General features: G+C 71.7%; 51 protein-coding genes (2 of these 51 running past the window's edge). 43 read left to right on the top strand and 8 right to left on the bottom strand.

The annotated features are described in order from the left end of the window. From secD to NMK44_RS13230, 4 genes are all read left to right on the top strand, one after another. Window positions 1–748, top strand: partial view of a protein translocase subunit SecD gene (gene secD, locus NMK44_RS13245; protein ID WP_254742121.1) — the 3' end only. 1,019 nt of this gene lie to the left of the window's left edge; the window shows 748 of its 1,767 coding nt (coding positions 1,020–1,767); its start codon lies beyond the left edge, outside the window; its stop codon occupies window positions 746–748. Between the two features lies 1 nt (window position 749). Continuing rightward, complete coding sequence (gene secF / locus NMK44_RS13240; protein ID WP_254742118.1) at window positions 750–1,883, top strand: protein translocase subunit SecF; 1,134 nt, start codon at window positions 750–752, stop codon at window positions 1,881–1,883. Beyond that, window positions 1,880–2,488: an adenine phosphoribosyltransferase gene (locus NMK44_RS13235; protein ID WP_254742116.1), complete on the top strand. Its 609-nt coding sequence runs from the start codon at window positions 1,880–1,882 to the stop codon at window positions 2,486–2,488. Before secF ends, NMK44_RS13235 begins: the two co-directional genes overlap by 4 nt. 175 nt (window positions 2,489–2,663) lie before the next feature. Further along, window positions 2,664–5,192: a RelA/SpoT family protein gene (locus NMK44_RS13230; RefSeq protein WP_254742114.1), complete on the top strand. Its 2,529-nt coding sequence runs from the start codon at window positions 2,664–2,666 to the stop codon at window positions 5,190–5,192. A 116-nt stretch (window positions 5,193–5,308) separates the two neighbouring features. On the opposite strand, the gene NMK44_RS13225 is transcribed toward NMK44_RS13230, so the two are convergent. Further along, window positions 5,309–6,538, bottom strand: a complete 1,230-nt coding sequence (locus NMK44_RS13225) for a DUF349 domain-containing protein (protein WP_254742112.1) — start codon at window positions 6,536–6,538, stop codon at window positions 5,309–5,311. Between the two features lie 207 nt (window positions 6,539–6,745). Then, window positions 6,746–7,609: a peptidylprolyl isomerase gene (locus NMK44_RS13220; RefSeq protein ID WP_254742110.1), complete on the bottom strand. Its 864-nt coding sequence runs from the start codon at window positions 7,607–7,609 to the stop codon at window positions 6,746–6,748. A 144-nt stretch (window positions 7,610–7,753) separates the two neighbouring features. Between NMK44_RS13220 and NMK44_RS13215 the strand changes: the two genes are divergently transcribed. From NMK44_RS13215 to NMK44_RS13200, 4 genes are all read left to right on the top strand, one after another. Continuing rightward, the gene (locus NMK44_RS13215) at window positions 7,754–8,470 is read left to right on the top strand and encodes an MBL fold metallo-hydrolase (protein ID WP_254742107.1); all 717 of its coding nucleotides are present in this window, start codon (window positions 7,754–7,756) and stop codon (window positions 8,468–8,470) included. A gap of 13 nt (window positions 8,471–8,483) precedes the next feature. Continuing rightward, entirely contained in the window at window positions 8,484–9,746 is a 1,263-nt protein-coding gene (hisS, locus tag NMK44_RS13210) for a histidine--tRNA ligase (protein ID WP_254742104.1), read from the top strand. A 331-nt stretch (window positions 9,747–10,077) separates the two neighbouring features. Next, entirely contained in the window at window positions 10,078–10,734 is a 657-nt protein-coding gene (locus NMK44_RS13205) for a vitamin K epoxide reductase family protein (RefSeq protein ID WP_254742101.1), read from the top strand. A 41-nt stretch (window positions 10,735–10,775) separates the two neighbouring features. Then, a complete protein-coding gene (locus NMK44_RS13200; RefSeq protein WP_254742098.1) occupies window positions 10,776–12,149 on the top strand; it encodes a replication-associated recombination protein A in 1,374 nt (457 codons plus the stop codon). A gap of 55 nt (window positions 12,150–12,204) precedes the next feature. On the opposite strand, the gene NMK44_RS13195 is transcribed toward NMK44_RS13200, so the two are convergent. After that, window positions 12,205–12,945: a DUF2470 domain-containing protein gene (locus NMK44_RS13195; protein WP_254742095.1), complete on the bottom strand. Its 741-nt coding sequence runs from the start codon at window positions 12,943–12,945 to the stop codon at window positions 12,205–12,207. Window positions 12,946–13,138: 193 nt separating this feature from the next. On the opposite strand from NMK44_RS13195, the gene rpsD reads away from it, so the two are divergent. The 14 genes from rpsD to nusB all read left to right on the top strand — a co-directional run bounded on the left by rpsD (window position 13,139) and on the right by nusB (window position 27,219). Then, a complete protein-coding gene (rpsD, locus tag NMK44_RS13190; protein WP_176179690.1) occupies window positions 13,139–13,750 on the top strand; it encodes a 30S ribosomal protein S4 in 612 nt (203 codons plus the stop codon). Between the two features lie 262 nt (window positions 13,751–14,012). Further along, window positions 14,013–14,453 (top strand): DUF948 domain-containing protein, encoded by a 441-nt coding sequence (locus NMK44_RS13185; RefSeq protein WP_254742092.1) that lies wholly within the window; start codon window positions 14,013–14,015, stop codon window positions 14,451–14,453. 8 nt (window positions 14,454–14,461) lie between these two features. Then, entirely contained in the window at window positions 14,462–14,788 is a 327-nt protein-coding gene (locus NMK44_RS13180; protein WP_254742089.1) for a DUF6167 family protein, read from the top strand. After that, window positions 14,788–17,457, top strand: a complete 2,670-nt coding sequence (gene alaS, locus NMK44_RS13175; protein WP_254742086.1) for an alanine--tRNA ligase — start codon at window positions 14,788–14,790, stop codon at window positions 17,455–17,457. Before NMK44_RS13180 ends, alaS begins: the two co-directional genes overlap by 1 nt. 5 nt (window positions 17,458–17,462) lie before the next feature. After that, window positions 17,463–17,927 (top strand): Holliday junction resolvase RuvX, encoded by a 465-nt coding sequence (ruvX, locus tag NMK44_RS13170; RefSeq protein WP_254742083.1) that lies wholly within the window; start codon window positions 17,463–17,465, stop codon window positions 17,925–17,927. A gap of 85 nt (window positions 17,928–18,012) precedes the next feature. Next, window positions 18,013–19,872: an endolytic transglycosylase MltG gene (gene mltG, locus NMK44_RS13165; protein ID WP_254742080.1), complete on the top strand. Its 1,860-nt coding sequence runs from the start codon at window positions 18,013–18,015 to the stop codon at window positions 19,870–19,872. 6 nt (window positions 19,873–19,878) lie between these two features. Continuing rightward, window positions 19,879–20,724, top strand: coding sequence for a shikimate dehydrogenase (locus NMK44_RS13160; protein ID WP_254742077.1), 846 nt, complete (start codon window positions 19,879–19,881; stop codon window positions 20,722–20,724). A 184-nt stretch (window positions 20,725–20,908) separates the two neighbouring features. Next, window positions 20,909–22,093, top strand: a complete 1,185-nt coding sequence (aroC, locus tag NMK44_RS13155) for a chorismate synthase (protein WP_254742075.1) — start codon at window positions 20,909–20,911, stop codon at window positions 22,091–22,093. A 47-nt stretch (window positions 22,094–22,140) separates the two neighbouring features. Next, window positions 22,141–22,623 (top strand): shikimate kinase, encoded by a 483-nt coding sequence (locus NMK44_RS13150; RefSeq protein ID WP_302888170.1) that lies wholly within the window; start codon window positions 22,141–22,143, stop codon window positions 22,621–22,623. After that, entirely contained in the window at window positions 22,620–23,714 is a 1,095-nt protein-coding gene (aroB, locus tag NMK44_RS13145) for a 3-dehydroquinate synthase (RefSeq protein WP_254742069.1), read from the top strand. The genes NMK44_RS13150 and aroB overlap by 4 nt, the downstream gene beginning before the upstream one ends. A 291-nt stretch (window positions 23,715–24,005) precedes the next feature. Next, a complete protein-coding gene (locus NMK44_RS13140; protein WP_254742067.1) occupies window positions 24,006–24,932 on the top strand; it encodes a Pro-rich N-terminal domain-containing protein in 927 nt (308 codons plus the stop codon). Window positions 24,933–25,014: 82 nt separating this feature from the next. Next, window positions 25,015–26,130, top strand: a complete 1,116-nt coding sequence (locus tag NMK44_RS13135) for an aminopeptidase P family protein (protein ID WP_254742065.1) — start codon at window positions 25,015–25,017, stop codon at window positions 26,128–26,130. A 76-nt stretch (window positions 26,131–26,206) separates the two neighbouring features. Next, window positions 26,207–26,773 (top strand): elongation factor P, encoded by a 567-nt coding sequence (efp, locus tag NMK44_RS13130; RefSeq protein WP_254742063.1) that lies wholly within the window; start codon window positions 26,207–26,209, stop codon window positions 26,771–26,773. Between the two features lie 2 nt (window positions 26,774–26,775). After that, window positions 26,776–27,219: a transcription antitermination factor NusB gene (gene nusB, locus NMK44_RS13125; protein ID WP_254742060.1), complete on the top strand. Its 444-nt coding sequence runs from the start codon at window positions 26,776–26,778 to the stop codon at window positions 27,217–27,219. A gap of 232 nt (window positions 27,220–27,451) precedes the next feature. Here the strand turns inward: nusB and bldD are convergent, their stop codons facing one another. Then, on the bottom strand, window positions 27,452–27,952 hold the full coding sequence (gene bldD / locus NMK44_RS13120) for a transcriptional regulator BldD (RefSeq protein ID WP_014056259.1): 501 nt from the start codon (window positions 27,950–27,952) through the stop codon (window positions 27,452–27,454). A 196-nt stretch (window positions 27,953–28,148) separates the two neighbouring features. Between bldD and pyrR the strand changes: the two genes are divergently transcribed. From pyrR to NMK44_RS13050, 14 genes are all read left to right on the top strand, one after another. After that, window positions 28,149–28,733, top strand: a complete 585-nt coding sequence (pyrR, locus tag NMK44_RS13115; protein ID WP_254742057.1) for a bifunctional pyr operon transcriptional regulator/uracil phosphoribosyltransferase PyrR — start codon at window positions 28,149–28,151, stop codon at window positions 28,731–28,733. Between the two features lie 139 nt (window positions 28,734–28,872). Next, window positions 28,873–29,844, top strand: coding sequence for an aspartate carbamoyltransferase catalytic subunit (locus NMK44_RS13110; protein WP_254742054.1), 972 nt, complete (start codon window positions 28,873–28,875; stop codon window positions 29,842–29,844). A gap of 2 nt (window positions 29,845–29,846) precedes the next feature. Continuing rightward, window positions 29,847–31,145, top strand: a complete 1,299-nt coding sequence (locus NMK44_RS13105; protein ID WP_254742051.1) for a dihydroorotase — start codon at window positions 29,847–29,849, stop codon at window positions 31,143–31,145. Then, the gene (locus tag NMK44_RS13100) at window positions 31,142–31,729 is read left to right on the top strand and encodes a PH-like domain-containing protein (protein ID WP_254742048.1); all 588 of its coding nucleotides are present in this window, start codon (window positions 31,142–31,144) and stop codon (window positions 31,727–31,729) included. Before NMK44_RS13105 ends, NMK44_RS13100 begins: the two co-directional genes overlap by 4 nt. Further along, window positions 31,726–32,865, top strand: a complete 1,140-nt coding sequence (gene carA, locus NMK44_RS13095) for a glutamine-hydrolyzing carbamoyl-phosphate synthase small subunit (RefSeq protein ID WP_254742045.1) — start codon at window positions 31,726–31,728, stop codon at window positions 32,863–32,865. The genes NMK44_RS13100 and carA overlap by 4 nt, the downstream gene beginning before the upstream one ends. Further along, on the top strand, window positions 32,858–36,169 hold the full coding sequence (gene carB, locus NMK44_RS13090; RefSeq protein WP_254742042.1) for a carbamoyl-phosphate synthase large subunit: 3,312 nt from the start codon (window positions 32,858–32,860) through the stop codon (window positions 36,167–36,169). Before carA ends, carB begins: the two co-directional genes overlap by 8 nt. Before the next feature lie 89 nt (window positions 36,170–36,258). Continuing rightward, the gene (locus NMK44_RS13085; RefSeq protein WP_254742603.1) at window positions 36,259–37,368 is read left to right on the top strand and encodes a quinone-dependent dihydroorotate dehydrogenase; all 1,110 of its coding nucleotides are present in this window, start codon (window positions 36,259–36,261) and stop codon (window positions 37,366–37,368) included. Then, the gene (gene pyrF, locus NMK44_RS13080; protein WP_254742039.1) at window positions 37,365–38,219 is read left to right on the top strand and encodes an orotidine-5'-phosphate decarboxylase; all 855 of its coding nucleotides are present in this window, start codon (window positions 37,365–37,367) and stop codon (window positions 38,217–38,219) included. Before NMK44_RS13085 ends, pyrF begins: the two co-directional genes overlap by 4 nt. Window positions 38,220–38,423: 204 nt before the next feature. After that, complete coding sequence (locus NMK44_RS13075) at window positions 38,424–38,747, top strand: integration host factor (RefSeq protein ID WP_009713618.1); 324 nt, start codon at window positions 38,424–38,426, stop codon at window positions 38,745–38,747. A gap of 39 nt (window positions 38,748–38,786) precedes the next feature. Beyond that, the gene (gmk, locus tag NMK44_RS13070) at window positions 38,787–39,353 is read left to right on the top strand and encodes a guanylate kinase (RefSeq protein ID WP_254742036.1); all 567 of its coding nucleotides are present in this window, start codon (window positions 38,787–38,789) and stop codon (window positions 39,351–39,353) included. Between the two features lie 29 nt (window positions 39,354–39,382). Continuing rightward, window positions 39,383–39,655 carry a DNA-directed RNA polymerase subunit omega gene (rpoZ, locus tag NMK44_RS13065; protein WP_005319902.1) on the top strand — a complete coding sequence of 91 codons (273 nt, stop codon included), beginning with the start codon at window positions 39,383–39,385 and terminating at the stop codon, window positions 39,653–39,655. Between the two features lie 125 nt (window positions 39,656–39,780). Further along, window positions 39,781–40,998 (top strand): bifunctional phosphopantothenoylcysteine decarboxylase/phosphopantothenate--cysteine ligase CoaBC, encoded by a 1,218-nt coding sequence (gene coaBC, locus NMK44_RS13060; protein ID WP_254742033.1) that lies wholly within the window; start codon window positions 39,781–39,783, stop codon window positions 40,996–40,998. A gap of 241 nt (window positions 40,999–41,239) precedes the next feature. Continuing rightward, window positions 41,240–42,448 carry a methionine adenosyltransferase gene (metK, locus tag NMK44_RS13055; RefSeq protein WP_254742030.1) on the top strand — a complete coding sequence of 403 codons (1,209 nt, stop codon included), beginning with the start codon at window positions 41,240–41,242 and terminating at the stop codon, window positions 42,446–42,448. 133 nt (window positions 42,449–42,581) lie between these two features. Continuing rightward, on the top strand, window positions 42,582–44,753 hold the full coding sequence (locus tag NMK44_RS13050; RefSeq protein ID WP_254742028.1) for a primosomal protein N': 2,172 nt from the start codon (window positions 42,582–42,584) through the stop codon (window positions 44,751–44,753). A gap of 90 nt (window positions 44,754–44,843) precedes the next feature. Here NMK44_RS13050 and NMK44_RS13045 read toward each other — a convergent pair whose 3' ends face one another. Beyond that, the gene (locus tag NMK44_RS13045) at window positions 44,844–45,389 is read right to left on the bottom strand and encodes a hypothetical protein (RefSeq protein WP_254742025.1); all 546 of its coding nucleotides are present in this window, start codon (window positions 45,387–45,389) and stop codon (window positions 44,844–44,846) included. Between the two features lie 259 nt (window positions 45,390–45,648). Between NMK44_RS13045 and fmt the strand changes: the two genes are divergently transcribed. The 3 genes from fmt (at window position 45,649) to NMK44_RS13030 (ending at window position 50,238) form a co-directional block, all read left to right on the top strand. Beyond that, window positions 45,649–46,584, top strand: coding sequence for a methionyl-tRNA formyltransferase (gene fmt / locus NMK44_RS13040; protein WP_254742022.1), 936 nt, complete (start codon window positions 45,649–45,651; stop codon window positions 46,582–46,584). Between the two features lie 202 nt (window positions 46,585–46,786). Continuing rightward, window positions 46,787–48,706 (top strand): ABC transporter ATP-binding protein, encoded by a 1,920-nt coding sequence (locus tag NMK44_RS13035; RefSeq protein WP_254742019.1) that lies wholly within the window; start codon window positions 46,787–46,789, stop codon window positions 48,704–48,706. A 41-nt stretch (window positions 48,707–48,747) separates the two neighbouring features. Continuing rightward, entirely contained in the window at window positions 48,748–50,238 is a 1,491-nt protein-coding gene (locus NMK44_RS13030) for an RsmB/NOP family class I SAM-dependent RNA methyltransferase (protein ID WP_374215264.1), read from the top strand. Window positions 50,239–50,240: 2 nt separating this feature from the next. Here the strand turns inward: NMK44_RS13030 and NMK44_RS13025 are convergent, their stop codons facing one another. Continuing rightward, window positions 50,241–51,167 (bottom strand): serine hydrolase, encoded by a 927-nt coding sequence (locus tag NMK44_RS13025; protein WP_254742016.1) that lies wholly within the window; start codon window positions 51,165–51,167, stop codon window positions 50,241–50,243. A 259-nt stretch (window positions 51,168–51,426) separates the two neighbouring features. On the opposite strand from NMK44_RS13025, the gene rpe reads away from it, so the two are divergent. From rpe to NMK44_RS13010, 3 genes are all read left to right on the top strand, one after another. Next, window positions 51,427–52,125, top strand: coding sequence for a ribulose-phosphate 3-epimerase (gene rpe / locus NMK44_RS13020; RefSeq protein ID WP_254742013.1), 699 nt, complete (start codon window positions 51,427–51,429; stop codon window positions 52,123–52,125). A 112-nt stretch (window positions 52,126–52,237) separates the two neighbouring features. Continuing rightward, the gene (locus NMK44_RS13015; protein WP_254742598.1) at window positions 52,238–53,227 is read left to right on the top strand and encodes a sugar-binding transcriptional regulator; all 990 of its coding nucleotides are present in this window, start codon (window positions 52,238–52,240) and stop codon (window positions 53,225–53,227) included. A gap of 154 nt (window positions 53,228–53,381) precedes the next feature. After that, window positions 53,382–54,821, top strand: a complete 1,440-nt coding sequence (locus NMK44_RS13010; protein ID WP_254742010.1) for a GuaB1 family IMP dehydrogenase-related protein — start codon at window positions 53,382–53,384, stop codon at window positions 54,819–54,821. A gap of 241 nt (window positions 54,822–55,062) precedes the next feature. On the opposite strand, the gene NMK44_RS13005 is transcribed toward NMK44_RS13010, so the two are convergent. Next, window positions 55,063–55,902: a DUF2637 domain-containing protein gene (locus NMK44_RS13005; protein WP_254742007.1), complete on the bottom strand. Its 840-nt coding sequence runs from the start codon at window positions 55,900–55,902 to the stop codon at window positions 55,063–55,065. After that, the gene (locus tag NMK44_RS13000; protein WP_254742004.1) at window positions 55,899–56,105 is read right to left on the bottom strand and encodes a hypothetical protein; all 207 of its coding nucleotides are present in this window, start codon (window positions 56,103–56,105) and stop codon (window positions 55,899–55,901) included. Before NMK44_RS13000 ends, NMK44_RS13005 begins: the two co-directional genes overlap by 4 nt. Before the next feature lie 301 nt (window positions 56,106–56,406). On the opposite strand from NMK44_RS13000, the gene NMK44_RS12995 reads away from it, so the two are divergent. Next, a protein-coding gene (locus NMK44_RS12995; protein ID WP_254742001.1) for an amino acid permease crosses the window boundary here: on the top strand, window positions 56,407–57,671 show its 5' portion. Its footprint extends 208 nt past the window's final position; 1,265 of the gene's 1,473 nt are visible here — the first part of the coding sequence; its start codon is at window positions 56,407–56,409; its stop codon lies off the right edge, out of view.

The raw sequence follows: 57,671 nt of genomic DNA, 5'->3' as shown, positions 1-57,671 counted from the left end.
GGCGATCGCCGGCGGCAGCGCCACCATCTCCGGCGGCTTCACCCAGCAGAGCGCCGAGGACCTGGCCAACGTCCTGTCCTTCGGTGCCCTCCCGCTGACCTTCGACATCGCGGACGAGACCACGGTCTCCGCCGCCCTCGGCGGTGAGCAGCTCCACGCGGGTCTGATCGCCGGTGCCATCGGTATGGCCCTGGTCGTGCTCTACCTGGTCATCTACTACCGCGGCCTGGCCCTGGTGGCCATGGCGAGCCTCGGGGTCTCCGCGGCGCTCACCTACACGATCATGGTGCTGCTCGGCCCCGGTATCGGCTTCGCGCTGAACCTCCCGGCCGTCTGCGGCGCGATCGTGGCCATCGGTATCACCGCCGACTCGTTCATCGTCTACTTCGAACGGATCCGGGACGAGATCCGGGAGGGCCGCTCGCTGCGCCCCGCCGTCGAGCGCGGCTGGCCGCGGGCCCGGCGCACCATCCTGGTCTCCGACTTCGTGTCGTTCCTGGCCGCCGCGGTGCTCTACGTCGTCACCGTCGGCAAGGTGCAGGGCTTCGCCTTCACCCTGGGCCTGACCACGCTGCTCGACGTCGCGGTGGTGTTCCTCTTCACCAAGCCGCTGATGACGATCCTCGCCCGCCGCCCGTTCTTCGGTAACGGTCACCCGTGGTCCGGTCTGGACCCCCAGCGCCTGGGGGCCACGCCGCCCCTGCGCCGGCGCCGTTCCGCCGCCCCCGCCGACACGAAGGAGGCGTGAGATGTCGCGACTCGGCACTCTCGGCGCCAGGCTCTACCGAGGCGAGGTCGGCTACGACTTCGTCGGCAAGCGCAAGATCTGGTACGGCGTCTCGATACTGATCACCATCATCGCCATCGCCGGGGTGGTGGTGCGCGGTCTCAACATGGGCATCGAGTTCTCCGGCGGCGCCGTCTTCACCACGCCCAAGGCCGGCGTCTCGACCACCGACATCCGCCAGACCGCCGAGAAGGCGGCCGACGGCCACACCGTGGTCGTCCAGGAGCTCGGCCGCGGCGGTCTGCGGATCCAGATCAGCGAGCTGGGCACCAAGGAGGCGCTGCCGGTCCAGGAGGCCCTGTCCAAGAAGCTGGACGTCTCGACCAACAAGATCGACACCCAGTTGGTCGGCCCGAGCTGGGGCGAGCAGATCGCCAGCAAGGCGTGGCAGGGCCTGGCGATCTTCATGGTGCTGGTGGTGGTCTATCTGGCCATCGCCTTCGAATGGCGGATGGCACTGGCCGCCCTGATCGCGCTGATCCACGACATCACCATCACCGTCGGGATCTACGCGCTGGTCGGCTTCGAAGTCACCCCAGGTACCGTGATCGGTCTGCTCACGATCCTCGGTTATTCGCTCTACGACACCGTCGTGGTCTTCGACGGCCTCAAGGAAGCGACGAAGGACCTCACCAAACAGAACCGCTTCACCTACAGCGAGGTCGCCAACCGCAGCCTCAACTCGACCCTGGTGCGGTCCATCAACACCACGGTCGTGGCGCTGCTGCCGGTCGGCGCGCTGCTGTTCATCGGCGGCGGTCTGCTGGGCGCCGGCATGCTCAACGACATCTCGCTGTCGCTGTTCGTCGGTCTGGCCGCCGGTGCCTACTCCTCGATCTTCATCGCCACTCCGCTCGTCGCCGATCTGAAGGAGCGCGACCCGCGGATGAAGGCGCTGGCCAAGCGGGTGCGCGCCAAGCGCGCCGCCTCCGCCAAGGCGGAGGCCGGCGGCGACCGGTCGGCAGAGGAGGGCGACAGCGGCCCGGACACGGACCTCGAGGACGCCGGAGCGGCCCCCGCCGGGGTCGTCGGCCAGCGCCGCCAGCCCGCCTCGCGCGGCCGGGGCCGCGGCCGCCCGTCGGGCAAGCGCCGATGAGCGCGGGGACGACGGGCACCGCGACCGGTGCGCCGGGCGGTGCGGACGGCTTCGGCGGGCTCCCCGCCGAGGAGCTGCGCGGACTGCTGCTCAGCCGGATCCAGGACGTACCGGACTATCCGAAGCCGGGCGTGATGTTCAAGGACATCACCCCGCTGCTGGCCGATGCCGCCGCGTTCGGCGCGCTGACCGAGGCGCTGGCGGAGCTGGCCCTGCGGCACCGGGCCGACAAGATCGTGGGCCTGGAGGCGCGCGGCTTCATCCTCGCCGCCCCGGCCGCGGTCCGCGCCGGAATCGGCTTCGTCCCCGTCCGCAAGGCCGGGAAGCTCCCCGGGGCGACCCTGGGCCAGGCGTACGAGCTGGAGTACGGCACCGCCGAGATCGAGATACACGCCGACGCCCTGGCTCCGGGTGACCGGGTCCTGGTCATCGACGACGTCCTGGCCACCGGCGGCACCGCGGAGGCGTCCCTGGAGCTGATCCGGCGGGCCGGAGCCCAGGTGGCCGGGGTCGCCGTCCTGCTGGAGCTCGGCTTCCTCGAAGGCCGCGGCCGACTGCTGGGCCCGCTGGACAGCGCCCCGCTGGAGGCGCTGATCACCATCTGAGCGGTGTCCCACCGACACCGCGGCCGGAGGGCGGGGACCTGCGATCATGCCGGGTCCCCGCCCTCCGGCATGCCCGGCCCCGCCCCGGTCCGCCTGACCGACAGGCAAGCGGAGTGGCGGGATCGATACCATGGCACCCCGACCTCTTGAGGTCCGGACCGCTTGAGGAGTGCTCTTGCCAGACGAGGCCCAGCCGCTCTCGCCCCACGTCCGTCCGGGAGGGACCCCCTCCGCGAACCAGGACGCGCCGACCGCCGCCGAGTCGACGGCGGCCTCCGGCACGCCCCGGACCAGCGGCGACAGCCCGGCCGGCAGCGGCCCCGAGCAGAAGGGCCCCCGGCCCGCCCCGACCCGCGGCAGCGGCCTGCCGTCCACCGCCGCCCGCCCGGCGCCCGGCCCCGCGCCCCGCTCGGGTTCGTCCAACCGTGTCCGGGCCCGGCTGGCCCGCCTCGGCGTCCAGCGCTCCAGCCCGTACAACCCGGTGCTGGAGCCCCTGCTGCGCATCGTCCGCGGCAACGACCCGAAGGCCGACGCCGGGACGCTGCGCCAGCTCGAGCGCGCCTACCAGGTGGCCGAGCGCTGGCACCGCGGCCAGAAGCGCAAGAGCGGCGATCCGTACATCACCCACCCGCTCGCGGTGACCACGATCCTCGCCGAGCTGGGTATGGATCCGGCCACTTTGATGGCCGGGCTGCTGCACGACACCGTCGAGGACACCGAGTACGGCCTGGACACCCTGCGCCGTGACTTCGGCGACCAGGTCGCCCTGCTCGTCGACGGCGTCACCAAGCTGGACAAGGTCAAGTTCGGCGAGGCCGCCCAGGCCGAGACCGTGCGCAAGATGGTCGTCGCCATGGCCAAGGACCCCCGGGTCCTGGTGATCAAGCTGGCCGACCGGCTGCACAACATGCGCACCATGCGCTACCTCAAGCGGGAGAAGCAGGAGAAGAAGGCCCGCGAGACCCTCGAGATCTATGCCCCGCTCGCCCACCGGCTGGGCATGAACACCATCAAGTGGGAGCTGGAGGACCTCGCCTTCGCGATCCTCTACCCCAAGATGTACGACGAGATCGTGCGGCTGGTCGCCGAGCGGGCCCCCAAGCGCGACGAGTACCTGGCCGTCGTCACCGACCAGGTCCAGGGCGATCTGCGGGCCGCGCGCATCAAGGCCACCGTCACCGGGCGGCCCAAGCACTACTACTCCGTCTACCAGAAGATGATCGTGCGGGGCCGGGACTTCGCCGAGATCTACGACCTGGTGGGCATCCGTGTCCTCGTCGACACCGTCCGCGACTGCTACGCGGCGCTCGGGACCATCCACGCGCGGTGGAACCCGGTGCCGGGGCGGTTCAAGGACTACATCGCGATGCCCAAGTTCAACATGTACCAGTCGCTGCACACGACGGTCATCGGGCCCAGCGGCAAGCCGGTCGAGCTCCAGATCCGCACCTTCGACATGCACCGCCGCGCCGAGTACGGCATCGCCGCGCACTGGAAGTACAAGCAGGAGGCCGTCGCGGGCGCCTCCAAGGTGCGCACCGACGTGCCCCGCAAGCCCGGCAAGGACGACGCCATCAACGACATGGCGTGGCTGCGGCAGCTCCTGGACTGGCAGAAGGAGACCGAGGACCCCGGCGAGTTCCTGGAGTCCCTGCGCTTCGACCTCTCCCGCAACGAGGTCTTCGTCTTCACGCCCAAGGGCGATGTCATAGCGCTGCCCGCCGGGGCCACCCCGGTGGACTTCGCCTACGCCGTGCACACCGAGGTCGGCCACCGCACCATCGGGGCCCGGGTCAACGGCCGGCTGGTGCCGCTGGAGTCCACCCTCGACAACGGCGACCTCGTCGAGGTCTTCACCTCCAAGGCGCCGGGCGCCGGGCCCTCCCGCGACTGGCTGGGCTTCGTGAAGTCCCCGCGAGCCCGCAACAAGATCCGCGCCTGGTTCTCCAAGGAGCGCCGCGACGAGGCGATCGAGCAGGGCAAGGACGCCATCGTCCGGGCGATGCGCAAGCAGAACCTGCCGATCCAGCGCATCCTCACCGGTGACTCACTGGTCACCCTGGCGCATGAGATGCGCTACCCCGACATCTCCTCGCTCTACGCGGCCATCGGCGAGGGCCATGTCTCCGCGCAGAACGTGGTCAACAAGCTGGTCCAGGCCCTCGGCGGCGAGGAGGCCGCCAACGAGGACATCGCCGAGACCGCCCCGCCCATCCGCGGCCGCTCCAAGCGCCGCTCCAACGCCGACCCCGGTGTGGTGGTCAAGGGCGTCGAGGACGTCTGGGTCAAGCTGGCCCGCTGCTGTACGCCGGTGCCGGGCGACCCCATCATCGGCTTCGTCACCCGCGGCAGCGGCGTCTCGGTGCACCGCGCCGACTGCGTCAACGTGGACTCGCTGTCCCAGCAGCCCGAGCGCATCCTCGACGTCGAATGGGCGCCCACCCAGTCCTCGGTCTTCCTGGTCGCCATCCAGGTCGAGGCGCTGGACCGGTCCCGGCTGCTCTCGGACGTCACCCGCGTCCTGTCCGACCAGCACGTCAACATCCTCTCGGCGGCCGTGCAGACCTCCCGCGACCGGGTGGCCGTCTCGCGCTTCACCTTCGAGATGGGCGACCCCAAGCACCTGGGACACGTCCTCAAGGCCGTACGCGGCGTCGAGGGCGTCTACGACGTCTACCGGGTCACCTCGGCCCGGCAGCGCTGAGCGCGGCCTCACAGCGGGCGTACAGCGGCTACGGCAACGGCCGACGCCCATCCATAACGCCGAAGGCGGCCCCGGATCACCGGGGCCGCCTTCGTCACCGCGTCAACGGGTGCCGCTCAGCCGCCGAACTCCTCCAGGCCCTTCAGCGCCTGGTCCAGCAGCGCCTGCCGACCCTCCAGCTCCTTGGCCAGCTTGTCGGCCTTGGCGTTGTTCCCCGACGCGCGGGCGGCGTCGCTCTGCCGGCGCAGCGTGGCCACCGCGTCCTGGAGCTGACCGGTCAGCCCCGCGGCGCGGGCCCGCGCCTCGGGGTTGGTCCGCCGCCACTCGACCTCCTCGGCGTCCTGGAGGGCGCGCTCGACCGCGTGCAGCCGGCCCTCGATCCGCGACCGGGAGTCCCGCGGGACGTGGCCGATGGCCTCCCACCGCTCGTTCACCGACCGGAAGGCCGCGCGGGCCGCCTTCAGATCCGAGACCGGCAGCAGCTTCTCGGCCTCGACGACCAGCTCCTCCTTGCGGGTCAGGTTCTCCTGCTGCTCGGCGTCGCGCTCGGCGAAGACCTCACCGCGCGCCTGGAAGAAGATGTCCTGCGCCCCGCGGAAGCGGTTCCACAGGTCGTCCTCGGACTCGCGCTGCGCACGGCCCGCGGCCTTCCAGTCCGACATCAGCTCCCGGTACCGGGCGGCCGTCGGCCCCCAGTCGGTGGAGCCGGACAGCGCCTCGGCCTCGGCGACCAGCTTCTCCTTGGTCTGCCGGGCGTCCTCGCGCTGGGCGTCCAGCGCCGCGAAGTGCGCCTTGCGGCGCTTGGAGAAGGCCGACCGGGCGTGCGAGAAGCGGTGCCACAGCTCGTCGTCGGTCTTGCGGTCCAGACGCGGCAGGCCCTTCCAGGTGTCGACCAGGGCGCGCAGCCGCTCCCCGGCCGCCCGCCACTGCTCGCTGGCGGCCAGCTCCTCGGCCTCGGCGACCAGCGCCTCCTTGGACCTGCGGGCCTCCTCGGTCTGGTGGGCCTTGGCCGCCTTGCGCTGCTCACGGCGCTTCTCGACATCCTCGGCGAGCTTGTCGAGCCGCTTCCTGAGCGCGTCCAGATCACCGACCACATGGTGCTCGTCGACCTGCTGCCGGATGTGGTCCAGAGCGGTCGTCGCGTCCTTGGCGGACAGGTCGGTGGTCCTCACCCGGCGCTCGAGGAGGCCGATCTCGACGACCAGGCCCTCGTACTTGCGCTCGAAGTAGGCGAGGGCCTCTTCCGGAGAACCCGCCTGCCACGATCCGACGACCTGCTCACCGTCGGCCGTGCGCACGTACACGGTCCCCGCCTCGTCGACGCGGCCCCAAGGCTCGCTGCTCACAGCGCCTCCTCCACATGATGCCGGGGCGGGCGCGCGGCCCGCCGGCATCGTCCACAGTTTCTTCCGGCCGGGAAACGCCCTGGCCGGTCTCTCAGCGGGATGGCAGCCATCGGGACGGCACCCCACACAACGCCAACATAGGCGAACCGTGCCCCGGCTGTCCGTATCCTGCGCGACCGAAATTTCGCAGTACGCACGTCAGGGGTGTCAGGACGAGCCGACCGTCGCCTTGTTGATCTTCACGGTCGCGTTCGGGGCGGTGTTGCCGGTCTGGTCCGGGGGAGCGGCGCCCGCGTTGCCGATCTTCTTCAGGACCTTCATACCGTCCTTGCCGATGGTCCCGAAGGGGGTGTAGTCCGGGGGCAGCTGGCTGTCCTGGTAGACGAGGAAGAACTGGCTTCCGCCGCTGTTCCGGCCCTCCTTGGTCTGGGCGTTGTACTGGTTGGCCATCGCCACCGTGCCGGCCGGGTAGACGTTCCCCTTGAGCGAGGGGTCCTTCAGGTTCTCGTCCGGGATCGTGTAGCCCGGACCGCCCCGGCCGGTGCCCTGCGGATCGCCGCACTGGAGCACGAAGATGCCCTGGTTGGTCAGCCGGTGGCAGGAGGTGTGGTCCAGGTAGCCCTTCTTCGCCAGGAAGTCGAAGGAGTTGACCGTGTGCGGCGCCTTGTCCGCCTTCAGGTCGATGGAGATGTCCCCGCAGGTCGTCTCCAGCTTCATGGAGTACTTGGCCGCCTTGTCGATGGTGACCTCGGGCTCCTTCTTCCAGGTCATCTTCTCGGGCTTCTCGCCCTTGACCTTCTTCGCCCCCGCGGCACAGGGGTCCTCGGCCTTCTTCGTCGGCGGCGCGGTGGGGGGCGTCGCGGCGGAGTCGTCCTTCTTCTTGTCGTCGCCGCCCCCGGACAGCGCGCCCACGGTCGCCACCGCGCCGCCCGCCGCCAGCACCACGGCCAGCGTCGAGGCGATCACCGTGTTGCGGCGGCGCGCCTTGTCCCGGGCCTGCTGGCGCCGGTTCTGCTGCCGAAGGTACTTCTCCCGGGCGAGTTGCCGCCGCCGCTGCTCGTTACTGACCACCGGGTCGTCTCCTCATGGCGTGTGCCGTCGGTCTGGTCACTGATCGCTCGGCCGTACCGTATACGGGTTCGCTGTGGCGGGGCCGCCGCCGGTAGGCTCTGGAGCTGCCGACATTCTTCTGCCGGACGACTTCTAAGGACGATCGTGCTCATTGCCGGGTTCCCCGCCGGGGCCTGGGGGACCAACTGCTACCTGGTCGCCCCCGCCCCCGGCGAGGAGTGCGTGATCATCGACCCGGGCCATCAGGCGGCCCCCGGAGTCGAGGAGGCGATCGCCAAGCATCGGCTCAAGCCCGTCGCCGTCGTCCTCACCCACGGCCACCTCGACCACGTCGCCTCGGTGGTCCCGGTGTGCGGCGCCCATGACGTACCGGCCTGGATCCACCCGGCGGACCGCTTCATGATGAGCGACCCCGAGAAGGCCCTCGGCCGTTCCATCGGACTGCCGCTGCTGGGCGAGCTGACCGTGGGCGAACCGGACGACGTCAGGGAGCTGGCCGACGGCGCCGAGCTGAACCTGGCCGGGCTGGAGCTGACGGTCGCGCACGCGCCGGGGCATACCAAGGGGTCGGTGACCTTCCGGATGCCCGAACAGGCGGACATCCCGTCCGTCTTCTTCTCGGGCGACCTGCTGTTCGCCGGCTCCATCGGACGCACCGACCTACCCGGCGGTGACCACGCCGAGATTCTCGAGTCGCTGGCCCGTGTGGTCCTGCCGCTCGACGACTCGACCGTGGTGCTGTCCGGCCACGGCCCCCAGACCAGCATCGGCCGCGAGCGCGCCACCAACCCCTATCTGCGGGAGGTGGCCGCCGGCCTCGGAGGCGGCACCCAGGAGCCGGCTCCGCGACGAGGAATGTGACGAGAGAACTGCCGTGAGCACCTTCAAGGCCCCCCGGGGCACGTATGACCTGATCCCGCCGGTCTCCGCGACCTATCTCGCGGTGCGCGAAGCCATCTCCGCGCCGCTGCGGCGGTCCGGGTACGGCTACGTCGAGACCCCCGGTTTCGAGAACGTGGAGCTCTTCGCGCGCGGCGTCGGGGAGTCCACCGACATCGTGACCAAGGAGATGTACACCCTCACCACCAAGGGCGGCGACCAGCTCGCGCTGCGCCCCGAAGGCACCGCCTCGGTGCTGCGCGCCGCCCTGGAGGCCAATCTGCACAAGGCCGGATCGCTGCCGGTCAAGCTCTGGTACTCGGGCTCGTACTACCGCTACGAGCGCCCGCAGAAGGGCCGTTACCGCCACTTCTCCCAGGTGGGCGCCGAGGCGATCGGCGCCGAGGACCCGGCCCTGGACGCCGAGTTGATCCTGCTGGCCCACGACGCCTACCGCTCGCTGGGGCTGCGCGACTTCCGGATCCTGCTGAACTCCCTGGGCGACGCCGAGTGCCGCCCCGTCTACCGGGCCGCCCTCCAGGAGTTCCTGCGCGGCCTGGACCTCGACGAGGACACCCGCCGCCGGATCGAGATCAACCCGCTGCGGGTGCTGGACGACAAGCGTGACGCCGTCCAGAAGCAGCTGACCGGCGCACCGCTGCTGCGCGACTACCTGTGCGACGGCTGCCGCGCCTACCACGCCGAGGTGCGCGAGCTGATCAGCGCACAGGGCGTGACCTTCGAGGACGACCCCAAGCTGGTCCGCGGGCTGGACTACTACACCCGCACCACCTTCGAGTTCGTCCACGACGGCCTCGGCTCCCAGTCCGCGGTCGGCGGCGGCGGCCGCTACGACGGCCTCTCCGAGATGATCGGCGGCCCCGCGCTGCCCTCCGTCGGCTGGGCCCTCGGCGTGGACCGCACGGTGCTGGCCCTGGAAGCCGAGGGCGTCACCCTGGACCTGCCCGACGCCACCAGCGTGTTCGTGGTGCCGCTGGGCGAGGAGGCCCGGAAGGTCCTCTTCGGTGTGGTGGCCGAGCTCCGCACGGCGGGCATCGCCACGGACTTCGCCTACGGCGGCAAGGGCCTCAAGGCCGCCATGAAGGCTGCCAACCGCAGCGGCGCCCGCTACGCGATCGTCGCCGGCGAACGGGACTTCGCCGAGGGCGTGGTCCAGCTCAAGGACATGGAGTCCGGCGAGCAGACCCCGGTCCCCCTCGACAAGGTCGTCCCCACCCTCCGCACCAAGCTGAACTGACCGCGGCCCCACCGCGGATCGTGCCCCGTCACCCGGGTCGTGGTGACGGGGCACGCGTTCGTTGTGGCCCCAAAGGCCACGGCCATGTGCGAATTGACGTGACGTCAACCGCGCCATGGCCGCTTCATCCTGCCAATGGCGCCGATGTGCGAGCGCGGGCCGCCCCTCCGCCGGAGCCGCTATCCAGCCGGGCCGCCGACCTTATGTCCGCCGAACGGGGGACACGCGATGATGGCCGGGCCGTGGAAAGCGGGACGTACGGCGGGGCCCGCTGCGGCACAATGGCTGTGCCCGACGGGGCTGGACACTGTGGGAGACGACGGACGGCGATATGGCGACGACAGTGGTGGACGACGTGGAGTCCGGCGAGGTGCGGGAGAGCGCGCGGAGCGCGACCGGAGGCGGTCGTGCCTTCGCGCTGTTGCTCGTGATCACCGGAGCGCTGGGGCTGCTCGCCGCCTGGGTCATCACGATCGACAAGAACAAGATCCTCGAGGCCAAGGCGGAGGGGAAGACCTTCACCCCCGGCTGCAGCCTCAACCCCATCGTCTCCTGCGGCAACATCATGGAGAGCGACCAGGCCCAGGCGTTCGGCTTCCCGAACCCGATGCTGGGGCTCGTCGCCTACGGGATCGTCGTGTGCGTCGGTGTGTCCCTGCTGGCCGGGTCCCGGTTCCCGCGCTGGTACTGGCTGACGTTCAACGCGGGCACGCTGTTCGGCGTCGCGTTCTGCACCTGGCTCCAGTACCAGTCGCTGTACGTCATCGGTTCGCTGTGCCTGTGGTGCTGCCTGGCGTGGGCCGCCACCATCGTGATGTTCTGCTACGTCACCGGCTACAACATCAAGCACGGCTACCTGCCGGCGCCGGAGGGGCTCAAGCGGGGACTGCTGGAGTTCCACTGGGTGGTGCCGGTGCTGTGGATCGGCATCATCGGAATCATGATCCTGACCCGCTGGTGGGACTTCTGGACCGGCGCCCAGGGCTGACGCGCGGCGGCGCTGTCGGTGGGGTGTCATAGGCTTCCCGGGTGGAGCCAGACCTGTTCACCGCCGCCGCTGAGGAACGCCAGGAGAAGGACCCCGCCAGCAGTCCGCTGGCCGTGCGCATGCGTCCGCGCACCCTGGACGAGGTCGTGGGGCAGCAGCATCTGCTGCGGCCCGGGTCTCCGCTGCGGAGACTGGTCGGCGAGGGCAGCGGGGGACCGGCCGGGCCGTCCTCGGTGTTCCTCTGGGGGCCGCCGGGGATCGGGAAGACCACGCTGGCCTATGTGGTCAGCCAGGCCACCCAGAAGCGCTTCGTGGAGCTGTCGGCGATCACCGCCGGGGTCAAGGAGGTGCGGGCCGTCATCGACGGGGCGCGCCGGTCCTCCGGGGCGTACGGCCGGGAGACGGTGCTGTTCCTCGATGAGATCCACCGCTTCAGCAAGGCCCAGCAGGACTCCCTGCTGCCCGCCGTGGAGAACCGCTGGGTGACGCTGATCGCCGCCACCACCGAGAATCCCTACTTCTCGGTGATCTCCCCCCTGCTGTCACGTTCGCTGCTGCTCACCCTGGAGCCGCTGACCGATGACGACCTGCGCGGGCTGCTTGGCCGGGCGCTGGCCGATGAGCGGGGGCTCGGGGGCGCGGTCACGCTGCCCGAGGAGGCCGAGGCGCATCTGCTGCGGATCGCGGGCGGGGACGCCCGGCGCGCGCTGACGGCGCTGGAGGCGGGCGCCGGCTCGGCGATAGCCAAGGGCGAAGCGGAGATCACGCTGACCACGCTGGAGGAGGCGGTCGACCGGGCGGCGGTGAAGTACGACCGCGCGGGCGATCAGCATTACGACGTGGCGAGCGCCCTCATCAAGTCCATCCGCGGCTCGGACGTGGACGCGGCGCTGCACTACCTGGCGCGGATGATCGAGGCGGGGGAGGACCCGCGGTTCATCGCGCGGCGGCTGATGATCTCGGCGAGCGAGGACATCGGACTGGCCGATCCCACCGCACTGCCCACCGCCGTGGCGGCGGCCCAGGCGGTCGCGCTGATCGGCTTCCCCGAGGCGGCGCTCACCCTCAGCCACGCCACCATCGCGCTGGCCCTCGCGCCCAAGTCCAACGCCGCCACCACGGCGATCGGCGCGGCGCTGGCGGATGTCCGGGCGGGTCTTGCCGGACCGGTGCCGCCGCATCTGCGGGACGGCCACTACAAGGGCGCCGCGAAGCTGGGGCACGCCCAGGGCTATCTCTATCCGCATGACCTCCCGGGCGGGATCGCCGCGCAGCAGTACGCCCCGGACAAGATCCACGGCAAGCGGTACTACGAGCCGACGCGGTACGGCGCGGAGGCGCGTTACGCCGATGTGGTCGAGCGCGTGCGCGCCCGGCTGCGCGGTGATGCGCCCCCCGCACCGGATGCGTCGTAGCTGCCGCGCGCTCCTCTCTTCGGGTGCGGTTCGGGTGCGTTTCCTCAATCGGCCTTCAACCGGCCGCGTCGAACAGCAGATGCATCGCCCGCCGCAGCTCGGACACGGTGCGCACCGGCTCCGGGAAGTCGAAGCGCGCGTCGAAGGGCCGGCCGGAGGCGTCGGTGAAGCGGACCCTGAGCCCGAAGCGGTCCAGCGCCACCGGGATCGCCTGGCCGTGGGTGCACACCAGCGACGAGCGGTCGCCGAGCAGGGCACACAGCCCGCGCACCTGGTCACTGTGGGCGGAGTGCAGATGCTGGAGCAGATCGGCTTCGTGCGCGGCCAGCGGATCGGGGTCGGCCACCGCGAACTGCTCCGGCTCGACGTCGTCCGCGCCCCACAGGTCGTCCACGCACGCCTCGGCGACCTCCAGCCGCAGCAGGGTCCACAAGGTCCGCGGGGAGGGGCCGTTGCCGGAGTCGGGCAGCAGCGCCTCGCGCAGCCCGAGCAGTTCCCCGACCGGGTGGCGTTCGGCCATCAGAGCGGCTCCGGCCGCCCGTTCGCCGTTGCGCACGGGGGTGAGCCAGCCGGAGATCCAGGCCCGGCCGCGGATCCGGTGGGGCATCGCCACGGGGGCGACATCCGTGATCTCCATCACGCAGGCCAGGTCGTCATGCTGGGCGTACGCGGCGGCGCGGGCGGCCGGGGAGCCGCCCGGGACCAGCAGCAGAACGTCCCCTTCGGGGGTCACGGTACGGGCCGCCGGTTCATGCGCCCCGAGCTCATCGGGGACCTCGATTCCGGGAATCGACAAAGACGCCGTAGCCTTGGCATCCACGAGAGTCCGTATGCGCTCCGCCGCCGATGGCCGCAGGGCGCCTTCCATGGGACGCGGCTGACCCTTCTCGGCGCTCTGACCAGTGCTGGGCAGGGGGATCCCAGGTCGAAACATGCGTTCTCCTCGGCTAAGGTAAGGCTAACCTAACGTACATGGAGGAAGGTTCCACGTGAACCAGTCGCGTCCCAAGGTCAAGAAGTCGCGAGCGCTCGGCATCGCGCTGACCCCGAAGGCCGTCAAGTACTTTGAAGCCCGCCCGTACCCGCCGGGTGAGCACGGCCGTGGCCGCAAGCAGACCAGTGACTACAAGGTCCGTCTGCTGGAGAAGCAGCGTCTGCGCGCTCAGTACGACATCAGTGAGCGCCAGATGGCCCGTGCCTACGACCGCGCTCGGAAGGTCGAAGGCAAGACGGGCGAAGCCCTGATCGTCGAGCTTGAGCGCCGTCTGGACGCGCTCGTCCTGCGGAGCGGTATCGCCCGCACGATCTACCAGGCCCGCCAGATGGTGGTCCACGGTCACATCGACGTCAACGGCCGCAAGGTCGACAAGCCCTCCTTCCGCGTCCGCCCGGACGACGTGGTGATGGTTCGCGAGCGCAGCCGCGACAAGCACCCCTTCCAGGTGGCCCGTGAGGGTGGCTACGCCCCCGACGGCGAGACCCCGCGCTACCTTCAGGTCAACCTGAAGGCGCTGGCCTTCCGTCTGGACCGGGACCCCAACCGCAAGGAGATCCCGGTGATCTGCGACGAGCAGCTCGTCGTCGAGTACTACGCCCGCTGATCCAGCGGACACCGCGTACTCATCCGGCCCGCGGGTTCCCCCGACTTCGTCGACGGGGGCCCGCGGGCCGTTCGGTCCCCGCTCGTCCGGTCCGGTTCCCACCGGCCGCGAGTGCGGGACCGTAATGCGTTTCAGGTGGGCCCGCGCGGCGCGATAAGGTCGATACCTGCCGCCCGCGCCCGGATGACCGCCCGAGAGCGGTGGGCGACGGACGACCGAGTACGACGACCGACGACGAGCGGCAGCAGGGGAGCGGTGCAACGTGTCCGGTGGAGAGGTGGCCGGGATCCTCGTGGCCGTCTTCTGGGCGATCCTCGTGTCCTTCCTCGCCTTCGCACTGGTGAGGCTCGCGCAGACGCTCAGGGCGACCACCAAGCTGGTGGCCGAGGTCACCGAGCAGGCCGTACCGCTGCTCAGTGAGGCCTCCGCGACCGTCCGTTCGGCCAACACCCAGCTTGCGCGGGTGGACTCGATCGCGGCCGACGTCCAGGAGGTCACCTCCAACGCCTCCGCGCTCTCCTCGACCGTCTCCACCGCCTTCGGCGGACCGCTGGTCAAGGTGGCCGCGTTCGGCTACGGCGTGCGCCGTGCGATCGGCCGCAAGGGGCGCCCGGACGAGCGTCCCGCGCGCACCGTCGTCGTCGGCAAGACCCTGCCGTCCGCCCGCTGGGGCGGCCGCCGCAACCGTGGATCGAAGGGCTGACACACCGGATGTTCCGCCGCACGTTCTGGTTCACCACCGGCGTCGCCGCCGGTGTGTGGGCCACCACCAAGGTCAACCGCAAGCTCAACCAGCTCACCCCGGAGAGCCTGGCGGCGCAGGCCGCCGACCGGGCGGTGCTCGCGGGCCGGCGGATCAAGGTCTTCGCGCTCGATGTGCGGGACGGCATGGCCGACCGCGAGGCGGCGCTCAAGGACGCGCTCGGTCTGACCGCGGCACCCCCCGCCGACGACATCCGGCAGCTGCCCGCCCAGCGCGGCCGCGCCCAGCTCACCCACCCCCACCACCACACATCCGCCGGAAATGAGGACCACTGATGGAGTCGGCTGAAATCCGCCGCCGCTGGCTGCGCTTCTTCGAGGAGCGCGGGCACACCGTCGTGCCGTCGGCGTCGCTCATCGCGGACGACCCGACGCTGCTCCTGGTCCCCGCGGGCATGGTCCCCTTCAAGCCGTACTTCCTCGGCGAGGTCAAGCCGCCCTTCGACCGCGCCGTCAGCGTGCAGAAGTGCGTCCGCACCCCGGACATCGAAGAGGTCGGCAAGACCACCCGGCACGGCACCTTCTTCCAGATGTGCGGCAACTTCTCCTTCGGCGACTACTTCAAGGAAGGGGCCATCCGCTACGCCTGGGAGCTGCTGACCTCCTCCGTGGAGGACGGCGGCTACGGCCTGGAGGCCGACCGGCTGTGGATCACCGTCTACGAGCAGGACGACGAGGCCGAGCGCATCTGGCGCGATGTCATCGGCGTCCCCGCCGAGCGCATCCAGCGCCTGGGCATGGGCCCCAACTACTGGTCCATGGGCGTCCCCGGGCCCTGCGGCCCCTGCTCCGAGATCAACTACGACCGTGGTCCGGAGTTCGGCGAGGAGGGCGGCCCGGCCGTCAACGACGAGCGCTACGTGGAGATCTGGAACCTGGTCTTCATGCAGTACGAGCGCGGTGCGGGCGAGGGCAAGGAGAACTTCCCGATCCTCGGTGAGCTCCCCTCCAAGAACATCGACACCGGTCTCGGCCTCGAGCGGCTCGCCATGATCCTCCAGGGCGTGCACAACATGTACGAGACCGACACCCTGCGCGTGGTCATGGACAAGGCCACCGAGCTGACCGGGGTCGCCTACGGTGCCGCCCAGGACAGCGATGTCGCGCTGCGCGTGGTCGCCGACCATATGCGCACCTCCGTGATGCTCATCGGCGACGGGGTCACCCCCGGCAACGAGGGCCGCGGCTATGTGCTGCGCCGCATCATGCGCCGCGCCATCCGCAACATGCGCATCCTCGGCGCCACCGGCCCGGTCGTCGGCGAGCTGGTCGACGTCGTCCTGAAGACGATGGGCCAGCAGTACCCGGAGCTGCTCACCGACCGCAAGCGCATCGAGACCGTGGCCCTCGCGGAGGAGGCCGCCTTCCTCAAGACGCTGAAGGCCGGCACCAACATCCTGGACACCGCCGTCAGCGACACCAAGGCCGCCGGTGGCCGTGTGCTCGCCGGTGACAAGGCGTTCCTGCTCCACGACACCTGGGGCTTCCCGATCGACCTCACCCTCGAGATGGCTGCCGAACAGGGCCTGAGCGTGGACGAGGACGGCTTCCGCCGCCTGATGAAGGAGCAGCGGGAGCGGGCCAAGGCCGACGCCAAGGCCAAGAAGACCGGCCATGCCGATATGTCCGCCTACCGCGAGGTGGCCGACACCTCCGGCTCCACCGTTTTCACCGGCTACACCGCCACCGAGGGCGAGTCCACGGTCGTCGGACTGCTGGTCGACGGGGTGTCCTCACCCGCCGCCGGTGAGGGCGACGAGGTCGAGGTCGTCCTGGACCGCACCCCGTTCTACGCCGAGGGCGGCGGCCAGCTCGCCGACACCGGCAGGATCCGGCTGGACTCCGGCGCCGTCGTCGAGGTCCGTGACGTCCAGCAGCCGGTGCCCGGTGTCAGCGTGCACAAGGGCGTCGTCCAGGTCGGTGAGGTGACGGTCGGTGCCGCGGCCCACGCCCAGATCGACGTCACCCGCCGCCGTGCCATCGCCCGTGCCCACAGCGCCACCCACCTGACCCACCAGGCGCTGCGCGACGCCCTCGGCCCGACCGCCGCCCAGGCCGGTTCGGAGAACTCGCCGGGCCGCTTCCGCTTCGACTTCGGCTCCCCGGCCGCCGTACCCGGCACCGTGCTCACCGATGTCGAGCAGAAGATCAACGAGGTCCTCTCCCGGGAGCTCGACGTCACCGCCGAGGTGATGAGCATGGACGACGCCAAGAAACAGGGCGCCATCGCCGAGTTCGGCGAGAAGTACGGCGACCGGGTGCGCGTGGTGACCATCGGCGACTTCTCCAAGGAGCTGTGCGGCGGCACCCATGTGCACAACACCGCCCAGCTCGGTCTGGTGAAGCTGCTCGGCGAGTCCTCCATCGGCTCCGGGGTGCGCCGTGTCGAGGCCCTGGTGGGTGTGGACGCCTACAACTTCCTCGCCCGTGAGCACACGGTCGTCTCCCGGCTGACCGAGCTGGTCAAGGGCCGCCCGGAGGAGCTCCCGGAGAAGATCTCCGGCATGCTCACCAAGCTCAAGGAGGCCGAGAAGGAGATCGAGCGGTTCCGCGCCGAGAAGGTGCTCCAGGCCGCCGCCGGTCTCGCTGCGGGGGCCAAGGACGTCCGTGGTGTGGCCCTGGTCGCCGCCAAGGTGCCGGACGGCACCTCCGCCGACGACCTGCGCAAGCTGGTGCTGGACGTCCGCGGGCGCATCCCGGGTGACCGCCCGGTCGTCACCGCCCTGTTCACGGTGGCGAACGACCGCCCGCTGACCGTCATCGCCACCAACGAGGCCGCCCGTGAGCGCGGGCTCAAGGCCGGTGACCTGGTCCGCACCGCCGCCAAGACGCTCGGCGGCGGAGGCGGCGGCAAGCCGGACGTCGCCCAGGGCGGCGGCCAGAACCCGGGCGCCGTCGCCGAGGCCATCGAGGCCGTCGAGCGGCTCGTCGCGGAATCGGCCTGACCGCCGTGCGACGCGGCAGGCGCATCGCCATCGACGTCGGGGACGCCCGGATCGGGGTCGCCTCGTGCGACCCCGACGGGATCCTCGCCACCCCCGTGGAGACGGTGCCGGGACGTGACATCCCGGCCGCCCACAAGCGGCTGGCGGCGATCGTCGGGGAGTACGAGCCCCTGGAGGTGGTGGTCGGCCTGCCGCGTTCGCTCAGCGGACGCGAGGGGCCGGCCGCGGCCAAGGTGCGGACCTTCGCGCGGGAGCTGGCGCGGCGGGTGCAACCGGTGTCGGTGCGGCTGGTCGACGAGCGTATGACCACTGTCACAGCGGCCCAGGGACTGCGCGCTTCCGGCGTGACGTCCAAGAAGGGCCGTTCGGTGGTTGACCAGGCAGCCGCCGTGGTGATCCTGCAGAGCGCGCTGGAGGCGGAGCGTACCTCGGGACGGCCGCCGGGAGAGGCCGTCGAAGTGGTCATCTGATCGCGATACGGTAACGTTCCGCGCGACATGGCAACCGCGAACCCGAGCACCGACTGCGGCTGCCACCACCGTCGCTAGGGGTTCGATGACTGAGTACGGCCGGGGACCCGGCTCCCAACCGTGGCATCCCGAGGACCCGTTGTACGGGGACCAGGGATGGGGACACCAGGCGGTTACCGGTCACGATCCCCACCAGGCCCCTTACGGCCAGGACCCCTACGCCCAGGACCCGTACGGGCAGGGCGCGCACGCACAGGACGGCTACGGCCAGGACCCCTACGGACAGGATCCGTACGGACACCAGCGCGATCCCCACGGATATCCGCAGGACCCCCAGCAGTACCAGCAGCAGCCGCAGCAACCGCAGTGGAACGGCCAGAACGGCGGCCATCCGCAGCAGATGCCGCAGAACTACGCGGGCGGCGGCTGGGACGGTGGCTACGGCGGCGGTCTCGATCCGCACGATCCCTACGCCCGGCCCGCCGACCCGTACGGCGGCGGCCAGGGCGCCCCCGCCCCGGGCCACTACTACGGCCAGGACGGCTACCAGCAGCAGGTTCCGCAGCAGGTCCAGCAGCAGGTCCAGCAGCAGGTCCCGCAGTCCGCGCCGCAGACCCAGGCCATGCCGCAGACGCAGGAGGCGCCGCAGACGCAGGAGATGCCGCAGGTGCCCCAGGATCCGGCGGCGCCGGATCCGGCCGCCGGGGAGCCGGGTCGGCGCGGGCGCCCGGAGGAGGATCACCCCTTCTTCCAGGACGGCAAGGGCAGCCGTGGCCGGATCCCGTCGGACGATGACGATGACGGGGACGACGATGTCGGCGCCGCGCCCGGTGAACGCCGCGGTAAGAAGGGCGGATCGGGAAAACCCGCCAAACGCCGCAGTGGCGTCGCCTGCCTGTTCGTCACCGTCGCCCTGGTGGGCGTGGTCGGGGGCGGCGGCTACTTCGCCTATGACTTCTGGCAGAGCCGGTTCGGTCCGGCGCCGGACTACTCCGGTGCGGGCGGCGGCTCGGTCACCGTCGAGATCCCCGAGGGCTCCGGCGGCGCCACGATCGGCGACATCCTCACCAACAAGGGCGTGGTGAAGAGCAGCCGAGCCTTCGTGAAGGCCGTGGAGGACAGCGGCAAGGTCATACAACCGGGCACCTACACCCTGAACAAGGAGATGTCGGGTGCCGCCGCGGTCAAGATGATGTCCGACCCGACGAGCCAGAACGCCCTGATGGTCACCGAGGGCATGCGCAACGCCACGGTCTACGCGGCCATCGACAAGAAGATCGGCCTGAAGCCGGGCACCACCGCGGGCATCGCCAAGAAGGAGGCCGAGAACCTGGGCCTGCCGTCCTGGGCCGATGACAACGCCAAGATCAAGGACCCGCTGGAAGGGTTCCTCTACCCGTCGCGCTACAGCGTCGGCGAGGACGCCAAGCCCAAGGACGTCCTGCGCAAGATGGTCGCCCTGGCCCGGCAGAACTACGCCAAGCAGGACCTGGAGGGCAAGGCCGATGAACTCGGCCTGAAGTCGCCGCTCCAGCTGATCACCGTCGCCAGTCTGGTCCAGGCGGAGGGCGTCACCCACAGCGACTTCCGCAAGATGTCCGAGGTGGTCTACAACCGGCTGAAGCCGGGCAACACCGAGACCAATGGCAAGCTGGAGTTCGACTCCACGTACAACTACATCAAGAACCAGAGCAAGATCGACATCTCTCTCAGCGAGATCAAGAAGTACAACAATCCGTACAACACGTACTTCTATGCCGGTCTGACCCCCGGTCCGATCGGCAACCCGGGCCAGGACGCGCTCAAGGCGGCGATGAACCCGACCGACGACGGCTGGTACTACTTCATCTCGCTCGACGGCAAGACGAGCCAGTTCTCGAAGACCTACGCCGAACACCAGAAGTGGGTCGACAAGTTCAACCGGCAGCGCAAGAACGACGGCTGAGGAAAGATGTCGGAAAACCGCAGGGCCGCGGTGCTCGGTTCGCCCATCGCCCACTCCCTGTCACCGGTACTGCACCGGGCCGCCTACCGTGAACTCGGCCTGGACGGCTGGGTCTACGACCGCTTCGAGGTGGACGAGGCCGCACTGCCCGGCTTCCTCGCGCGGCTCGGCGAGGACGGCGGCCCCGCCTGGGCAGGGCTCTCGCTGACCATGCCGCTCAAGCGCGCCGTCATCCCGCTGCTGGACCGGGTCAGCGAGACCGCGGCATCGGTGGAGGCCGTCAACACGGTGGTCTTCACCGGCGACGGCCACCGCGTCGGGGACAACACCGACATCCCGGGAATGGCCGCCGCCCTGCGCGAGCGCGGGGTGGAGCGGGTCGAGCGCGCCGCCGTGCTGGGCGCCGGGGCCACCGCCTCCTCCGCCCTTGCCGCGCTCGCCCTGATCTGCGACGGCGAGGTCACCGCATACGTCCGCAGCCAGGCACGGGCGGCTGAGATGCGGCAGTGGGGCGAGCGGCTGGGTGTGGCGGTGCGCACGGCGGACTGGTCCGACGCGGCCACCGCCTTCGACGCCCCGCTGGTGATCGCCACCACCCCCGCGGGTACCACCGACGCGCTGGCCGGATCCGTCCCGGACCGGCCCGGCGCGCTCTTCGACGTGCTCTACGACCCCTGGCCGACCCCGCTGGCCGCGGCCTGGTCGGCGCACGGCGGCGCGGTCGTCGGGGGCCTGGACCTGCTGGTGCACCAGGCGGTTCTGCAGGTCGAGCAGATGACCGGCCGGGCGCCCGCGCCGCTGGCCGCGATGCGCGCGGCGGGCGAGGCCGCGCTCGCGGCGCGCGGCCGCTGACCGACCCGCCCACCCGCTGACATCCGGACGATACGGTCCGCCAGCTGGACCGGAGCCCCGGCGGCCCTCGCGGACGTGGGAGGATCGTAGGTGGCGGGCCGGGGCCGGTGCCCCCAGCCACCGCTGGGAGGTGTGCCCAGGCCGCGCCGTACGACGTCGAGGCGCGAAGCATGAGGGAGCACCGTTGAGCAGGTTGCGTTGGCTGACCGCGGGGGAGTCGCACGGCCCCGCACTCGTGGCGACGCTGGAGGGGCTGCCCGCCGGTGTACCGATCACCACCGAGATGGTGGCGGACGCCCTGGCGCGGCGGCGGCTCGGCTACGGCCGCGGTGCCCGGATGAAGTTCGAGCGGGACGAGGTCACCTTCCTCGGCGGCGTACGCCACGGTCTGACCCTCGGCTCACCGGTCGCCGTCATGGTCGGCAACACCGAGTGGCCGAAGTGGGAACAGGTCATGGCCGCCGACCCGGTGGACGAGGAGATCCTGGCGGGACTGGCCCGTAACGCGCCGCTCACCCGCCCCCGCCCCGGCCACGCCGACCTGGCCGGAATGCAGAAGTACGGCTTCGACGAGGCCCGGCCGATCCTGGAGCGCGCCAGCGCCCGGGAGACCGCCGCCCGGGTCGCCCTCGGCACCGTCGCCCGCTCCTACCTCAAGGAGACGGCCGGGATCGAGATCGTCTCCCATGTGGTGGAGCTCGCCGCGGCCAAGGCCCCCTACGGCGTCTACCCCCGGCCGTCCGATGTCGAGCAGCTCGACGCCGATCCGGTGCGCTGTCTGGACTCCGCCGCGAGCAAGGCGATGGTGGCCGAGATCGACCAGGCCCACAAGGACGGCGACACCCTCGGCGGTGTCGTCGAGGTGCTGGCCTACGGCGTGCCGGTGGGCCTCGGCTCGCATGTGCACTGGGACCGGCGGCTGGACGCCCGGCTGGCGGCGGCCCTCATGGGCATCCAGGCCATCAAGGGCGTCGAGGTCGGCGACGGTTTCGACCTCGCCCGGGTGCCCGGCTCCAAGGCGCATGACGAGATCCTGCCGTCCGAGGACGGCGTCAAGCGCGCCTCCGGCCGCTCCGGCGGTACCGAGGGCGGGCTGACCACCGGCGAGCTGCTGCGCGTGCGCGCCGCGATGAAGCCGATCGCGACCGTGCCGCGCGCGCTGGCCACCATCGACGTCACCACCGGTGAGCCCACCACCGCCCATCACCAGCGCTCCGACGTATGCGCCGTCCCGGCGGCGGGGATCGTCGCCGAGGCGATGGTCGCGCTGGTGCTCGCCGACGCGGTCGCGGAGAAGTTCGGCGGCGACTCGGTCCCCGAGACCCGCCGCAACGTGCGGAGCTTCCTCGAGAACCTGGCCATCCGGTGAGCGCCCCGGGCGGGCCGGGCGGACCTGCGGTGGTCCTGGTCGGGCCGATGGGTGTGGGCAAGACGACCGTCGGACGGGTGCTCGCGGACCGGCTGGGCACCACCTTCCGTGACACCGACGCCGATATCGTCGCGACCTCGGGCAAGGAGATCGCGGAGATCTTCATCGACGAGGGCGAGCCGCACTTCCGTGAGCTGGAGCGGCAGGCGGTGCGCACCGCGGTCGCCGGGCACACCGGTGTGCTCGCCCTGGGCGGCGGTGCCGTGATGGACGAGGGCACCCGTGGCCTGCTGTCCGGGCTCCCGGTGGTCTTCCTGGAGATGGGCGTCGCCGAGGCCGTGCGGCGCACCGGTCTGGACGCCCCGCGTCCGCTCCTCGCCGTCAATCCCCGGCAGCGCTGGCGCGAGCTGATGGAACAGCGCCGCCCCCTGTACACCGAGGTCGCCCGTGCCGTGGTGGCGACCGAGGGCCGCACCCCCGAAGACGTCGCCGACGCCGTCCTGGACGCACTGGAGCTGAAGCAGGCATGACCACCGACACCCCCACGCGCATCCAGGTCGCCGGTACGGCGGGGACCGAGCCGTACGAGGTCCTGGTCGGGCGGCAGCTCCTCGGGGAGCTCCCCGGGCTGATCGGCACACCCGCCAAGCGCGTCGCCGTCCTGCACCCCGAGGCGCTGGCCGAGACCGGTGAGGCGGTCCGCCAGGACCTCGCGGACCAGGGCTACGAGTCCATCGCCATCCAGCTCCCGAACGCGGAGGAGGCCAAGACCGCCGAGGTCGCCGCCTACTGCTGGAAGGCGCTCGGCCAGACCGGCTTCACCCGCACCGACGTGATCATCGGGGTCGGCGGCGGCGCCACCACCGACATCGCGGGCTTCGTGGCCGCCACCTGGCTGCGCGGAGTGCGCTGGATCGCCGTGCCGACCACCGTGCTGGGCATGGTGGACGCCGCGGTCGGCGGCAAGACCGGGATCAACACGGCCGAGGGCAAGAACCTCGTCGGCGCCTTCCACCCCCCGGCCGGGGTGCTGTGCGACCTCGCCGCGCTGGACTCGCTGCCGGTCAACGACTTCGTCAGCGGACTGGCCGAGATCATCAAGGCGGGCTTCATCGCCGACCCGGGGATCCTGGAGCTCATCGAACAGGACCCGGCGGCGGCCCGCACCCCCACCGGTCCGCACACCGCCGAGCTGATCGAGCGCTCCATCCGGGTCAAGGCCGAGGTCGTCTCCGGTGACCTCAAGGAGTCCGGCCGGCGCGAGATCCTCAACTACGGGCACACCCTCGCGCACGCCATCGAGAAGAACGAGCGCTACAACTGGCGGCACGGTGCTGCGGTCTCCGTCGGCATGGTCTTCGCGGCTGAACTCGGCCGTCTCGCGGGCCGGTTGGACGATGCCACCGCCGACCGGCACCGCGCCGTGCTGGAGTCCGTGGGGCTGCCGCTGACCTACCGCGGTGACCAGTGGCCCCGGCTGCTGGAGACCATGAAGGTCGACAAGAAGTCCCGCGGTGACCTGCTGCGCTTCATCGTGCTCGACGGGCTGGCCAAGCCCTCGGTCCTGGAGGGCCCGGACCCGGCCGTGCTGCTCGCGGCGTACGGGGAGATCTCGGCCTGAGCCGGGCCGCCGGGCGGGTGTGGACCACCACCGCCTCGCCCCGCGGCGGACACGGCCACCGGAGCCCGCGGCACCGCCGCGGGCTCCGGCGATTTCCGTCCCGGAAGTCCGCGGCCACGGCCTCCCGGAGAGGAATCGCCTGGCAGACGCGGTGTACCGGGCACGCAACAGGTTTGTCCGCCGTTCACACAGCGGCCGTCGGGCCAGGTACCGTTCGGTAGGAGCGGCCTCACCGCCGCCTCGCTACGCGACAGTTGCCGGACTTGCCTGTACGAGACGGAGTGCCACCGGATGCAGCACGCAGTGGGAGCTCCGCTGCCACCGCCCCACGGACCGGGGCAGGGGCCCGGACCGCGGGACGGAGGCTGGGCCCAGGGCGCGGGCCACCACCCGGGCCCGCACCCGAACCCTCCCGTTCCGCCGGTGCCCCCGGCGCCCGCCCATCCGGGCCCGCCCGCACACCAGGTCCCGCCGCCGCAGCCCCCCGTCCACCAGGGCCCGCCCCCGCAGATACCGCCGCCGGTCCCGCAGGCGGCGGCCCCCTCCGTGGCGCCGCCGTCCGCCGAGACCGGGGGTGTCACCGGCCATGTCCAGCTGCCGCCCGGCGGTCCGGTGCCGCTGCCGCACCCCTCGCACGACCAGACGATGCCCGATGCCTCGCAGACCGCGGTGGCGGTGCTGCTGATCGGCCCGGCCGGAGCGGGCAAGACGACGGTCGCCCGCCACTGGGCCGACCGCCGGCGGGTGCCCACCGCCCACATCAGCCTGGACGACGTCCGCGAATGGGTGCGCTCCGGATTCGCCAATCCGCAGTCGGGGTGGAACGAGAACTCCGAGGCGCAGTACCGGCTGGCCCGCCGCACCTGCGGCTTCGCCGCCCGTAACTTCCTGGCCAACGGCATCTCCTGCATCCTCGACGACGCGGTCTTCCCGGACCGCCCGGTCGTCGGGCTCGGCGGCTGGAAGCGCCATGTCGGCCCCGGTCTGTTGCCCGTGGTGGTGCTGCCCGGTCTGGAGATCGTGCTGGAGCGGAACGCGGAGCGCAGCGGCAACCGCCGCCTCAGCGACGACGAAGTGGCCCGGATCCACGGCCGGATGGCCGGCTGGTACGGCTCCGGGCTGCCGATCATCGACAACTCCACCCATGACGTGGAGACCACCGCGCGGATGCTGGACGAGGTCGTCGCCCGGTCCATCGCGAGCCCGCCCACCTGGTAGCCCGCGCGGCGCTCCGGCGGGCGCCGCCCATACGGCCCCGCTCGACCGGCCGCGGCGCGCGACCCTGCGTACGCTCGGGGTCATGTCCGAGGTGTACGCCGTGCGCCGTGCCCGTCTGCGCGACCAGTGCGCCACGGCCGGGAACGGCGCCGCGCTGGTCTCCCGGCCGGCCAATGTGCGCTATCTGTGCGGTGTCGCGCCGCCCGGAGCCGTGCTGCTCCTGGGCCCGGCCCAGGATGTGCTGGTGGCGGCCGAGACCCCGGCGGCCCCGGGCTGGGGGGTGGGGAACCCCTCGCATCCGGAGGATCTGCGGCTGCTGATGCTGCCCGGAGCCGACGGCGACCCGGCCGCGGCCGCCGCCGATCTGGCCGCGGCCGACGGCGCCGAGTCACTGGCGGTGGAGGAGCACGATCTGACCGTCGCCCGGCACCGGGCGCTCGGCTGCGCGGCTCCCAAGCTGCTGCTGGCCGATCTCGGCCGGGCGGTGGAACAGCTACGGCTGATCAAGGACGACGAGGAGATCTCCCGGCTGCGGATCGCCGGGGAGCTGGCCGATCAGGCCCTCGGTGAGCTGCTGGAATCGATCCTGGTGGGCCGGACCGAGCGCCATCTGGCGCTGGAGCTGGAGCGCCGGCTGGTGGATCACGGCGCGGACGGACCGGCCTTCCCCACCGTGGTGGCCGCCGGGCCGAACGCCGGACGGGCCGGGCATCTGCCCACCGACCGGCGGGTCGAGGAGGGGGATTTCCTCAGCATCTGCCTGGGTGCGGACTACCGCGGCTACCGCTGTCAGGTGGGACGGACGTTCGTCATCGGCCCCTCGCCCGCGGACTGGCAGGTCGAGCTCTACGACCTCGTCTTCGCCGCTCAGCGGGCTGGACGGGAGGCTCTGGTGCCGGGTACGGCCTACCGGGACGTGGACCGGGTGACCCGCCAGGTGCTGGACGCGGCGGGCTACGGAGACGGGCTGGAACCCCGTACCGGACACGGTGTGGGCCTGGAAATCGACGAGGACCCTCGGCTCGCGCCGTCGGCCATGGGTAAACTGGACGCTTGTGTGCCGGTCACCGTCGAGCCGGGGGTCCACCTCCCGGGCCGGGGCGGTGTCCGGATCGACGACACGCTCGTCGTCCGCCCCGAGGCGGACGGCGGACCCGAGCTACTCACCATCACGACCAAAGAGCTGCTCGCGCTCTAGCCTCGGCTCCGGCTGACGAACGGCGCGCCGCATCTTTCTGGTCTCCATCAGCTGCAGTCCAGGAGATCCCGCAACCGTGGCATCCACGAACGACCTCAAGAACGGCATGGTGCTCAAGCTCGAAGGCGGCCAGCTCTGGTCCGTCGTCGAGTTCCAGCACGTCAAGCCCGGCAAGGGCCCTGCTTTCGTGCGCACCAAGCTCAAGAACGTGCTGTCCGGCAAGGTGGTCGACAAGACCTTCAACGCCGGCGTGAAGGTCGAGACGGCCAATGTCGACAAGCGTGGCATGCAGTTCTCGTACAAGGACGGCGAGAGCTTCGTGTTCATGGACATGGACACGTTCGACCAGATCTACATCACCCCCGAGGTGGTCGGTGACAACGCCAACTACCTGCTCGAGGGGTTCGAAGCGGTCGTCGCGATGTACGAGGGCAACCCGCTCTACGTCGAGCTGCCCGCGGCCGTCGAGCTCGTGATCGAGTACACCGAGCCGGGCGTCCAGGGTGACCGCTCCACCGGTGGCACCAAGCCGGCGAAGCTGGAGACCGGCTACGAGATCGGTGTGCCGCTGTTCATCACCACCGGTGAGAAGATCAAGGTTGACACCCGTTCCGGTGAGTACCTCGGTCGGGTGAACAACTAACCGTGGCTGCCCGCAACAAGGCCCGTAAGCGTGCCTTTCAGATTCTCTTCGAGGCCGACCAGCGTGGCAGCTCCGTGCAGACCGTCCTCGCGGACTGGATACGGCACGCCCGGACCGACGACCGGCAGCCTCCGGTCAGCGAGTACACGATGCAGCTCGTCGAGGGGTACGCGCAGTACACCGCGCGGATCGACGAGCTGATCGCCACCTATGCGGTGGGCTGGACGCTGGACCGGATGCCGGTCGTCGACCGGAACATCCTGCGGCTCGGCGCGTATGAGCTGGTGTGGGAGGACGAGACGCCGGACGCGGTGGTGATCGACGAGGCGGTGCAGCTCGCCAAGGAGTTCTCCACCGATGACTCGCCCGCGTTCGTCAACGGTCTGCTGGGCCGCTTCAAGGAGCTGAAGCCGAGCCTGCGCCGCGACCTCGAGCACCCGGCGTGACGCACTGGCGCTGAGGCGCCGCATACGCCGCCTCCGGGCGGCGTGACCGATACAGAGCCGCCGGGGGGGGGGGGGGGGGGGGGGGGGGGGGGCCCCCCCCCCCCCCCGCCCGGGGGGGGGGGGGGGGGGCGGGCGGGGCCCCCCCCCCCCCCCGGGCGCCACGTTTCTGCTGTTTTCTGCTGCTTGGGGTGGGTTAGTCGGCCCCAAGCCGTCCGACGGCGTCTGAGGTGGCTCAGACGTCCTCGTGCTGGACGGCCCGTCGGGCGTCGGCGCCCAGCACACCCCAGCTGATCAGCTGCTCGGTCAGCACGGAGGGCGACTGGTCGTAGATAACGGCGAGGGTGCGCAGATCGTCCTGGCGGATCGAGAGCACCTTGCCGTTGTAATCACCGCGCTGGCTCTGGATCGTCGCGGCGTACCGCTGGAGCGGGCCCGCCTTCTCGACCGGCACATGGGCCAGCCGCTCCAGGTCCAGTACCAGCTTCGGCGGCGGCTCGGCGGCGCCGGCCGGGCTTGTGCCCGGAAGCAGCTCCTGAACCGGGACGCCGTAGAAGTCGGCCAGTTCGGCGAGACGCTGTACGGTCACGGCGCGGTCGCCGCGCTCATACGATCCCACCACCACGGCCTTCCAACGGCCCTGGGACTTCTCCTCGACACCGTGGAGGGAGAGGCCCTGCTGGGTGCGGATGGCGCGGAGCTTGGCCCCGAGCTGTTTGGCGTATTCGCTGGACATAAAGCTCCCCGGACGAAGACTGGTAACTCACTGTGAGGTTACGCAGCGTAATCTCGGTTCGTCAAGCCGAACGAGGCGGAGGGGCTCCCGCCAGGGGTGATGGCGGGTGACTCGCTCACGCCTGCTAATGTGATTGGCGCAAATCCGACGTCCTTTAAGGTCCGTCCCGTGAGGCGGAGAAGGAGGTCCGTTTCGTATGGACGCACACACCTCGAGTCCCGCGCGCTCGGTGCTGGAAGCACCCGACATCGCGCGAGTCCTCACCCGCATCGCCCACGAGATCGTCGAGCGCGCCAAGGGCGCCGACGACGTGGTGCTCCTGGGAATCCCCACCCGCGGTGTCCATCTCGCCCGGCGGCTGGCCGCCCGGCTGGAGGAGATCACCGACCGGGCGCCCGGTGAGGTCCCCGTCGGCTCGCTCGACATCACCATGTACCGCGACGACCTGCGGCTGCGCCCGGCCCGCGCGCTCGCCCGCACCGAGATCCCCGGCGACGGCATCGACGGACGCCTGGTGGTCCTCGTCGACGACGTGCTCTTCTCCGGCCGCACCATCCGCGCCGCGCTCGACGCCCTGGGTGACATCGGGCGCCCCCGCGCGGTCCAGCTGGCGGTCCTGGTCGACCGGGGCCACCGGGAACTGCCGATCCGCGCCGACTACGTCGGCAAGAACCTCCCGACGTCGCTGCGGGAGACGGTCAAGGTCCAGCTGACCGAGGAGGACGGCCGCGACAGCGTCCTCCTCGGCCTGCGCGAGACCGCCCCCGCGGACGGGCAGTAGCGCCCGCCGAGGCGGCGGCACGGCACCCGGCGATCCCGGGCACCGGCCGTCGTCACGCCCCGGTGCCGCCCCCGCGCCACCGGGCCAGCGCACGCCCGCCCGTACGCCCGCACACCTCCTTCACCCACGGAGCATCCGGATGAAGCGCCACCTCATCTCGGCCGCCGACCTCTCGCGCGATGACGCCGTCCTGATCCTGGACACCGCCGAGGAACTGGCCCGGCTCGCCGACCGGCCGATCAAGAAGCTGCCCACACTGCGCGGCCGTACCGTCGTCAACCTCTTCTTCGAGGACTCCACCCGCACCCGCATCTCCTTCGAGGCGGCCGCCAAGCGGCTCTCCGCCGATGTCATCAACTTCTCCGCCAAGGGCTCCTCGGTCTCCAAGGGCGAGTCCCTGAAGGACACCGCGCTCACCCTGGAGGCAATGGGCGCCGACGCGGTGGTCATCCGCCACCACTCCTCCGGCGCCCCGCACCGGCTGGCCACCTCCGGCTGGATCGGCGGCTCGGTCGTCAACGCCGGTGACGGCACCCATGAGCACCCCACCCAGGCGCTGCTGGACGCCTTCACCATGCGCCGCCATCTGACCTCCGGCACCGGCCAGGACCTCGCGGGCCGCCGGATCACCATCGTCGGCGACATCCTGCACAGCCGGGTGGCCCGCTCCAACGTCCACCTGCTGGCCACCCTGGGCGCCGAGGTCACCCTCGTGGCCCCGCCGACCCTGGTCCCCTTCGGTGTCGAGAGCTGGCCCTGTGAGGTCTCCTACGACCTGGACGCGGTGGTGGGCAAGTCCGACGCCGTGATGATGCTGCGCGTCCAGCGCGAGCGCATGAACGCCGCCTTCTTCCCCACCGAGCGGGAGTACGCGCGCCGCTACGGCCTGGACGGCGACCGGATGGCCCGGATGCCCGAGCACGCCATCGTCATGCACCCCGGCCCGATGAACCGCGGGATGGAGATCACCGCCGAGGTCGCCGACTCCGACCGCTGCACCGCCGTGGAGCAGGTCACCAACGGCGTCTCCATCCGCATGGCCGTTCTGTATCTGCTGCTCGGCGGGAACGAGTCCGCCGTCGCCGCCGCCCGCACCGAGGAGAGCAAGTAACCATGAGCGAGACGAACACGACGCTGCTGCGCGGCGCGAAGGTGCTCGGCGGCGAGCCGCAGGACGTGCTGATCGAGGGTGAGCGCATCGCCGCCGTCGGCACCGGACTGGACGCCCCCGCCGGTGCCACCGTGATCGACGCCGCCGGACAGATCCTGCTGCCCGGCCTCGTCGACCTGCACACCCATCTGCGCGAGCCCGGCCGCGAGGACTCCGAGACCGTCCTCACCGGCACCAAGGCCGCCGCCGTCGGCGGGTTCACCGCCGTGCACGCCATGGCCAACACCTTCCCGGTCGCCGACACCGCGGGCGTCGTCGAGCAGGTCTGGCGGCTCGGCAAGGAGTCCGGCTACTGCGATGTCCAGCCGGTGGGCGCCGTCACCGTCGGCCTGGAGGGCAAGAAGCTCGCCGAGCTGGGCGCCATGCGCGACTCCGCCGCCGGGGTGCGCGTCTTCTCCGACGACGGCAAGTGCGTCGACGACGCGGTGATCATGCGCCGTGCCCTGGAGTACGTGAAGGCGTTCGACGGAGTGATCGCCCAGCACGCCCAGGAGCCCCGGCTCACCGAGGGTGCCCAGATGAACGAGGGCATCGTCTCCGCGGAGCTCGGCCTCGGCGGCTGGCCCGCCGTCGCCGAGGAGTCGATCGTCGCCCGCGATGTGCTGCTCGCCGCGCACGTCGGCTCCCGGGTGCACATCTGCCACCTGTCCACCGCGGGCTCGGTCGAGATCGTCCGCTGGGCCAAGTCCAAGGGCTGGAACGTGACCGCCGAGGTCACCCCGCACCACCTGCTCCTCACCGACGAGCTCGTACGGTCCTACAACCCCGTCTACAAGGTGAACCCGCCGCTGCGCACCGAGGCCGATGTGATGGCGCTGCGCGAGGCTCTGGCCGACGGCACCATCGACTGCGTCGCCACCGACCACGCCCCGCACCCGCACGAGGACAAGGACTGCGAGTGGGGTGCAGCGGCCATGGGCATGGTGGGCCTGGAGACCGCGCTGTCGGTGGTCCAGCACACGATGGTGGACACCGGGCTGCTGGACTGGGCGGGGGTCGCCGACCGGATGTCGCACCGCCCGTCGGTCATCGGCCGCCTCACCGGCCACGGCCGTCCCATCGCCGCCGGGGAGCCCGCCAACCTCACCCTGCTCGACTCCGCTTACCGTGGTGTGGTGAACCCCGCGGGCTTCGCCTCCCGCAGCCGCAACACCCCCTACGAGGGCCGTGAACTGCCGGGCCGTGTGACGCACACCTTCCTGCGGGGCCGGGCGACGGTCGTGGACGGGAAGCTGGCGTGACACCTCTGAGCAATCCGGCGGCGGGCCTCACGGCCCTGGCCGCCGACCAGAAGTCGCAGGACGTGACGGACTGGGCCGCGCGGATCGGCTGGGTCGTCGGACTGCTGCTGGTCATCGCGCTCGTCTACTGGCTGATGCGCGAGGGCTGGCGGTGGCGCGGCACCCTCCAGGGCGATCTGCCGGAGCTGCCCGAGGCACCCGCCGAGCCCGGCGAGCCCACGCTTTCGCTGGCCGGCCGCTACCACGGCTCGACCACCGCCGGGCAGTGGCTGGACCGGATCGTGGCCCATGGCCTGGGCACCCGCAGCCGTGTCGAGCTGACCCTCACCGACGCCGGGGTGAGCGTGGTCCGCCCCGGGGCCCGGGACTTCTTCATCCCGGCCGGGAGCCTCCTCGGCGCCCGGCTCGACAAGGGCATCGCGGGCAAGGTCCTCGCCGAGGGCGGGCTGCTGATCATCACCTGGCGGCACGGCGACCGGGAGATCGACTCCGGTTTCCGCTCCGACCATGCCGCAGAGCACCGGGCCTGGGTCGAGGCCCTGGCCGTCAAGAACACCGAGCACAACCAGGAAGGCGCACGATGACGACCTCCACCCCGGGGGCCAGGACCCCCGCCGTACTCGTCCTGGAGGACGGCCGCACCTTCCGTGGCCGTGCCTACGGGGCCGTGGGGGAGACCTTCGGCGAGGCGGTGTTCTCCACGGGGATGACCGGCTACCAGGAGACCCTGACCGACCCGTCCTACCACCGCCAGGTCGTCGTCATGACCGCCCCCCACATCGGGAACACCGGCGTCAACGACGAGGACCCCGAGTCCCGGCGCATCTGGGTCTCCGGCTATGTGGTGCGCGACCCCGCCCGTACGCCCTCCAACTGGCGCTCCCGCCGTTCCCTGGACGAGGAGCTGACCGCCCAGGGCGTCGTCGGCATCAGCGGGATCGACACCCGCGCCCTCACCCGTCATCTGCGCGAGCGCGGTGCCATGCGGGTGGGCATCTTCTCCGGTGACGCGGTCGCCGACGAGGCCACGCTGCTGGCCAAGGTGCAGGCCGCCCCGCAGATGAAGGGCGCCGACCTCAGCGGCGAGGTCGCCACCGACGAGACCTACGTCGTCCCGGCGACCGGCACCAAGCGGTTCACCGTCGCCGCGATCGACCTCGGCATCAAGGGCATGACCCCGCACCGGATGGCCGAGCGCGGTATCGAGGTGCACGTGCTGCCCGCGACCGCCACCCTGGAGGACATCTACGCCGTCAGCCCCGACGGGGTGTTCTTCTCCAACGGACCGGGCGACCCGGCCACCGCCGACCACCCGGTCTCGCTGATGCGCGGAGTGCTGGAGCGCGGCACCCCGCTGTTCGGCATCTGCTTCGGCAACCAGATCCTCGGCCGGGCCCTCGGCTTCGGCACCTACAAGCTGAAGTACGGGCACCGCGGGATCAACCAGCCGGTGCAGGACCGTTCCACCGGCAAGGTCGAGGTCACCGCCCACAACCACGGCTTCGCCGTCGACGCCCCGCTCGACGCGCCCTCCGACACCCCCTACGGACGGGCCGAGGTCTCCCACGTCTGCCTGAACGACGACGTGGTCGAGGGGCTCCGGCTGCTCGACCGCCCCGCCTTCAGCGTCCAGTACCACCCCGAAGCCGCCGCAGGTCCGCACGACGCCGCGTACCTGTTCGACCGCTTCGTCACCCTGATGGAGGGCCAGCGTGCCTAAGCGCACCGACATCCAGTCCGTCCTGGTCATCGGCTCCGGCCCGATCGTCATCGGCCAGGCCGCCGAGTTCGACTACTCCGGAACCCAGGCGTGCCGCGTCCTCAAGGCCGAGGGGCTGCGGGTCATCCTGGTCAACTCCAACCCGGCCACGATCATGACCGACCCGGAGATCGCCGACGCCACCTACGTCGAGCCGATCACCCCCGAGTACGTCGAGAAGATCATCGCCAAGGAGCGCCCCGACGCGCTGCTGCCCACCCTCGGCGGCCAGACCGCGCTCAACACGGCGATCTCCCTCCACGAGGCGGGCACCCTCGCCGAGTACGGCGTCGAGCTGATCGGCGCCAATGTCGAGGCCATCCACAAGGGTGAGGACCGCGACCAGTTCAAGGAGGTCGTCAAGGCGGTCCACGCCAAGATCGGCCACGGTGAGTCCGCCCGCTCGGTCATCTGCCACTCCATGGACGACGTCCTCGCCGGTGTCGAGGAGCTCGGCGGCTACCCGGTCGTCGTCCGCCCCTCCTTCACCATGGGCGGCGCCGGTTCCGGCTTCGCCCACGACGAGGACGAACTGCGCCGGATCGCCGGCCAGGGGCTGACCCTCTCGCCGACCACCGAGGTGCTCCTGGAGGAGTCCATCCTCGGCTGGAAGGAGTACGAGCTGGAGCTGATGCGCGACAAGCACGACAACGTCGTGGTCGTGTGCTCCATCGAGAACTTCGACCCCATGGGCGTGCACACCGGTGACTCCATCACCGTCGCCCCGTCGATGACCCTCACCGACCGTGAGTACCAGGTCCTGCGCGATATCGGCATCGCCGTGATCCGCGAGGTCGGGGTGGACACCGGCGGCTGCAACATCCAGTTCGCGGTCAACCCCGAGGACGGCCGGGTCATCGTCATCGAGATGAACCCGCGCGTCTCCCGCTCCTCGGCGCTGGCCTCCAAGGCGACCGGTTTCCCGATCGCCAAGATCGCCGCCCGGCTCGCGGTGGGCTACACCCTCGACGAGATCCCCAACGACATCACCGAGCAGACCCCGGCGTCCTTCGAGCCCACGCTCGACTACGTCGTGGTCAAGGTGCCGCGGTTCGCGTTCGAGAAGTTCCCGGCCGCCGACGCCCGGCTGACCACCACCATGAAGTCGGTCGGCGAGGCCATGGCCATCGGCCGCAACTTCACCGAGGCGCTGCAGAAGGCGCTGCGCTCACTGGAGAAGAAGGGCAGCCAGTTCGACTTCACCGGTGACCCCGGCGACAAGCTCGAACTCCTCCAGCGGGCCGACATGCCCACCGACGGCCGGATCAACACGGTCATGGCGGCCATCCGCGCCGGGGCCACCCCGCAGGAGGTCTTCGACGCCACGAAGATCGACCCGTGGTTCGTGGACCAGCTCTTCCTGATCAAGGAGATCGCGGACGAGCTGGCCGCCGCCGACAAGCTGGGTCCTGAGCTGCTGGCCGAGGCCAAGCGGCACGGCTTCTCCGACGCCCAGATCGCCGGGATCCGCTCGCTGCGCGAGGACGTGGTCCGCGAGGTGCGGCACGCCCTCGGCATCCGGCCGGTCTACAAGACCGTCGACACCTGTGCCGCCGAGTTCGCCGCGCGGACGCCGTACTTCTACTCCTCCTACGACGAGGAGTCCGAGGTCGCCCCGCGCGAGACCCCCGCGGTGATCATCCTCGGTTCGGGCCCCAACCGCATCGGCCAGGGCATCGAGTTCGACTACTCCTGTGTCCACGCCTCCTTCGCGCTGCACGACGCGGGCTACGAGACCGTCATGGTCAACTGCAACCCGGAGACCGTCTCCACCGACTACGACACCTCCGACCGGCTCTACTTCGAGCCGCTCACCCTGGAGGACGTCCTGGAGATCGTGCACGCCGAACAGCAGGCGGGCCCGGTCGCCGGTGTGGTCGTCCAGCTCGGCGGCCAGACCCCGCTGGGCCTGGCCCAGGCGCTCAAGGACAACGGGGTGCCGATCGTGGGCACCTCGCCCGAGGCGATCAACCTCGCCGAGGAGCGCGGCGCCTTCGGCCGGGTGCTCACCGAGGCCGGGCTGCCCGCCCCCAAGTACGGCACCGCCTTCTCCTTCGACCAGGCCAAGGGCATCGCCGCCGAGATCGGCTACCCGGTCATGGTCCGCCCCTCCTACGTGCTGGGCGGCCGCGGTATGGAGATCGTCTACGACGAGCCGTCGCTCGCCGCGTACCTGGAGCGGCACGCGGGTCTGATCTCCGAGCACCCGGTGCTCATCGACCGCTTCCTCGACGACGCCATAGAGATCGACGTGGACGCCCTCTACGACGGTCACGAGCTCTACCTCGGCGGCGTCATGGAGCACATCGAGGAGGCCGGTATCCACTCCGGCGACTCGGCGTGCGCCCTGCCCCCGATCACCCTCGGCGGCTTCGACATCAAGCGGCTGCGGGCCTCCACCGAGGCCATCGCCCGCGGGGTCGGGGTGCGCGGTCTGATCAACATCCAGTTCGCGATGGCCGGGGACATCCTGTACGTGCTGGAGGCCAACCCCCGCGCCTCCCGGACCGTGCCCTTCACCTCCAAGGCCACCGCGGTACCGCTGGCCAAGGCCGCCGCCCGGATCTCGCTGGGCGCGACCATCACCGAACTGCGCGCCGAGGGGCTGCTCCCCGCGGCCGGTGACGGCGGCACCCTGCCCATGGACGCCCCGATCTCCGTCAAGGAGGCCGTGATGCCCTGGAGCCGGTTCCGCGACTCCTCCGGGCGCGGGGTGGACACCATCCTCGGCCCGGAGATGCGCTCCACCGGCGAGGTCATGGGCATCGACTCGGTCTTCGGCTCGGCCTACGCCAAGTCGCAGGCCGGGGCGTACGGCGCGCTGCCGACCAAGGGCCGCGCGTTCGTCTCGGTGGCCAACCGCGACAAGCGCTCGTTGATCTTCCCGGCCCGTGAACTGGTCGGCCTCGGCTTCGAGCTCATGGCCACCTCGGGCACCGCGGAGGTGCTCAAGCGCAACGGCATCAACGCCACGGTGGTGCGCAAGCAGAGCGAGGGCGAGGGCCCGGACGGTGAGAAGACCATCGTCCAGCTCATCCACGACGGCCAGGTCGACCTGATCGTCAACACCCCCTACGGCACCGGTGGCCGACTCGACGGCTATGACATCCGCACCGCCGCCGTGGCCCGCGGCGTCCCCTGCCTGACCACGGTCCAGGCGCTGGCCGCCGCCGTCCAGGGCATCGAGGCGCTGGGCCGGGGCACGGTCGGTGTCCGATCGCTCCAGGAACACGCGGAACATCTGACCGCGGCCCGCGAGGAGTGAGGCGAGGGAGGGGGACACCGGCCGGTGTCCCCCTCTTCATGAGCCCTCCTCATGAGTCCCTCGCCCTCACCCCCTCCCAGAAAGAGACCATGTACCAGCTCCTGTTCCGCCTGGTCTTCCGGCGCATGGACCCCGAGAAGGCCCACCACCTGGCCTTCGGCTGGATCCGGCTCGCCGCCCGCATCCCCGTACTGCGGACCTTCGCCGCTGCCGTCCTCGCCCCCCGCCACAAGGCTCTGCGCACCGAGGCGCTGGGGCTGCGGATGCACGGCCCGTTCGGGCTGGCCGCCGGGTTCGACAAGAACGCCGCCGCCATCGACGGCATGGCCATGCTCGGCTTCGACCACGTCGAGATCGGCACCGTGACCGCCCAGCCGCAGCCCGGCAACCCCAGGCAGCGGCTCTTCCGGCTGGTCGCCGACCGCGCCCTGATCAACCGCATGGGCTTCAACAACGACGGTTCGGCCGCGGTCGCCGCCCGGCTGGCCAGGCGCCGCCCCGTCTTCCGTACGACGGTCGGCGTCAACATCGGCAAGACCAAGGTCGTCCTGGAGGCGGAAGCCGTCGGCGACTATGTGACGTCCACCGAGCGGCTCGCCGCCCATGCCGACTACCTCGTCGTCAACGTCTCCTCGCCCAATACCCCCGGACTGAGGAACCTCCAGGCCGTCGACCACCTGCGGCCGCTGCTCACCGCCGTCCGCGAGGCCGCCGACCGCACGGTCACGGACCGCCGGGTGCCGCTGCTGGTCAAGATCGCCCCGGATCTGGCCGACGAGGACGTGGACGCGGTCGCCGACCTCGCCGTCGACCTCGGCCTGGACGGCATCATCGCCACCAACACCACCATCGCCCGCGAAGGTCTGGGGCTGCGCTCCGGCGCGGAGCTCACCGGTGAGACCGGCGGACTGTCCGGCGCGCCGCTGAAGGCCCGCTCCCTCCAGGTGCTGCGGCGGCTGTACGCGCGCGTGGGGGACCGGATCACCCTCGTCGGCGTCGGCGGGATCGAGACCGCGGACGACGCCTGGGAGCGCATCCTGGCCGGGGCCACGCTGGTCCAGGGCTACAGCGCGTTCATCTACCGGGGCCCGTTCTGGTGCCGGGAGATCCACCGCGGCCTCGCCGGCCGGCTCGCCGCCTCCCCCTACGCCACCCTCGCCGACGCCGTCGGTGCCGAGGCCCGCAAGGAGACCGCATGACCACCGCCCCGTTCGGCGCCCGGCTGCGCGCCGCCATGGACGCCCGCGGCCCGCTGTGCGTCGGGATCGACCCGCACGCCTCCCTGCTCGCCGAATGGGGCCTGGGGGACGATGTGGCGGGCCTGGAGCGGTTCACCCGCACCGTGGTGGACGCCCTCGCCGGGCGGGTCGCCGTCCTCAAGCCGCAGTCGGCCTTCTTCGAGCGTTTCGGCTCGCGCGGGATCGCCGTCCTGGAGCGGGCCGTGGCCGACGCCCGGTCCGCCGGGGCGCTGGTCCTCATGGACGCCAAGCGCGGTGACATCGGCTCCACCATGGGCGCGTACGCCGCCGCCTATCTGGACCCGGGCAGCCCGCTGTTCTCCGACGCGGTCACCGTCAGCCCCTACCTCGGCTTCGGCTCGCTGCGCCCGGCGCTGGACACGGCCCGGGCGAGCGGGGCGGGGGTGTTCGCGCTGGCGCTGACCTCCAACCCGGAGGGCGCCGAGGTGCAGCACGCGGTCCGCGCGGACGGCACCTCCGTCGCCGCCTCGGTGCTGGCGTCGCTGAAGGCGGAGAACGCCGCGGAGGCGGCCGAGGGGCGGCTCGGCTCCTTCGGTGCGGTCGTCGGTGCGACGCTGGGCACCGCGGCGTCCCGGGCGGGCGCCGAGCTGACGATCGACGGACCGCTGCTCGCCCCCGGCATCGGGGCGCAGGGGGCGACCCCGGCCGACCTCCCCGGGGTCTTCGGCGCGGCGGTCCGCAATGTCGTCCCGAGCGTCAGCCGGGGGGTGCTCCGGCACGGTCCGGACGCGGCCTCGCTGGTCGAGGCGGCTGCCCGAATGGCCGATGAGGTGCGCGCCGTGGCCGAATAACCAGGCTATTTTGTCCAGAAATGTACCGGTCGAGCGAGTCTGACCAGGACTTTTCGTCTGTTCTCGCTGACTGGAGCGGGATGGGCCGCTAGTCTCCGACGAGAGCGAACGTGCGCGTGCGTTGCGCGTTGCTCCGCAGGTGAGGGCCGACTAGGTTCCTCACCGGTCCATATCCGACAGTTCGACATCCGAGGTGACGAAGGCGTGGCTCTTCCGCCCCTTACCCCTGAACAGCGCGCAGCCGCGCTCGAAAAGGCCGCCGCGGCTCGCCGGGAGCGCGCCGAGGTCAAGAATCGGCTCAAGCACTCCGGCGCCTCCTTGCACGAGGTCATCAAGCAGGGCCAGGAGAACGATGTCATCGGCAAGATGAAGGTCTCGGCTCTCCTGGAGTCCCTGCCCGGCGTCGGCAAGGTCCGCGCCAAGCAGATCATGGAGCGCCTCGGCATCTCCGAGAGCCGCCGCGTGCGGGGTCTCGGCTCCAACCAGATCGCATCGCTCGAGCGTGAGTTCGGCGGCGCCGCCGGCTGACGTTTCCAGGCACCCCCGGGAACCTGGATAATCGCTGCCATGGCAGCACACTCCGCACGTCCGCGACTGACCGTGCTCTCCGGCCCCTCCGGGGTCGGCAAGAGCACGGTCGTCGCCCATATGCGCAAGGAACACCCCGAGGTCTGGCTCTCGGTCTCGGCCACGACCCGCAGGCCCCGCCCCGGCGAGCAGCACGGCGTCCAGTACTTCTTCGTGGACGACGGGGAGTTCGACAAGCTCATCGCCAATGGTGAGCTGCTGGAGTGGGCCGAGTTCGCGGGCAACCGCTACGGCACCCCACGGCAGGCCGTGCTCGACCGCCTCGAAGCGGGTGAGCCGGTGCTGCTGGAGATCGATCTCCAGGGCGCCCGTCAGGTCCGTGAGTCCATGTCCGAGGCGCAGCTCGTCTTCCTCGCCCCGCCGAGCTGGGAGGAGCTGGTCCGCCGGCTGACCGGCCGCGGCACCGAGGCGCCGGAGGTCATCGAGCGGCGGCTGGAGGCCGCCCGGACCGAACTGGCCGCGGAGTCCGAGTTCGACCGGACCCTGGTCAACACCTCCGTCGAGGACGTGGCGCGTGAGCTGCTAGCCTTGATGAAGGTTCTATAGATCTTTTCCCCCTTTTCGGAAGGTAGAGCGTGTCCTCTTCCATCACCGCGCCCGAGGGCATCATCAACCCGCCGATCGACGAGCTGCTCGAGGCCACTGACTCGAAGTACAGCCTCGTGATCTACGCGGCCAAGCGTGCGCGGCAGATCAACGCGTACTACTCCCAGCTCGGCGAGGGCCTGCTCGAGTACGTGGGCCCCCTGGTGGACACCCACGTCCACGAGAAGCCGCTCTCGATCGCGCTCCGCGAGATCAACGCGGGTCTGCTGACCTCCGAGGCCATCGAGGGCCCGGCGCAGTAGTTTCAGATCGCTCATCACCGGCCCGGCACGGGGCGCCTCCAGCGACGGCTGAGGGTTCTCCAGCGCCGGGCTCGTGGTGTGTCATGGGTGGGTACGACGGCGTACACGGCGGGGAGAGGCGAGCGATGACCACGGCGGACAGGCCCAGGGTCGTGCTGGGCGTCAGCGGCGGGATCGCCGCGTACAAGGCGTGTGAGCTGCTGCGGCGCCTCACCGAGTCCGGACACGAGGTACGGGTGGTGCCCACCGCCTCGGCGCTGCACTTCGTCGGCGAGGCCACCTGGTCGGCGCTGTCCGGCCGGCCCGCGACGACCGAGGTGTGGGAGTCCGTCCACGAGGTCCCGCATGTGCGCATCGGCCAGTCCGCCGATCTCGTCGTGGTCGCCCCCGCCACCGCCGACCTCCTTGCCAAGGCCGCCCACGGCCTCGCCGACGATCTGCTCACCAACACCCTGCTCACCGCGCGATGTCCGGTCGTCTTCGCCCCCGCGATGCACACCGAGATGTGGGAGCACCCCGCCACCCGGGAGAACGTGGCCACCCTGCGCCGCCGCGGCGCGCTGGTCATCGAGCCCGCCGTCGGACGGCTGACCGGTGTGGACACCGGCAAGGGGCGGCTGCCCGACCCCGGGCAGATCTTCGAGGTCTGCCGCCGGGTGCTGGAGCGCGGGGAGCGCGCGGGGGAGCAGGACCTCGCCGGACGCCATGTGGTGATCAGCGCGGGCGGCACCCGTGAACCGCTGGATCCGGTGCGCTTCCTCGGCAACCGCTCCACCGGCCGCCAGGGCTACGCCCTCGCCCGCGCCGCCGTCGCCCGGGGGGCCCGGGTGACGCTGGTCTCGGCCAACAGCGAGCTGCCCGACCCGGCCGGGGCCGATGTGGTGCGCGCGGGCACCGCCGCCCAGCTCAGGGAGGCGGTCCTGAAGGCCGCCGCGGACGCCGACGCGGTGGTGATGGCCGCCGCCGTCGCCGACTTCCGGCCCGCCCGGTATGCCCAGGGCAAGATCAAGAAGCGGGAGGGCGCCGAGCCCGAGCCGCTCGCCCTGGTGCGGAATCCGGACATTCTCGCGGAGATCTCCGCGGACCGCGCCCGCCCCGGCCAGATCGTCGTGGGCTTCGCCGCCGAGACCGATGACGTCCTGGCCAACGGCCGCGCCAAGCTGGTGCGCAAGGGCTGCGATCTGCTCGTGGTGAACGAGGTGGGGGAGCACAAGACGTTCGGTTCCGAGACCAATGAGGCCGTTGTGCTCGCGGCCGACGGCACCGAGACCCCCGTTCCGCACGGCCCCAAGGACGCCCTGGCCGACACCGTCTGGGATCTTGTGACCGCCCGGCTGGGCTGACCGGCGCGCCCCGCGGCCGGGGGACGGCCGATCGGGCCATGACACCTTCCTGACGGGCCGCCGTGGCTGTTTTTCCGTGCTCGTCGGGGTATGTTCCAGGTCACGGCCTGCCCGTTCTGTGGGACGGGATGCCCGACCGGCCCGCGCGCCGGATAAACTGGCCGAGGAACCGCACCGGGCGCAGCCCCCGAGCGGTCCCGCCCATGATCAGCCAGCAGCCGCTGCAACCCCAGGGAGCGATGTGTCCCGCCGCCTGTTCACCTCGGAGTCCGTGACCGAGGGTCACCCTGACAAGATCGCTGACCAGATCAGCGACACCATCCTCGACGCCCTCCTCAAGGAGGACCCGACCTCCCGGGTCGCGGTCGAGACCCTGATCACCACCGGCCTGGTCCATGTGGCCGGCGAGGTGACGACCAAGGCGTACGCTCCGATCGCGAGCCTCGTCCGCAGCAAGATCCTCGAGATCGGTTACGACTCGTCGAAGAAGGGCTTCGACGGCGCCTCCTGCGGCGTCTCGGTGTCGATCGGCTCACAGTCCCCCGACATCGCCCAGGGTGTCGACTCGGCCTACGAGCTGCGGGTCGAGGGCGACGAGGACGAGCTGGACAAGCAGGGCGCGGGTGACCAGGGCCTGATGTTCGGCTACGCGTGCGACGAGACCCCCGAGCTGATGCCGCTGCCGATCAACCTGGCGCACCGGCTCTCCCGTCGGCTGTCCGACGTCCGCAAGAACGGGACCATCCCCTACCTGCGCCCGGACGGCAAGACCCAGGTCACCATCGAGTACGACGGCAACAAGGCGGTCCGGCTGGACACCGTCGTCGTCTCCTCGCAGCACGCCTCCGACATCGACCTGGACTCGCTGCTCGCCCCCGACATCCGTGAGTTCGTCGTCGAGCACGTGCTGAACGAGCTGGTCGAGGACGGCATCAAGCTGGACACCGAGGGCTACCGCCTGCTGGTCAACCCCACCGGCCGCTTCGAGATCGGCGGTCCGATGGGTGACGCCGGTCTCACCGGCCGCAAGATCATCATCGACACCTACGGCGGGATGTCCCGCCACGGTGGCGGCGCCTTCTCCGGCAAGGACCCGTCCAAGGTCGACCGCTCCGCCGCCTACGCGATGCGCTGGGTCGCCAAGAACGTGGTCGCCGCCGGGCTCGCCCAGCGCTGCGAGGTCCAGGTCGCGTACGCCATCGGCAAGGCCGAGCCGGTCGGTCTCTTCGTCGAGACCTTCGGCACCGCCACCATCGACGCCGAGAAGATCGAGAAGGCCATCTCCGAGGTCTTCGACCTGCGCCCGGCCGCGATCATCCGCGATCTCGACCTGCTGCGCCCGATCTACGCCCAGACCGCCGCCTACGGCCACTTCGGCCGTGAGCTGTCGGACTTCACCTGGGAGCGCACCGACCGCGTGGACGCGCTCCGCGCCGCCGCCGGGCTGTAAGCCCCCCGGTTCCGGACAGGGCCCGGCACCCCGGAAGGGGTGGCCGGGCCCTGCGGCGTCCCGGGGGCCGCAGGGCCCGGGCCCATGGCCCGGAAGGATCTCCGTGTCGGCGCCGTCTGCTAAGACTTGAGCTGTGAGCAGCGAGAACCAGGGGCCGAAGCGGGACGCCGAGGCGCAGCCGCCCGGCGGGGAGCAGCTCGCGCTCATCCGGGAGACCGTGCGCGGCGCCAAGGTGCCGCGGGCCAAGCCGCGCACCTGGCGGGGGGCCGCGCTCGCGGCGGAGCTGCCGGTGGCCAAGGTCCTCGTCGACAAGGGCCCGGTGCACCTGGACAAGTTGTGGGACTACGCCGTCCCCGCCGAGATGGACGCCGAGGCCCAGCCCGGAGTGCGGGTGCGGGTGCGGTTCGGGGCCGGGGCGGGCAGGGTGCGCGAAGGGCGCCGGGAGGGCGGCGGACTGCTCGACGGCTACCTCATCGAGCGCGTGGCCGAGTCCGACTACCGCGGTCCGCTGGCCGCCGTGGCCCAGGTGGTCTCCCCGGAGCCGGTGCTCGGGCCGGGGCTGCTGGCGCTGTGCCGGGCCGTCGCCGACCGCTATGCCGGATCGCTGGCCGATGTGCTCCAGCTCGCCGTGCCCCGGCGCAGTGCGCGGGCCGAGGCCGAGACGTCCCCGCCGCCGCTGCCGCCCCCGCCGCCGCCCGCGCCCGGCACCTGGGCGCGCTATCCGGCCGGACCTGGATTCCTGGAGGCGCTCGCCCGCGGTGACCTGCCGCGCGCGGTGTGGACCGCGCTGCCCGGACCGCACTGGCCCGCCGAATGGGCCGCCGCCGTGGCCGCCACCCTCGCCTCCGGCCGCGGCGCCCTGATCGTGGTGCCGGACGGGAAGACGGCCGCCCGGGTGGACGAGGCGCTGACCGTCGCCCTCGGCGGGCCGGGGCGGCATGTGCTGCTCACCGCCGAACTCGGCCCCGAGGAGCGCTACCGCCGCTGGCTGGCGGTCGGCCGGGGCGCGATACGGGCCGTGGTGGGCACCCGCGCCGCGATGTTCGCGCCGGTCCGGGAGCTGGGCCTGGTGGGGATCTGGGACGACGGCGACCAGAGCCACAGCGATGACCATCTGCCCCGGCCGCACGCCCGGGACGTCCTGCTGCTGCGTGCGGTCCAGGAGCGGACCGGCTTCCTGCTGGGCGATCTCGGCCGCACCGTGGAGGCCGCCCAGCTCGTGGAGAACGGCTGGGCGCGGCCCCTGGAGGCCGGGCGCGACCAGGTCCGCGCCGCCGCGCCCCTGGTCCGCACGGTCGACGAGGGCGAGGTGGCCCGGGACGCCGAGGCCCGTGCCGCCCGGCTGCCCACGCTCGCCTGGCAGACCGTGCGCGAGGCGCTGACCCGTGGTCCGGTGCTGGTGCAGGTGCCGCGCAGGGGCTATGTGCCCCGGCTGGCCTGTGAGCGCTGCCGGGAGCCCGCGCGCTGTGGTCACTGCTCCGGTCCGCTGGAGGCGCGGGACGCGGACCGGCTGGTGTGCGGCTGGTGCGGACGGCCGGAGACCGGCTGGGCTTGCGCGTCCTGCGGCGGCGCGCGGCTGCGGGCGAGTGTGGTCGGGGCCCGGCGCACCGCCGAGGAGCTGGGCCGGGCGTTCCCGGCCGTCCCGGTCCGCACCTCCGGCCGGGACCATGTGCTGACCACGGTGCCCGACCGTCCGGCGCTGGTGGTGAGCACCCCGGGCGCCGAACCGGTTGCCGAGGGCGGCTATGCGGCGGCGCTGCTGCTGGACGGCTGGGCGCTGCTGGGCCGCCCCGATCTGCGGGCGGGCGAGGACGCGCTGCGCCACTGGCTGGGGGCGGCCTCCCTGGTGCGCGGCCACGGTGAGGGCGGCGGAGCGGCCGGCGGCGGCACGGTGGTGGTGATCGCCGAGCCCACACTGCGTCCGGTGCAGGCGCTGGTGCGCTGGGATCCGGCCGGGTACGCGGCGCGGGAGCTGGCCGAGCGGGCCCAGCTCGGCTTTCCGCCGGTCTCGCGGATGGCGGCGGTGTCCGGTCCGGCGGAGGCGGTGGCCGAGCTGATCGCCTCGGCAGAGCTGCCGGAGGGGGCGGAGACCCTCGGTCCGGTACCGCTGCCGGTGAGCGAGCCGGGGCGGCCGCGCCGTCCGGGTGACCCACCGCCGGGCGAGCGGTGGGAGCGGTCACTGGTGCGGGTCCGTCCCGGTCAGGGCAGCGCGCTGGCCGCGGCCCTCAAGGAGGCGAAGGCGCGCCGCCTGGCCCGGGGGGAGAAGGACCCGGCGGTCCGGGTGGATCCGCTGGAGATCGGCTGACGGGCCGTCCCGCCCGCGGGGGTCGGCGATCCGCGGGAAGAGCGGCCCGTGGGCCGGGGCCCGCCGTGCGGGCCGGGTGAGGCGTGCGCGTCAGCCGTTGCGCGGGCTGGGGAAGGCGCTCGGGCGGGCCTCGTCGCGCAGCGGGCGGGGCTCGTCGCGCAGCGGCGCGGGCTGCGGCGGACCGGAGCGGGCGGCGGGCACCGACGGCAGGGTGGGGGAGGGCAGTGCGGTGGGCCCGTCCGGGCGGGCCGCCGGGACCTCACCCCCCTCGCCCGTGGGCTGCGCTGCGGCCCGGCGGGCGCCGTAACGCCGGTGCACCGCCTGCTTGGTGACGCCCAGTGCGGACCCCACCGCGTCCCAGGAGAACCCGAGCGAGCGGTCGAAGTCCACCGCGGCCGTGACCAGCGTCTCGACGCTGTCCCGCAGCTCCTGGGCCAGCCGCACGGTGGGGGCGGGGGCGCGTCCGTAGACCACGAAACCGGCGGACGGGCCGGTGCGCCGCGGGCGGTAGACGTTGCCGAGCTGGGCGGTGAGCGTACGCAGCGCGTCCACCTGTCGGCGGACCCGCTCGATATCCCGGACCAGGAGGTGCAGGCTGGCCCGTGCCTGGGCGTCGTGGGTTGCGTGGTCGGCCATGAACAAGCCTCTCGAACCGGGGTGGAAGGGGGAATAGGGGGGATGCGGGGGTCGGGGGAGTCCGGAGGTGAGAACGGTATGGGGGGAGACAGATCGGGCCGCTGGCGCGGCCCGGTGTCGGTCAATCTCTCTTGACCAACGCGGCACCCGCCCGTCGGTCACGGTCCGGGGCGTGCGGGCCTCGGACCGTACGCCCCCCGGGATGGCGGACCATAGACTGAGTCGCCGTTTCCGCTGTGTGAGAGGTAGTTCGCCACCCATGAGGCTCGTCTTCGCCGGTACCCCCGAGGTCGCACTGCCCGCCCTGGACGCGCTGATGGCGTCGGACCGGCACGAGGTGGTGGCCGTGGTGACCCGTCCCGACGCCCCCGCCGGGCGCGGCCGCCGGCTGGTGGCCAGCCCGGTCGCCGAACGGGCCGCGGAGGCGGGGATCGAGGTGCTCAAGCCCGCCAAGCCGAGGGATCCGGAGTTCCTGGCGCGGCTGGCCGGGATCGCGCCGGACTGCTGTCCGGTGGTGGCGTACGGGGCGCTGCTGCCCAAGGCGGCGCTGGAGATCCCGGCGCACGGCTGGGTCAATCTGCACTTCTCGCTGCTGCCCGCGTGGCGCGGTGCCGCGCCGGTGCAGCACGCGGTGCTCGCGGGTGACGAGGTGACCGGGGCGTCCACCTTCCAGATCGAGGAGGGGCTGGACTCCGGACCGGTGTACGGGGTGGTCACCGAGGACATCCGGGCCACCGACACCAGCGGCGATCTGCTGACCCGGCTGGCCTTCGCCGGGGCCGGACTGCTCGCGGCGACGATGGACGGCATCGAGGACGGCACCCTGCGCGCCGTACCGCAGCCCGCCGAGGGCATCTCCCTCGCCCCGAAGATCAATGTGGAGGATGCGGAGATCGACTGGTCCGTGCCCGCGCTGCGCGTGGACCGGGTGGTGCGCGGCTGCGCCCCGGCGCCTGGCGCGTGGACGACCTTCCGCGGTGAGCGGCTGAAGGTGGTGTCCGCCGCGCTGGTGCCGGACCGCACCGAACTGGAGCCGGGCGCCATGGCGGTCACCAAGAAGGCGGTCTACGTGGGCACCGGCAGCCATGCGGTGGAGCTGAGCTGGGTCCGCCCGCAGGGCAAGAAGCCGATGCTCGCGGCCGACTGGGCGCGCGGGGTGCGGATCGCCGAGGGGGAGCGGCTGGGGGCGTCGTAGGGCGCGGCGCTTCCGGCGAACGCGCCCGGCGCCACCGGGGCGCACCGAGGTGAGGGAAAGGTCCGGCGTGCCACGACGCGCGGCCCCTCGCACCGGAGACAGTTGACCTCAACCTTTGTTGAGGTTCTACCGTCCCTGATGTGCCGCCGGTTCCGGATCAGCCGGTTTCACGGGGGCGGCACTCGGACCCCGGAGGTGCGCGATGGACATGGAAGTCACCGCCTGGCATTCCCTGCACCACGCCTCGAACGCCAGCGATGACCGACGTCCCTTCTCCCGCGCGACGCTGCGCCGGATCGGCGCGTTCGCCCGTCCCCACAGCCGTCCGCTGCGGCTGTTCCTGCTGCTGAGCACGGTCACGGCGGCGCTCGCGGTGGCGACGCCGCTGCTGGCGGGCCGGGTGGTGGACGCGATCATCCACCGTTCGGGACAGGGCACCGTCCTCGGACTGGCCGGGCTCATCGCCGTGATCGCGGTGGCCGAGGCGGCCCTCGGACTGCTGACGCGCTGGCTCTCCTCGACCATCGGCGAGGGGCTGATCCTCGATCTGCGCACCGCGGTCTTCGACCATGTCCAGCGGATGCCGGTGGCCTTCTTCACCCGCACCCGCACCGGTGCACTGGTCAGCAGGCTCAACAACGATGTCATCGGCGCGCAGCGGGCGTTCAGCGACACCCTCTCCGGAGTGGTGAGCAATCTGGTGACGCTGCTGCTCACCCTGGTGGTGATGATCGGCATCTCCTGGCAGGTCACCCTGGTGGCGCTGCTGCTCCTGCCGCTGTTCCTGCTGCCCGCCCGCCGCGTCGGCGGCAGGCTGGCCGGACTGCGGCGCGAGGCGGCCGCCCACAACGCCGCGATGAGCACCCAGATGACCGAGCGGTTCTCCGCCCCCGGCGCGACGCTGGTCAAGCTCTTCGGACGGCCCGCCGAGGAGTCGGAGGAGTTCGCCCGGCGGGCGAGCCGGGTGCGGGACATCGGGGTGCGCACCGCGATGGTCCAGGTCTCCTTCGTCACCGCGCTCACCCTGGTCTCGGCGCTCGCCCTGGCCCTGGTCTACGGCCTCGGCGGCTACTACGCGCTGAACGGACGGCTGGACCCCGGCTCCGTCGTCTCGCTCGCCCTGCTGCTCACCCGGCTCTACGCCCCGCTGACCTCGCTGGCCGGGGCCCGGGTGGAGGTCATGAGCGCGCTCGTCAGCTTCGAGCGGGTCTTCGAAGTGCTCGATCTCAAGCCGCTGATCAGTGAGAAGCCGGACGCCCGGAAGGTCCCCGAGGGCCCGGTGTCGGTGGAGTTCGACCGCGTCGGCTTCGGCTACCCGGCCGCCGACAAGGTCTCCCTCGCCTCCCTGGAGGAGGTGGCCGCCCTCGACACCCGCGGCGGTGTCCAGGTGCTGCACGAGGTGTCCTTCCGCGCCGAACCCGGGCAGATGGTCGCCCTCGTCGGCTCCTCCGGCGCGGGCAAGTCGACCATCGCCCAACTGCTGCCCCGGCTCTACGACACCGACAGCGGCGCGGTGCGGCTGGCCGGTGTGGACGTCCGCGATCTGACCGCCGAGTCCCTGCGCTCCACGCTCGGCATGGTCACCCAGGACGGCCACCTCTTCCACGACAGCATCCGCGCCAATCTGCTGCTGGCCCGCCCCGGGGCCACCGAAGAGGAACTGTGGGACGTTCTGCGCAGGGCCCGTCTGGAGGGGCTGATCGCGTCCCTGCCGGACGGTCTGGACACCGTCGTCGGCGAGCGCGGCTACCGGCTCTCCGGTGGTGAGCGCCAGCGGCTGACCATCGCCCGGCTGCTGCTGGCCCGCCCCCGGGTGGTGATCCTGGACGAGGCCACCGCCCATCTGGACTCCACCTCCGAGGCGGCCGTGCAGGAGGCGCTGGCCGAGGCGCTGGAGGGACGCACCGCGGTGGTCATCGCCCACCGGCTGTCCACCGTGCGGGCCGCCGACCTCATCCTCGTCGTCGAGGACGGACGGGTCGTCGAACGCGGTACGCACCCCGGTCTGCTCGCCGCCGAGGGACGCTACGCCCAGCTCTACCGGACCCAGTTCGAACGGCCGGGCGGGGAGCCGGGAGCGGCCCCCGACGGTGCGCGGACCACGCCCACCCCGGCCGCGTAGGCTGGCCCTTTCAGCCCCATCCCGCACCGGAGCACATTCCCGTGAACGACCAGCCCCGTCGTCGCCCCCGCCGTACCCCCGCAGCCGGTTCCGCGCCCGGAAACCCCGGCCGGGGCGGCACGTCCGGCCGGCCGTACCGCAGGCCGCAGAAGGACCCCGTGCGGGTCCTCGCCTTCGAGGCGCTGCGGGCCGTCGACGAACGGGACGCGTACGCCAACCTCGTCCTCCCGCCGCTGCTCCGCAAGGCGCGGGAGGACGGGGAGTTCGACGCCCGGGACGCCGCGCTCACCACCGAGCTGGTCTACGGCACCCTGCGCCGCCAGGGCACCTACGACGCGATCATCGCCGCCTGTGTGGACCGCCCGCTGCGCGAGGTCGACCCGCCGGTGCTGGACGTCCTCAGCCTCGGCGCCCACCAGTTGCTGGGCACCCGCATCCCCACCCACGCCGCGGTCTCCGCCAGCGTCGAACTCGCCCGGGTGGTGCTCGGCGACGGACGCGCCAAGTTCGTCAACGCGGTGCTGCGCCGGATCGCCTCCGACGACCTCGACGGCTGGCTGGAGCGGGTCGCCCCGCCGTACGACAAGGACCCCGAGGCCCACCTCGCCGTCGTCCACTCCCATCCGCGCTGGATCGTCTCCGCGCTGTGGGACGCGCTCGGCGGCGGCAGCGCGGGGATCGAGGACCTGCTCGCGGCCGACAACGAGCGGCCCGAGGTCACCCTCGTCGCCCGGCCGGGGCGCGCCACCCCGGACGAACTGCTGGCCGCGGTCGGTGACGAGGCCGCCGCCCCGGGCCGCTGGTCCCCGTACGCGGTACGGCTCACCGAGGGCGGGGAGCCCGCGGCGCTGGAGGCCGTGCGCGAGGGGCGCGCCGGGGTCCAGGACGAGGGCAGCCAGCTCGTCGCCCTCGCCCTGGCCAACGCCCCGCTGGAGGGGGAGGACCGGCGCTGGCTGGACGGCTGCGCCGGGCCCGGCGGCAAGGCCGCGCTGCTCGCCGCGCTGGCCGCGCGGCGGGACGCCGCCCTGCTCGCCGCCGAGAAGCAGCCGCACCGCGCCCGGCTGGTCGGCCGGGCGCTGGCGGGGAACCCCGGCCCGTACCAGGTGATCGCCGCGGACGGCACCCGGCCGCCGTGGCGGCCGGGCACCTTCGACCGGGTCCTGGTGGACGTCCCGTGCACCGGCCTCGGCGCACTGCGCCGCCGCCCCGAGGCCCGCTGGCGGCGGCGCCCCGAGGACCTGGCCGGATTCGCCCCGCTCCAGCGCGGACTGCTGCGCGAGGCGCTCGCGGCGGTGCGGATCGGCGGAGTGGTCGGCTACGCCACCTGCTCACCGCATCCGGCCGAGACCCGGGCCGTGGTCGAGGACGTCCTCAAGGGCCGGGGCGGCCCGGCGGCCGAGGCCGAGTGGATCGACGCCCGACCGCTGCTGCCCGGTGTGCCCGCGCTCGGCGAGGGCCCCGACATCCAGCTCTGGCCGCATCTGCACGGTACGGACGCGATGTATCTGGCCCTGCTGCGCCGCACCGGCTGAGATCACTCGCCCGGAACTGCCGGAAGCGTCTCCTGCGGGCTCTCGGTCGGCAGGTAGAGCATGCTGCCGCGGGCGCCGGGGTTGAGGTCCCGGTGCACCGCGCGGGAGACCGCCTCGATGGTCGCGACCCCGCTCTCCATCGTGGCGTTGTCCTGCGTCAGCACGGTGATCGTGTAGTCGTGGGAGCCACCGGTGAACGCCCCCACGCTGTGCACCCGCCAGCCGTGGGTCGACCGCTCCAGCCAGCCGTTCTTGAGCTGGATCCGGACGCCCTGCGGGGCCCCGGCCGGGGTGCCCCAGCGCTGCTCGGCGATGACCTCGCCCATCAGCTTCAGGATGTAGGCGCGGGAGGCGTCACTGAGCAGCCGGTTGTGGTGGGTCACCCGCTCCAGCAGCTTCTCCTGGTCGTCGGCGGTGATCCGGGTGAGCCCCCAGTAGCCGTCCTTGCCGGGCACGGTGCGGTTCATCCCGGCGGCCCGGACGAACGCGCTGACCTTGCCGCGGCCCAGCTGCTTCCACAGCGCGGTGGTGGACTCGTTGTCCGACTCGGTGATCATTTTGGTGGCCAGACCGGTCTCCCGGTCGGTCAGCCGCCGGTGCTCCTTGCGGGCGTCCCACAGCAGCGTGGCCAGCACGGTCACCTTCACCACGCTCGCGGAGTCGAACTTCTGGTCCCCGCGCAGGGTGCAGACCGTGCCCGTGGTGTGGTCACGGAGGCTGACCGCGGCGGTGGCGGACTTGTCCCGCAGTGCCGCGGCGATGTCCCGGGAGAGCTTGCCGGCCAGTCCCGCCTTGTCCGAGGTGCAGACCGGCCGCGGCGCGGCGGCCGCCGCCGACCCCGCCCCGGCCACCGGGGGCACGAGCACGGCCGCGGCCAGTGCCACGGACAGTGCGGCGCGGGGGCGCCGGGGTATTCGGTGTCGCGTCATCGTCGTATGTCCATTTCCCTTGTCATGTCGCGTGTGCGCCCTGGGGGGCGTCGTTCCTGGTCTCCGGCGCACGTCGGGTGCGCTCGACTCACAGGACCCCCAGGCGACAGCCAAGGGTTGTGTCGTATGTGTTCATGTTTTCGCATGGACGCGATTTCGCATGTCGTGCGGAGGGGCGTGTCGTAGGGATGTCCCTGGAGTGGGTAACCGCGATCATCCCGGCTCCCTGGACCGGTGCCGGTCATGGGAGGCTGGGGGCATGGCCGCGCAGATCAATCCCAGCATCCTGTCCGCCGACTTCTCCCGCCTCGCGGACGAGGCGAAGGCGGTCGAGGGCGCCGACTGGCTCCATGTCGACGTCATGGACAACCACTTCGTGCCCAATCTGACCCTCGGTGTGCCGGTGGTCGAATCCCTGGCGAAGGCCACGGACACCCCGCTGGACTGCCATCTGATGATCGAGGACCCGGACCGCTGGGCCCCGGGTTACATCGAGGCCGGAGCCGGTTCGGTGACCTTCCACGTGGAGGCAGCCGCCGCACCGGTACGGCTGGCGCGGGAGATCCGGGCCAAGGGCGCGCGGGCGTCGATGGCGCTCAGGCCCGCCACCCCGATCGAGCCCTACGAGGATCTGCTGCCCGAGCTGGACATGCTGCTGGTGATGACCGTGGAGCCCGGTTTCGGCGGTCAGGCGTTCCTCGACATCATGCTCCCCAAGATCCGCCGCACCCGTGAGCTGATCGCCAAGCACGGTCTGGAGCTGTGGCTCCAGGTGGACGGCGGTGTCTCCGCCTCGACCATCGAGCGCTGCGCGGAGGCGGGCGCCGATGTGTTCGTGGCGGGTTCCGCGGTCTACGGTGCCGAGGACCCGGCGAAGGCCGTCCAGGAGCTGCGCGCCCTGGCCGAGAAGACGACGGGCGCCACCGGACTGTGCGGCCACTCCACTACGGGGCGGTGAACTGAAGGGTAAAGGCCGGACCAACTCCACCGTTTCTGACAGGATGAACGGTGAGTCCAGAACATTGACAAGTGAGGAGACCGCGGTGTCGACGGGCCGTTCAGCCACGCGGATGGGACCCGCCGAACTGGTGCAGGCGGCGGCCATGGCGCGCCGCTTCTACCTCGAGGGCAAGTCCAAGATCCAGATCGCCGAGGAGTTCGGGGTCAGCCGCTTCAAGGTCGCGCGCGTGCTGGAGACCGCGCTCGAGCGCGACCTGGTGCGCATCGAGATCCGGGTTCCCGCCGAACTCGACGCGGAGCGTTCCGACGCGCTGCGCGCCCGCTACGGGCTGCGCCACGCGGTGGTCGTCGAGTCCCCGGCCGACGCCGAGGCGGACACCCCCGACCCGGAGAACCTGGGCGAGGTCGCCGCCGATCTGCTGGGTGAGCTGGTCACCGAGGGAGACGTACTGGGGCTGGCCTGGGGGCGGTCCACGATCCATATGGCCGCCGCGCTGCACCAGCTCCCGCCGTGCACCGTCGTCCAGCTCACCGGGGTGTACGACGCGGGCACCGCCGAGCGTGGCTCGGTGGAGGCGGTCCGCCGGGCCGCCGCCGTCTCCGGCGGCGAGGCCCACCCCATCTACGCGCCGATGCTGCTGCCCGACACGGCCACCGCGGACGCGCTGCGCGGTCAGACCGGGATCGCGCGGGCCTTCGAGTATTTCGACAAGGTCACCGTCGCGGCCGTCTCCATCGGCTCGTGGGAGGCCGGGATCTCGACCGTCTACGACATGCTCAGCGAGGAGGAGCGGGCCCACTACGCCGGGCTCGGGGCCGCCGCAGAGATGTCGGCCCATCTCTTCGACACCGAGGGCCGCCGGATCGGCCGTGACCTCGGCGAGCGCTGCATCACCGTCGAGGCCGACCGGCTGCGGCGGATCCCCGAGGTGGTGGCCATCGCGGGCGGCGGCCGCAAGGCCGCGGCGATCGGCGCGGTGCTGCGCTCCGGTCTGGTCACCAGTCTGGTGACGGACACCGCCGCCGCCGACCACCTGCTGCTGGAGACCGGCCCCGGGCCGCGTCCGGCGCTGGACCGCGCCGATCCGGACGGTCCGTAGCCCCCGGCTCGTACGATCCGACCACCGGGGCCCGGTACGACTGGATGATCGTCCGGGCCCCTGTGGCAGGGGTGGCATGGGAGAATGAAGTACGTGCGATTTCCTCGGCTTCCTGCGTCGAGGGCTGATTCCGAACGACTGGGAAGTTGAGCACGTGCGTTTCCTGAATGATCAGAAGCCCCCGTACGACCTGACCTACGACGATGTGTTCATGGTCCCGAGCCGCTCCGCGGTCGGTTCCCGGCAGGGGGTGGATCTGAGCGCGCCGGACGGCACCGGCACCACCATCCCCCTGGTCGTCGCCAATATGACCGCGATCGCGGGCCGCCGGATGGCGGAGACGGTCGCGCGCCGCGGCGGGCTCGTCGTCATCCCGCAGGACATCCCGATCGACGTGGTCACCGATGTGGTCCGCTGGGTCAAGTCCCGCCATCTGGTGCTGGACACCCCGATCGTGCTGGCGCCCACCGGGACCGTCGCCGATGCGCTGGCTCTGCTCCCCAAGCGAGCCCACGGTGCGGGTGTGGTGGTCGAGGACGGGCGTCCGGTGGGCGTGGTCACCGAATCCGACCTCACCGGGGTGGACCGCTTCACCCAGCTCTCCGAGGTGATGTCCCGCGAACTGCTGGTGCTGGACGCGGACATCGACCCGCGCGAGGCGTTCACCCGCCTCGACGCCGCCCATCGCAAGCTGGCCCCCGCCGTCGACGCCGACGGCCGTCTGGTCGGCATCCTGACCCGTAAGGGCGCGCTGCGCGCGACCCTCTACCAGCCCGCCGTGGACGCGGGCGGCAAGCTGCGGATCGCCGCCGCCGTGGGGGTCAACGGCGATGTGGAGGGCCGCGCCAAGGCCCTGCTGGACGCCGGTGTGGACACCCTCGTGGTGGACACCGCCCACGGCCACCAGGAGTCGATGATCAGCGCACTGAAGGCCGTGCGCGGACTCGGCCCGCGGGTGCCGGTGGCGGCGGGCAACGTGGTCGCCGCCGAGGGTGTGCGCGACCTCATCGAGGCCGGTGCCGACATCGTCAAGGTCGGTGTCGGACCCGGCGCGATGTGCACCACCCGGATGATGACCGGAGTGGGCCGTCCGCAGTTCTCCGCGGTGCTCGAATGCGCGGCCGAGGCGCGGAAGTTCGGCAAGCACGTCTGGGCCGACGGCGGCGTCCGCCACCCGCGCGACGTGGCGATGGCGCTGGCCGCCGGGGCCTCCAACGTGATGATCGGCTCCTGGTTCGCGGGCACCTACGAGTCGCCGGGCGACCTTCAGCACGCCGCCGACGGGCGGCCGTACAAGGAGAGCTTCGGCATGGCCTCCGCCCGCGCGGTGCGCAACCGCACCAGCGAGGAGTCGTCCTACGACCGGGCCCGCAAGGGGCTGTTCGAGGAGGGCATCTCCACCTCGCGGATGTTCCTGGACCCGGCGCGTCCGGGTGTCGAGGACCTGATCGACTCGATCATCGCGGGTGTCCGCAGCTCCTGCACCTACGCGGGCGCGGGGTCCCTGGAGGAGTTCCACGAGCGTGCCGTGGTCGGCGTCCAGAGCGCCGCGGGCTACGCCGAGGGCAAGCCGCTGCACGCCAGCTGGGACTGACACCCGGTCACGGCAGGGGCGAGCGAGCCGAAGGGGCGCGACCCTGTCGAAAGGGAGAGCGCGCGGAGGCCGCTCGGGCTGTGATCGATATGCGGCTCCGCCGCGTGGGTGGCCGAGCACGGTCGACCGTCGACAGGGGCTGAGGCGCCCCGGAGGCGAGCGAGCCCCAGAAAAATACGCCGCCGGCCCCCACTTCGCTCGGGTGAAGTGGGGGCCGGCGGCGTGCCCTTCAACAGGTGGGTTACCGCGGCATCCGCTGTTCACCGCGAGTGCGGGGCAGCGCGTGACGCGGCGGGCTGGTCAGCGTGATCTGCCGGACCAGCTGGTGGAACGAGACCAGCGCGGCGACCGGCGGCAGCCCCGCGACCGCCATGCTGGCCGGGTTCTTGGGGGCGTGGGCGACGCACAGGAACACCGCGATGACCGAGAAGAGCACCACCACGGCCCAGGAGTGCGCGGCACCCCGCCGGTGCAGTGCGGCCCGCAGCACCGACAGCGAGGCCACCAGCCACGGCCCGTAGACCAGCAGCGGCCACCACGCGGCCATGGTCTCCGAGGTGCTGGGGGAGGCCAGATAGCGCAGGGGCGGATAGGAGATCATCCCGCCCAGCACGCTCAGCATGGCGACGATGACCGTGGTGGCCGCCGCGAACAGCAGACTGGTCAGCTGGACCCAGGGCATCGTCGGCAGCCGGAAGCGCACCCGGCGACGCTTGCCGCGGCCCCCGCGGACCTGTGCGTTGGTGGGTGCGTGGAGGGGCGGGGCGGGGTGCGGCGGGGCGACCGGGTGCGGTGGTGCGGCCGGTTGCGGCGGCTCCTCGGGGGCGGCCGTCTGCAGCAGTCGTGCCAGATCCCCTTCCAGGTCCCAGCGGCCCTCGATGGTTTCGGGGTCCGGGAGGGGGAAAGGATTCCTCGCGTACTCGATGCCCACGTAGCTGACACCCGGGTAGTCCGGGTAGTCCGGGTAGTCGGCACCCACGTAGTCGACGCCCGCGTCGAACCGCTCGCCGTGGGCGGGGGCGGCTCGGTGGCCGGTGAGTGGGGGCCCGTAGCCGCCCGGCCTCGGCTCGGTGTAGGTCATGCCTTGACGCCCGGGTCCGTGGAGCCGGAGCGCTGGAGGAAGTCGGCCTCGATCCGGTTGAGCGCCCGGAGGAAGTCCTCCCACACCCGCGCGCAGTATTCGAGCGGGTAGCGTTCGTCCTCACCTCCGTGGTCCCGGGCCCGGAACACCGGTTCGGGGCGGAGCGCTGAGTGTTCGGGTGGTTGCAGACTGTCAGTGGTCACGTCCCCACCAACGACCGCTAAAATGGTGCAGTATCGCGGCATTCGGGTGAATCGCGCGCTCACTCTTGCAGCGGCCCGCAACGATTCCCCGCCGCACGCCCCCGCGCGCAACGATCAACCACCCATGCGCAAGAGTGGTGCATTACGGCCGTGGGCGGACGGCTCATAGGGTCTTGCGCTGACGTGGAGTGGCGGGGACCGACTGCTCGGCGATTCCCACCTGCGGGTTTGTCTTCGGGCAGCCGCATGTCCGCCGTCGGTCGTCGTCACCTGACCGGCAGTGAAATAAGGAGCCACCCAAGTGTTGGAGCACGGCGCAGCCCCGCCCACGACCCCGCGCCCGGAGCCAGAGCCTCCGGCGGCCGGGTTCGGCGCCCGGCTGATGCGGCGCAAGCCCGTGGAGCGGCTGGTCGCGGAAGGCGGACAGGGTGAGGGCGGATCGCTGCGGCGTTCGCTCGGAATGTGGCAGCTGACCATGATCAGCATCGGTGCCACCCTGGGTACCGGCATCTTCGTGGTGCTCGGCGAGGCCGTCCCGGACGCCGGGCCCGCGGTCATCGTGTCGTTCGTCATAGCCGGGCTCACCGCCCTGTTCTCGGCGCTGTCCTACGCGGAGCTGGCGGGCACCATCCCGGTCTCCGGATCCTCGTACTCCTACGCCTACGCCACCATGGGCGAGCTGATCGCCTGGATCTGCGGCTGGTGTCTGATCCTGGAGTACGGCGTCTCGGTGGCGGCGGTCGCCGTCGGCTGGGGCGAGTACCTCAACGAGCTGCTCGACGGCACGCTCGGCATCACCATCCCGGACGCGCTGTCCGCGCCGCCCGGCGACGGCGGGATCTTCAACCTGCCCGCGCTGCTGGTGGTACTGCTGTCCATGGCGTTCCTGCTGGGCGGCGCCAAGGAGAGCGCCCGCGCCAACACCATCATGGTCGTGGTGAAGATCGCGGCCCTGGTCCTGTTCTGCGCCGTCGCCTTCACCGGTATCCGCGCGGGCAACTACACCCCCTTCATGCCGCTTGGCATGGCGGGCGTCAGTGCCGCGGGCGCCACCCTGTTCTTCTCGTACATCGGCTTCGACGCCGCATCCACCGCCGGTGAGGAGGCCAAGAACCCGCAGCGTGACCTGCCCCGCGCGATCATGCTCTCGCTGGTGATCGTCACCGCCCTGTACTGCCTGGTCGCGGCGGTGGCCGTGGGTGCGCTGCCGTGGAAGGAGTTCTCCGGCTCCGAGGCCGCGCTCTCCGGGATCATGGAGGATGTCACCGGTCAGAGCTTCTGGGCCGTGCTGCTGGCCGCCGGTGCGGTCGTGGCCATCGCCTCCGTGGTGCTGACCGTGCTCTACGGCCAGACCCGCATCCTGTTCGCGATGTCCCGTGACGGCCTGGTGCCCAAGGTGTTCTCCACCATCCACCCCACGACCGGGGTGCCGCGCGCCAACACCGTGATCGTCTCGCTGTTCTGCGGTGTCCTGGCCGCCGCGATCCCGCTGGGCCAGCTTGCCGACGCCACCAGCATCGGCACCCTGTTCGCCTTCGCGCTCGTCAACATCGCGGTGATCGTGCT

Origin of the sequence: Streptomyces cucumeris (assembly GCF_024295805.1) — a bacterium.
In the GTDB taxonomy this organism is placed as follows: domain Bacteria; phylum Actinomycetota; class Actinomycetes; order Streptomycetales; family Streptomycetaceae; genus Streptomyces; species Streptomyces cucumeris.
The sequence above is the reverse complement of the archived record's forward strand: the minus strand, read 5'-3'. Positions and strand labels throughout refer to the sequence as shown.

What these genes read in the sequence shown, in the direction of transcription:
- secF (WP_254742118.1), top strand. Translation starts at nt 750, where the DNA reads ATGTCGCGACTCGGCACTCTCGGCGCCAGGCTCTACCGAGGCGAGGTC.
- NMK44_RS13235 (WP_254742116.1), top strand. Translation starts at nt 1,880, where the DNA reads ATGAGCGCGGGGACGACGGGCACCGCGACCGGTGCGCCGGGCGGTGCG.
- NMK44_RS13205 (WP_254742101.1), top strand. Translation starts at nt 10,078, where the DNA reads ATGGCGACGACAGTGGTGGACGACGTGGAGTCCGGCGAGGTGCGGGAG.
- NMK44_RS13180 (WP_254742089.1), top strand. Translation starts at nt 14,462, where the DNA reads ATGTTCCGCCGCACGTTCTGGTTCACCACCGGCGTCGCCGCCGGTGTG.
- alaS (WP_254742086.1), top strand. Translation starts at nt 14,788, where the DNA reads ATGGAGTCGGCTGAAATCCGCCGCCGCTGGCTGCGCTTCTTCGAGGAG.
- mltG (WP_254742080.1), top strand. Translation starts at nt 18,013, where the DNA reads ATGACTGAGTACGGCCGGGGACCCGGCTCCCAACCGTGGCATCCCGAG.
- NMK44_RS13160 (WP_254742077.1), top strand. Translation starts at nt 19,879, where the DNA reads ATGTCGGAAAACCGCAGGGCCGCGGTGCTCGGTTCGCCCATCGCCCAC.
- NMK44_RS13150 (WP_302888170.1), top strand. Translation starts at nt 22,141, where the DNA reads ATGGGTGTGGGCAAGACGACCGTCGGACGGGTGCTCGCGGACCGGCTG.
- aroB (WP_254742069.1), top strand. Translation starts at nt 22,620, where the DNA reads ATGACCACCGACACCCCCACGCGCATCCAGGTCGCCGGTACGGCGGGG.
- NMK44_RS13140 (WP_254742067.1), top strand. Translation starts at nt 24,006, where the DNA reads ATGCAGCACGCAGTGGGAGCTCCGCTGCCACCGCCCCACGGACCGGGG.
- NMK44_RS13135 (WP_254742065.1), top strand. Translation starts at nt 25,015, where the DNA reads ATGTCCGAGGTGTACGCCGTGCGCCGTGCCCGTCTGCGCGACCAGTGC.
- bldD (WP_014056259.1), bottom strand. Translation starts at nt 27,952, where the DNA reads ATGTCCAGCGAATACGCCAAACAGCTCGGGGCCAAGCTCCGCGCCATC.
- pyrR (WP_254742057.1), top strand. Translation starts at nt 28,149, where the DNA reads ATGGACGCACACACCTCGAGTCCCGCGCGCTCGGTGCTGGAAGCACCC.
- NMK44_RS13110 (WP_254742054.1), top strand. Translation starts at nt 28,873, where the DNA reads ATGAAGCGCCACCTCATCTCGGCCGCCGACCTCTCGCGCGATGACGCC.
- NMK44_RS13105 (WP_254742051.1), top strand. Translation starts at nt 29,847, where the DNA reads ATGAGCGAGACGAACACGACGCTGCTGCGCGGCGCGAAGGTGCTCGGC.
- carA (WP_254742045.1), top strand. Translation starts at nt 31,726, where the DNA reads ATGACGACCTCCACCCCGGGGGCCAGGACCCCCGCCGTACTCGTCCTG.
- NMK44_RS13085 (WP_254742603.1), top strand. Translation starts at nt 36,259, where the DNA reads ATGTACCAGCTCCTGTTCCGCCTGGTCTTCCGGCGCATGGACCCCGAG.
- pyrF (WP_254742039.1), top strand. Translation starts at nt 37,365, where the DNA reads ATGACCACCGCCCCGTTCGGCGCCCGGCTGCGCGCCGCCATGGACGCC.
- gmk (WP_254742036.1), top strand. Translation starts at nt 38,787, where the DNA reads ATGGCAGCACACTCCGCACGTCCGCGACTGACCGTGCTCTCCGGCCCC.
- coaBC (WP_254742033.1), top strand. Translation starts at nt 39,781, where the DNA reads ATGACCACGGCGGACAGGCCCAGGGTCGTGCTGGGCGTCAGCGGCGGG.
- NMK44_RS13045 (WP_254742025.1), bottom strand. Translation starts at nt 45,389, where the DNA reads ATGGCCGACCACGCAACCCACGACGCCCAGGCACGGGCCAGCCTGCAC.
- fmt (WP_254742022.1), top strand. Translation starts at nt 45,649, where the DNA reads ATGAGGCTCGTCTTCGCCGGTACCCCCGAGGTCGCACTGCCCGCCCTG.
- NMK44_RS13035 (WP_254742019.1), top strand. Translation starts at nt 46,787, where the DNA reads ATGGACATGGAAGTCACCGCCTGGCATTCCCTGCACCACGCCTCGAAC.
- NMK44_RS13025 (WP_254742016.1), bottom strand. Translation starts at nt 51,167, where the DNA reads ATGACGCGACACCGAATACCCCGGCGCCCCCGCGCCGCACTGTCCGTG.
- rpe (WP_254742013.1), top strand. Translation starts at nt 51,427, where the DNA reads ATGGCCGCGCAGATCAATCCCAGCATCCTGTCCGCCGACTTCTCCCGC.
- NMK44_RS13015 (WP_254742598.1), top strand. Translation starts at nt 52,238, where the DNA reads ATGGGACCCGCCGAACTGGTGCAGGCGGCGGCCATGGCGCGCCGCTTC.
- NMK44_RS13005 (WP_254742007.1), bottom strand. Translation starts at nt 55,902, where the DNA reads ATGACCTACACCGAGCCGAGGCCGGGCGGCTACGGGCCCCCACTCACC.